The sequence below is a fragment of the Cupriavidus sp. GW822-FHT06G04 genome (genome assembly GCF_058799075.1).
This window is the reverse complement of sequence record NZ_JBXALD010000004.1, coordinates 56,553-114,223: the sequence shown is the minus strand read 5'-3', so window position 1 is coordinate 114,223 and position 57,671 is coordinate 56,553. Positions and strand designations below refer to the sequence as shown.

Below are 57,671 nucleotides of genomic sequence, written 5' to 3'. Positions count from 1 at the left end.
AGGCCTGCGCGCCCGCGCCGGTTTCCAGCGCCAGCGGCGTTTGCGCCAGCGCGCGCAGTCCCTCGGCGGGGTCGCTGTCGGCCACCAGCGCACGCATCTGCTGGCCGGCGCGCGTCCATAGCCGCGCCAAGGCCAGCGGGCTGCGCGCCATGAAGCCGAGCGGCTTGTCTACCGGCAGCGTGGCCGCCGTCAGGAACGGAAAGCGCCGCGTCGACTGGTCGCTGCTGGCCATGATGCAGCCGGCCACGGCGATGCGGCTTTGCGAGCCGACGATCGCAAACTGCACCGGCTGCCACGCGTCATAAACGCTCTTCCAGCCCGGATCCTCGGACAGCAGTTCCATGCTTTGCGACAGCCAATGGTCCAGCGTGCCGAGCAACTGCGTGTTGTTCTCGCTTTTCACGAAGTCGCCGCGCGAAGGCAGCTTGCCGAAATAGGCCAGGTTCAGTTGCGTGGAGGGCGTCATTGCGCGCCTCCCGCATGGACGGTCTGCACGGTTTGCGATGGCACGGGCGCGGGCGTGAGCGGCGGCAGCGCCGCCGTGGCGGCGCCGGGCGCAGGGTTGGGAGTGGTGGGTGCGGACGGCGTCGGCACGGCCGCATCGGCGATCGTGGCAGGCAGCTTCATGCCGCGCAGGCCCTGGCCTTGCGGCGCATCCGAATTGGCCTGTGTCTGCGGACTGCTGACGATGCGCAGCGCCACGGCTACCGTGGTGCCGCCCTGGGTCCACGACAGATCGAACGCGCCATCGGGCCGGCGCTTGCGCTGCGCCGTGGAGATCAGGCGCTCCAGGCCGAAACGCCCGGGCTCGCTGAGCACTTCCACGGTGCGGCCGTCAAACGTGGTGGCGGTGATGCGCGCGCCCGGCGATCCCTGCGGATTGGGCCAGACGAAGTTGGTCCACTGCGGCGGCGTGTTGCGATAGCGCAGCTGCTGACCGTCGATCTCGACCGTGTATTCGGTGGTGCCCTGGGCCGGCGACGGCAGGATCTGGAACACTGTCTGCTGCGCCGCCGCGGCACCCTGGCCGCCCGCCGCCGCGCCGCCGGTCAGCGGCGCGATCCAGCGCGTGAAGTTGGTCACGAACTCGGGCACGAAGGTCAGGCCCAGGTCGCCCCAGGTGCGTGCCGCAATCATGTCGCCGCGGCGTACCGACAGCGGGCCGATCGTCGATCCGGCAAAGCGCGCAATGGTGCCTTCGGGGCCGAACACCTGCGCGATCTCGGCCGAGCTGGCTTCGATCTTGGCGTCGGCGGCAAATGGATACTTGGTGGCCAGCGTCTGCATGAACGGCTGGAACACCTGCGCATTCCACACCTTGTTGATCTCGAGCGCGGCGGGGCGCATCGTCACCGCATACGACTGCAGCAGCGGCCGCACCAGGATCGGACGCAGCGTGCCGCGCTGGCTGTCGGTCATGCCGGTCAGCATCTGCTCGTCGACATACTTGAGCGAATCGGCCAGCTCGGACCCGTTGCCTTCCAGCGTCTGCTGCATCAGCTGGCGCGCGCCAGGTCCCGGATCGCCCTGGTTCTTGATGGTGTTGAATCGGGTGCGCACCTTGGACAGCGAATCCATATAGCCGCGCAGCAGCGAACTGTTGTCGTGCATGACGACGATCTTGGCCAGTCCGGCGAACTCCTTGCCGACCGGACCGACGGGCACGGGATTGCCGGACGTGGCGTCGTTGGCTGCGGCGGCGATGGCGTTCGGATCGACATCCACGCCGGACGGTGCGCGATTGGTGAACCAGCGCGTGATCCAGCTGAACGCACCGCTGCGCGCCTGCTTGAGGCCGGCATTGACGAGCGACGGGTTGTCCCACGACGTCTGGTCGTAGGCGGTATCGAACAGCTTGCGGATCGGCGAGTTGACCGGATCGCCAAGCAGGTTCATCGCGGTGACGGCCTGGTCGAAACTGGTGAACTCCTGCACCGCCACGCCCTGCATGAAGCGTTGCCACTCGCGCGCGTACTCGGTCTTGTACATCGTCACCAGCGCCTTCTGGATCTGCTCGGGGCTGCCTTCGAGCGTCAGGTCGTCGCGCGCGGCCACGTTCAGCACCCAGTCCTTGGTCTGCAGTTCCTTGTTGGCGGCGTCGCGGATGGCGGGCTGCACATACTGCTGCCAGGCTTCGCGCGTGAACGTGCCCGGTACGGCGTAGCTGCCGGCCACGATGCGCGCACCGCTGTCGCCGACGATACGCGCGACGGTCATCGGTGCGAAGCGCGTCGCCGCGCGTGCCTTGATCTCTGCATAGGCGCGTTCGCGCGCAGGCATGCCGCGCACCACGCGCCGCAGGTTGTCGCGCGTCTGGTCGATCAGCGACAGGTTGCCTTCGAGCAACGGCCAGTTGTCATCGTTGACGCGGCCCAGGAAGAACGAGATGTTGCGTTCGGCAGATCGGATCATCTGCTCGCGCGGCATGTTGCCGCGGTTCTCTTCGAGCCAGCTGCGCCAGAAACGCGTCACCTGGTCGGTCAGATGCGCCACCTCGACGTGGCGCTTGTCGCCGAGCATCAGGTAGGTCTTCAGCGCGTTGTAGGCGTCCTCGACATTGGTCGGCGACGCGTCGGCGTAGCGCTTGCCCGGTGCCTGCGCCGCGTTCAGCGCATCGCTGACGGCGCTCGCGGCGCCCGGCATGGCGACGGCGGCCGAGGCCGGCGCGGCCGATGGTGCGGCGGACGCGGAAGCCCCGGTGGCCCCGGCGGCGACGGGCAGGGCGCCCGGTCCTTGCGCGGCCACCAGCGTGGTCGAGGCGGCGCCCGATTCGGGCGGGCGCACCATCGCTGCAAGCTGGTCCGGGTGCGCGTTCACCTCGGCAAGGAAGCGCTCGATCGCGCCGCCCACCGGCTTGAGCATCACCTGGCGCAGGCCGTTGTAGTACTCGTCCAGCAGCTTGTGCTGCAGGGTGTCGCCCTGGTACAGGCCGAGCGTAAGCGCCACCGGATGCTCGCTGCGATAACGCTCCAATTGCTCGATGCGGTCCTGCAGAATGTCCAGTGCTTCAAGGCGTGCGCGCAGATCGACCCGGTTTTCCTGCATGCGCACGATCTTGTCGAGATCGGCCTGCACATTCGCAGTGAGCTGGCGGTTGCCGATGTAGGACCAGGTCCAGCCGCCCAGCAGCGCGCCCAGCAACACCACCAGGCCAAAGAACGTGACAAAGCGCGCGCGGATCTTGGCCGGGCTGGAGAACTGGCGCACGGTCTGGCGATCGGCGAATACCACCTTCGAGAACAGGTCGCGCAGGAAGAAGCCGTTCTTCGAAAACACTTCCTGTTGTTTGGTGGTGCCGTCGAGCTTTAGTCCGAAGCGGTTGGCGATGCGTTCGGCCGAAATGCTGTTGGTGGCCGATTCCTGCACCGCGCTGGTGAAGTAGAAGCCGCGGAATACGGGCTTGTACTGGAACGGATTGTCATCGAACAGCGTGATCAGGAAACTGCGCAGCGCAGGCTTGATCGAGGCGAATTCCAGCGGAAAACTCAGCAATCCCGGCGACAGCTTGCCGCCGCGCGCCTGCGCAATCTGCGCCACGCTGATTTCCTTCAAGCCGTCGTAGAGTTCGTCGAAGCGGGCGTCGAACGTGCCGGCCACGTCGAGCTTCTCGCCCGGAGCGAACGGCAGCGTGGCGCCCCAAACGCGGTCGCGCTCGTGCTTGTCGCTGTCGCTGAAGAATTCGGTAAAGCCGGTGATCAGGTCGGCCTTGGTGAACATCACGTAGACCGGCGCGATTACTTCCAGGCGCTCGGTCAACTCCTGCACGCGCTGGCGCAGATTCTTCGCCAACTGGATCGCGAACTCGGGGCGGCTCTGCGTAATCTCGGGAATGCTGACGGTCACCACGATGCCGTTAATCGGCGCTTTGGGCCGGTAGCGCTTGAGCAGATCGAGAAAGCCCAGCCACTCCTTGCGGTCCTCGTCGTGCACCGCATAGCGGCCGGCGGTGTCGAGCAGGATGCCTTCGGTGGTGAAGAACCAGTCGCAGTTGCGCGTGCCGCCGATGCCGTGGATCACCGCCTGGCTCTTGTCGGCAAACGGAAACTGCAGGCCGGAGTTGAGCACCGCCGTGCTCTTGCCCGCGGCCGGGTTGCCGATCACGATGTACCACGGCAGTTCATAGAGCGCCTCGCTGCCGGACATCTGGCCCAGCTTGGAGCCCTTGATGGTCTTCACGGCGTCGACCAGGCGGCTGCGCAGCACTTCCACTTCGCCGCGTTTTTCCGATGGTGCTTCCTCGACCGCGTCGTTGGCCTGCTTTTCCAGCATCACACCGAGCCGCGAGCTGGCCTGCCTGGCGCGCACGTGGCGCCAGGCAAAGGTGATCAGCCATGCCACGATCAGCAGGCCAATCGCCACGCCCACCCAGATCAAGCCGAGTTCCAGCGATTTCGCCAGAAACAGCAGGACGATGGTCAGCGCCACGACACCCAGCACGGACAACGTGCGAGTGTGGGTCAGGAATCTGAGGATACGTTGCATAAGGGGCGGTCTGGAACTTTCTATCTCTGGATTGGATCGTGCAGGGTCATGCGGCAACTGCCGCCGCGTCCTGCGCATCTTGAGGGGCCTCTACATCGGCACCGGCCGGCGGCGACATGGCGATCGCGCCGCGCTGCTGTGCGTCGCTGGCGCTGATGGCCAGCACCGGCGCGCCGGCTTCCTGCGTCATCTGGTGAGCCAGCGCCACGCAGAGCAGTGCGCTGGCGGCGCCGGTGTAGCCGCACGCGGCGCCTACCGGCAGCAAATCGGTGGACAGGTCGCGGTCCGGGAAGCGATCGGAAAACACTCGCGCTACTTCGAGCGTGCGAACCGGATGCGGCACGATGTCCGCAAGCACCGCGCCGATTTCCGGCGGCTGTGGTTCGGCGGCGTCGCTGGCCGCGGCTGACGCGTTGTCGCCATGTTTGTCCTGGTTGTCGGGCGTCTGCGCGGCGGGCGTCAACTGATTGACCGCTTGTGCAATCAGGTTGGCCAGCACGACCGTGCGAGGCAGGCCCTTGTCGGCCGATGGCGCATCGAGCCGGGCCACGCAGGCACGACCCAGTTGCGTCGGCGCGCTGGCGTCGTCCACGCCGATCTCGCTGGCGAACGACGCGACGGGGGGCGCCAGCAGCAGGCCCGCAGCGGCTTCCGCCGGCACCACGCCGTGCGGGCAATCGGGGCCGAACAGCTTGTCGTGATGGCGCAGCGAAGCGACGGCCCGCTGGCCGATCAGCGACTCGGCCGCCACCAGCGCGCGCACGACGCGCTCGGGCTGGCGATTGAGCGTGGTGACGGCGCGATCGAGCAGCAACAGCGCGTCGGCATCGCCGCGCGCGGCCAGCGGTTCCAGCGTGATGCGATCCACCGGCCACAGCGCGGCCAGTTGCTGGCGCACCAGCCCGGCCGCCGCCGCTTGGTGGGCCGGGTCGGTGGCGCGGGGCAGCAGCAGCGTCAGTACCAGATGGATCGGCTCGGGCTGCGGCGCGCTCGCTGCGGCGGGCACCGGAAACAGCCTGGGGTAGCGCGCGAACGCTTCGGCCAGCAGGCGCTGCGAGATGTCGGCGGCCAACGCCACCATGCGCACCGCTTCGTCGCTCCAGTCCAGCTCGGCGTCGATTTGGCGCAGCGCCGCGCGCGTAGCGTCGATGTCCATGTCGAGCTCTGCAATCGGCGCCGCATAGAGCGGATTGCCGTCGTGCAGCGCGTCGCCAACTTCTGGCCGCTTCTGCGCGACCAGCGCAGCCAGCGTCATCGCCGCGCCGGCGCCGTGCGTGCTGCGCAGCGCGCTGGCCAGCACGGGCGCATGCCAGCGGCGCGTGGGATCGTCGGACTGGGTCTCGGGCAATTCGCCGCCGGCCTGCGCCGCCTCAGTGGCGGCCGCGGGCGTGGCGCGCATGGCCAGGACGTTGCGCCGGATGCCGTCGAGCGCGCCGCGGATGACAAGGTAGGCGGCGATCATGCCGGCCGGCAGCAGGAACAGATGCGTGACGATGTCCGTGGAAGTCGGCATGCGGTTGATCGACTGCCACCAGAGGAGCGTGGCAATCCACACCACGGCAAACACCGCGATGACCGACAGGCTGAACTTGAGAACGCGTACGAACATGGCGAATAAGAGAACGCGGGGCGGGGCGCTGCGCGGCGTGGCGCGTTCAAGCGCTGCCGGTCAGGCCCTGGGTTGACAGCAACGTGCAGCCGCACGACCCCTTGTCGCCATGGCGCGCGGCGGCGCGGCCATCGATGATCACGTTCGGATCGCCACTGACGATGGTGACCTGACTATGGCCGGGCCGCGGGCAGATGACGTGATCGCCCACGCAGGCGATGCCCTTGCCGCCGGTCGTCATGGTGCCCGATGCGCTCACCACGGTGCCGCCGTGGTCGGTCTTGTCACCGAGCACGATGAATGGCTTTGTCATGTTTGCAATTCCTTCCCAATGCATCCCGTCCAATTCGCCGCCGCCGTGGTCGTCATGGCGCGGGCTTCTTGCCAAGCACGCCGGCGCGGCGCAGCTCGACGTGACCCAGGTCCATCATCTTCCAGCGGCCGCCCCAGGTAAGGCCCGCCGATTCCGCGATCTGACCGTACAGCTCGTATCCGCGCATCGCCCACGGGTCTTTCTCGCTGATCACCAGCTTGCCCTCGCGATAGAACGCGCAGTCCGCCGCCAGCCCGTACTGGTGATAGCTGTGGTACGCCCCGGCCTGCGTGACATTGCTGCCCAGCGCCGCCAGCCTGGCCTGCCGCTCGGGGCTGCGATAGCCTTCGAGCAGCGCCATCTCGTAGCCGTGTTCGTCGCGCATGAGCTTGAACACCAGCAGCAGCCGCTGCTTGAACTCTGCGTCAAGCTGCTCCCAGTTGCGGCTCGCCTCGCGGATCGCCGGCCGGATGCGCTCCACCTCGGCGGTGGTAAACACGTCCGGCGGCAACGGCGGGGGCGGCACCAGCCGCTCGCCGTTGAGCAGCGCGGCGATCTTTTCGTCGGGCTCGCGCGATGCATCGTCGTCGAACTCGAACACGTGCTCGCCCCGCAGCGCCAGCGCCACGAGCGGCGGCGTGGCCACCACGCCCGCCGCGCACAGCACGAACACGCGGCGACGCGCCACGAAATGCCTGAACGCATCGGCAGAACTGGCCGCCTGCCCGATCGACGAACGCAATGTGCCGGCCGAGCGCGCACCGGCGGCTGCGGTGCCCGCGCTGACGCGGTGCCAATGCGCGCGCGCGGTCGTGAACACCCGCTGCCGCACATCTGGCAGCAGCAGTACAGCGGCGGCAGCCACCATCAGCAGGAAGTAAAGGGTCAGGGCCAGGTAGATCATCGTTATGTCGAGCCGTGCATGACCTCACCCGGAGTACCGATGCCTGCGGCGCGGGCAATAGTATATTTGCAGTTATGCCAAATACGACATTAAAATCACCTCGAATTTATTTTGATACCGCGTCCGGGCGATGACATATTGTGTCAATTTTGCCCGGACCCCAGCCGCCTTCCGAGGGCCTTGATGAGTACCAGCGACGAATCGAAACGGGATACACCCCCGACGCTCTTTGGCCCCCAGCAAGGGCAGGAGGGCGGCGCCGACGTACGCATCCTGGCCGGCCTGGAAGGGCGCGTGCCGACCGCCGCAGCCGTGCGCCCGGGCGCCAGAACCGCTCGCGGCGGCCGCCAGCGCGCGATTCTGGCGTTGGTGGCCGTGCTGATGCTGGCGGGCTTGGCCTCCGCGTGGTGGGCCCACGAGCGCGACGACGTGGTGGCCGCCAACCCGGCGCCCGCGCCGGCCCCGGCGACGAATGCCGCCCCGGCGGATCCGTCGGAGCCGACGCCTTCCACTGCATCTGTGGCCGGGATGGCACAGCCTCAAACTGAAACGGCCGTTTCGAACGTGACACCCGACGGCGCGGCAGACGCAACAGTCATCGATGTGTCATCTGCCGCTGCGGCGCAGTCGGCAAAGCGTGATGAGGTGGCGCTCGATCAGCTCGGACGCACGCCGGAATCCGCCACTGCGGCCGCCATGGCCAGCCTCGCGGCCGTTGGCGCAGCCCATGCGGCCACGCACAAGCATGCCGGCGATGCTCCGAAATCGTCGCCCGCGGTGGCAAAAAATACAAATGCCAAAAATGATGGAAGTGCTGCGAAGGCTGAGGTAAAGTCTGGCAGCGCCAATTCACTGGCCAAGGCCGGTTCCAGCGATCGCAAGAAGGCCACGCGCAAGAAGGCGCCGGCCTCGCGCGCGGAGGACGATCCGGATGCCGATGTGCTGGCTGCGCTGATGGCGCCGCCGCCGTCTTCGACCGTCGCCACCAAGGGCCGGACCCGGTCCACCACCCGCACGCAATAGCGCGCCCACGCCGCGTACGCCGGACATTCGCCTGCCGCCGCATCCGCGACGCATGCAGGCGACGCCCGCAGCAGCCGGCGGCAGACTGCCATGGATACCAGCAGCCAGACCCCAGATCTCCTGAACGCGTTTTCGCCCGCAGGCCGGCTGTATCGGCTAGAAGGCGAGGGCGCGGTGCAACAGCTTGCCGTGGAAGCCTGGATCGGACGCGAAGTGCTGTCCGAGCTTGGCGAAATGCGCGTGATCGCGGCCAGCGCCAATGCGCAGATTCCGCTCAAGGAGTTCATCGGGCAACGTGTCACCTTGTTTACGCGGCTGGCCGATGGCAGCGAGGCGCGCCGTTCCGGCCTGGTGCGCAGCGCCGAGAAGCTCGGCGCCGATGGCACGCTGGCGCGCTATCGCCTGACACTGGTGCCCTGGCTCTGGCTGGCCACGCAGCAACGCCACAGCCAGGTGTTCCAGGACCGCACGCTTGCCGATATCGTCGGCCTGCTGCTGTCGCCTTACGCGCCATTCCAGTCGTGGCGATTCACCGCCAATGCACAGCAGCGCATCGACGAGATCGGCGCGCGGGCGCATGTGAGCCAGTATCGCGAAACCGACTACGCCTTTTTGTCGCGCCTGCTGGCCGAGGCCGGTCTCGGCTTTGCCTTCGTCGAAGACGAGCAGGCGCCCGCGCAGCACACGCTGACCATTTTTGCCGACAGCACCGCGCTGCCCGAGGACTCATCGGGCGACGTGCGTTATCACCGCGCGCACAGTCAGGAAGAGGCCGACGCCATCCAGCAGCTGATCTGCCATACGCGCATGAGCGCGCCCGGCATCGCCGTGGTGGCGTGGGATCACGGCGCCAAGCGCAGCATGCGCGCGCACGCCCCGGCACGGTTTGGCGGCAGCGCGCAGTGTCCCGATTCGTACCTGTCGGTCAGCCAGTCCGTGGTCAAGGACGAGGCCGGCGCGCAGCGCCTGGCGACACAACTGATGGAAGGCATCGAAGCGCGCGCCCAGCTGTTTGCCGGCCGCGGCAGTGTGCGCACCTATGTGGCGGGCGTGCGCACCCGGGTGACCGATTGCCCGCATCTGCCTGGAGGCGATAGCGGCGCGTATCCGCTGCTGCTGGACGTCGTGGAGCATTGCGGCATCAACAATCTGGTCCCGCAAGCGCGCGCGTCGATCGATAGCCGGCTGGGCAAGCTTGCCGATGCGCTGGTGTTCGATGCGCCGCCCACCGCGCCCGAGAATGGCCCGCAGACGATCGGTTTTCTGGTCGACAGCGCAGCCATCGAACGCCGGAACGTGGATGCCCATCTGCTTGCCGCCGCGCGCGAACAGGGCTATGCCAACGCTTTCCGGGCGATCCATGCCGATCGGCCATGGCGTCCGCGCGTGACCGATGCGACGGGCGCAAGGCTCTACGCCAGTCCAACCGTGACCGGTGTGCATACCGCGCGCGTGGTGGGACCCGAAGGCGAGACCAGCGCCTCGGGCGCGGAGCATTACGTCAGCCCGCACGGCGAAGTGCGCATCCGGTTTCCGTGGCAGAAGGGCGAGCGCCCGGACGACCGCAGTTCGCGCTGGGTGCGCGCCGCACAACGGCAGGCCGGCGCGGGCATGGGCTGGCAGTGGCTGCCGCGCATCGGTCAGGAAGTGCTGGTCAAGTTCGTCGATGACGATATCGACCAGCCTGTCGTGGTGGGCGCGCTCTACAACGGCCAGGGCGAAGGCGGCATTGCGCCCAGCCCCGGCGGCAAGGCCAGCGACAGCGACAACGCCGAGGTGTACAAGCAGGCCAGCGATACGGCGCCCAGCGCGCAGGCCAACGTGGCCGGCGGCGCTGCACCTGCGTGGCATGGCATGAGCCAGGATCAGGACGGCCATCGCAACGCTGCGGCGCTGAGCGGTTTCAAAAGCCGCGAGCATGGCGGCGAAGGCAGCAACCAGTTGGTGTTCGATGACAGCGACGGCCAGCTGCGCACGCAACTGGCCACCACGCTGCAGTTTTCGCAACTGAACCTTGGCCACTTGATCCACCAGCAGGACAACACCCGTGGCAGTTTCCGCGGCCACGGGTTCGAGCTGCGCACCGATGGCTACGCCGCCGTGCGCGGGCAGGCCGGCGTGCTCGTCACCACTTACTACGACGCGCAATCGCAGCGTCCCGTGCCGACCGGCGACAACGCCGCCGGCATCGCGTTGATCCGACAGGCCCGCACGCTGACACGGACGCTGAGCGATGGCGCCGTGTCGCACCAGGCCCCCGCGCTGGCCGTGGCGCGCGGCGACCAGGCGCCGCTTGGCAAGCTGGAAACCGCCGCGCAGGGCATGGTCGACGGCAAGGACTTGTCCGCCGCCCAGGCCGACGCCGCCGCGCGCAACACGCGCACCCCGGACAAGGTGCCCGCGCAGGGCGCGGCGATCGTGCACCTGAATGGCCGCGCCGGCTTTGCGGCCATTGCTGGTCAGCATCTGCAGATGGTCAGCGGGGAAAGCATCAGCCTGAGCAGCGGCGAGGACACTAATCTGGCCGTGGGCGGACAGGCGCGCTTTCACGCCAAACAGGCGTTCGGCATTGCCGCCGCGCTGGAGAAAGCCGGCGACGACAACACCGGCATCCGCTTGATCGCCGGTGAGACCGATATCGACATGCAGGCGCAGCACGACGTCATGAAGCTGCAGTCGAAGGGCGATATGAAGGTGGTGTCGCGCAATGCCGCCGTCGATTTCGCCGCCGCCAAACGCATTCGCGTGGCCACGGCAGGCGGCGCGTCGATTACCATCGAGGGCGGAAATATCACCGTGGAAGCCCCCGGCGTGATCACCTACAAATCCGCACAACGCAAATTCGATGGCCCGACCCAGGTGCAGGCCGACCTGCCGCTGATGCCCAACAACGTCTGCAAGGAATGCCTGGCTGCCGCGCAGGCATCGGGCGCGCCGTTTGCGGCCAGGTAGCCGATGATGTCGCGTCAGGAACCCACGCCGCAGGAATCCCCGCTTTGGCAGTCGCTCGATGCGTTGCCGCCATCTGCATTGGGCGTGCATCGCTATCTGCTGGTGAACCAGGGAGCGCTGCAGGGGCAGGCTGCGCTGGTCTCGCGCCTGCTGACGCTGCCGCATCATGCGCTGCTGGGTCAGGAAGCTGATGCCTGCAGCGACGGCGTGACGCCATTCCTGCTGCGCATCGATACCGGCATCGCCAGCCATCGGCATCAGATCGCTGCGCTGGCCGATGCGGCCTGCTATGCCAGCGCCCTGAGCGTGATCGACAGCGCGCTCGAATTGCGCGACCTGGCGCGCGTGCTGACCGCGCGCACCGAGGTGCTGCTGTCCGACGACATGCCGATGCTGCTGCGCTTCTTCGATACGCGCGTGCTGTTTGCGCTGCTCGAAACACTGACCGAGGCGCAGTGCGACGCGTTCCTGTCGTGTGCGGTCCACTGGTGGGCCGCCGATCGCGAAGGCGCCATGGTGCCCTGCACGCGGCTGGATGCCGGCGGCGTCGATACCTTTACCGCGCCGCTACGGCTCACGACGGCGCAGGAAGTGGCGATGATCACGGCATCGGAACCGGATGCCGTGATGGACCTGCTGACCACCCGCGGCACGCCCCGATTCATGGCGATCCCATACCCGGCGCGCTATCCCGTGGTGCTTACGATCGTCGAGCGCGCACGCGGCTGGGGCTTGCGGGATCTGCCGGACATGCAGTCGTTTGCCATGCTTTGCATGCTGGCCGGCATGGATTTCGACCAGCGCGAGCCGTGGGCCGCACTGCTGCCCGAAGTCAGCGACGGCCGCCTGACATTCAACGAGGCGCTGCACCGCGTGGCGGAGCAGGAAGAATGAACCGCAAGGATGCCCAGATGTTCTCGAGTCATACCCCATCATTCATCAAGCGCCTCCTGGCCATGCTGTTATGCGTGCCGGTGTGGGCCGCCGCCAGCGCGGCGGAATTGCAGATGTCGCCCAAGACCCGCGCGATGCTCGAATCGGGCGGGCCGAGCTTCAATGGCACGCGCCTGTACACGGGGCCGCATCGCACGCCTGCGGGGATGGGCGGGCTGACCATCGTCGGCTACAACTACACCGATACCTACATCGGCAGCTTTACCGTCAATGGCGCGGGCGGCGGCAATATCGAAGTCTCGTCGAAAACGTCCGGCGGTGGCGGCGGCACCTGCTGCGCTGCGGTGCCAGCCGATACCGCATTGCCCATCACGATCGATATCGCCTGGAAGCGCGATGGCAAGGTGCCCTGGTGTCGGCAGACCATTTTGCTGGACGGCCCGGTGCCGGCCGATCCGCAGTATCTGGAGGTGCATTTCTTCCAGGACGGCACGATCAAGGCGGCGATGTCCGACTATCCGTCGCCGCCGCGCCTGCAGCTCGATCGCGTCAGCTACGTCAAGCGCAAGGCGTCGGGCAACGTGAACCACGACAGCAAATACGGTAGCTGCGGCCATGACGACTAGTACCGAAGCGAAGAAGGTTGCGCCGCTCGACCAGCCGCGGGAAAACCTGGCCAGCGGCGCGGACGCGGCGGACTGGGATACGGCAGGCGTAGCGCCACCCGGCAAGCCGCGCAAGGCTGGAGCCAACGCGGCGGCCGCCGGTGTCAACGAACAGGGCCAGCAGCGGCCGCCGGCGCCGTGCCCGCAGTGCATCACCGTGTCGTTCTTCTTCGATGGCACGGGCAACAACATGGACGCGGACACGCCGACCGGAGAACACAGCAACGTGGCCCGGCTCTATCGCAGCCACTATGCCGACGACGATATCAAGCATATCTACCGTCGCTACATTCCTGGCATCGGCACCTATTTCCGCGACATCGGCGATCCGGGCGGCAAGATGACCGGCAGCGGCATGGGCGCGCTCGGACAGGCGCGCCTGGACTGGGCGTTCAAGGAACTGGCCAACCTGCTGATCAAGGCCGAGGCGCGCGCCAACAATCCGTCCAACAAGATCGTCAAGCTGCGCATCGCGATCTTCGGCTTTTCACGCGGCGCCGCACTGGCGCGCGCCTTCGCGCGCGATCTGCAGAAAAGCTGCGTGGGAAGTCGCGGCAACTTCAAGGTGCGGGGCGGCGCGCTGGGGACATCGGGCAAGGTCGTGAAGGGTGGGTACCCGATCGAGGTCTATTTCATGGGCATTTTCGACACGGTGGCATCGGTCGGCCTGCCCATGAGCACTAACAATGCGCCGGTCAACCGGCGGCGCAGCTTCAGCTGGCGTTCGGCGTTGAGTTACCCGTACGGCGGCATGCAGTCGGACCAGGACCTGAAAAATCTCGCCTTTGGCGAACCGGGCGCGGATCCGTCGCCTGGGCCCGCCGATGGTCACGGTGCGTGGGGCGATGGCCTGCGCATTGCCGATCTGGTTACGCAATGCATGCACATGGCTTCGGGCCACGAGATGCGCAACTCGTTCCCGCTCGACAGCGCGCTGGACGGCAATCAGTATCCGCTCGGCACCCATGAGATGGTGCTGCCCGGCGTCCACTCGGATGTCGGCGGCGGCTATCGGGAAGGCGAGGGCGGCAAGTCCAGCGTTCTGGCCATTGTGCCGCTGCGCATCATGCTGGAGCGCGCCGTGGCCGCGGGCGTGCCGATGCGCAGCCTGTCGGAGCTGGCATCGGCCGACGAACTGAGCGATTTCGCGCTGGACGACGCGGGGCGCCAGCGTTACGACAAGCTGCTGCCGCTGTGGAACGCCTATATCGCGCAAGTGCCGCAGGGCCTGCCGCTGGGCAAGACCGTGCTCGCGCATATGAAGCTGTACTGGCGCTTTCGCTTGTCCGCTGCGGTACGGCGTTCGGCAGGCGCCAACGCCACGCAGGAACAGAAGCGCATCCAGCAGAACGAGAGCGGCTTCGCCAAGGACCGCGCGGCGCTGAGCACCGCAGCGAAGGACAAGGCGCGCGATTACTACCGGCTCCAGGCGCAGCGCGCCGATGCGGAATCCGCGCTCAGCGCGGCGCAGAGCAGCCCCGGCTACGCCAACCAGACCGACATGTGGCGCGGCATGGTGACGGACCTGAAGAAGAAGGAAGAGGCGGCCCACGACGCCTGGCGCAAGGCACAGGCGCGCGTGGACGGTGCGGCCAACGACGGCGACCTGCTCGAGAACATGAAGGAGTTCGACGCGTGGCTGCTCGAGGACGCCGAGGCGCTGCACAAGTGGCACAAGGACGACCCGTCCAAACGCATGCGGCCTCACTACCAGGCGATCGTCGATGCCTACACCGAAGTCGTGGTCAACCGCAAACCGCTGGCGGAATCGTCCGACCTGTACCAGTTTTTCTCGGTCTACGTGCACGACTCGCTGGCGGGCTTCGCGCTCGACAACACCCGCACCTCGGATCCGCGCGTGCTTTATATCGGCGACGACAACAAGGAAAAATACGCCTCGCTGGAGCGCCGCAAGCAAACCACGGGCGGCGAGATGCAGACCGCCTGAGACCGCCTGAGACGCGAGCCGCGCTGGCGGGAAGCGCGGCGTTTCAGCGGCGGTGACGAGCGGTCAGATGCGGACGCGCGCCCGCTGGCCACGCATGTTCAAAGCTGCGGGTCCGTCTGGTCGCGGTCCCATTGCCAGATGGTTGCGCCGTATTCCGTCCCCGCTGCGTCGGGGAACACTTCGCCTTGCTGAAAGTAGCGGCGTGAATTGGCGATGGCTGGCGTGTACCACCAGCCGCTGCGCGGGCAAACCTGCTGGCCCGCGACACGTCCGGTCAGCCGATTACCGCTCGCGGCGGGCAGCAGATCGGTCAGGCCATCGGCGACCGTGGCGCCGTCCACGCGACGCACGCGTGTCCACAGGGCAGGGGACTTGGAGGTGTACTGCTGGCCATTGAAGCCAATGCAGGCACTCGGGGCGGGTTTGCCGGCCACCAGGAACTGCGCGCAGGAACTGTCCTGATCGGGCAGATAGACGCCGGATTCGACGACCGGCTCATTGGTACGGACTTGAGTCAGGGCATCGAGCGCATAGCGGGGCCAGGCCGGTGGTGCTGCCAATGGGCCGCGGGCGTTGGCGTCGTAGCCGGTGGAAAGCGTCGACATGACCCACGATGCATAGATCGTCTGGTCGATGTTCATGGCATGCGCATGGGCCAGATTCAACAGTTCCTCATAGCGCGCCGCCGCATCGGGTTCTACTTCGTCGAACCAGTCGATCGAAAAATCGCTCTGTCCGCGAACATCGCCGGTGACGCCCACGGCGGCCCGTAAGCCTTCATGGTCGCCATGTGTCAGGCGGATAAAGCCATCGTCGAGGATCCGCGCCGTGCTGCGAAAGTTTGGCAAGACACGCTGGCCCCAGACGATATCGGGCTGTAGCGGTTGCGGCCGGCTGCGGTAATCGGCCGGCAAGCGGGCGGTGAACCGGTTCAGGCAATCCTCGACGTGCGCGAGCATCGCTTCCCATGCCGCACGCATCGCGTCGAAGTACTCGACGGAGCTGTAGCGTTCCAGCAGAAAGACTTCCTGTGGGTAAAGTGGCGTGCTCACTTTGGCCCCCCCATCGGGTGATTTGCGGGCAGATTGCTCATGTTCAGATTATTTGTCAGCTTGGGCAAACCGAGGAATTCGTCGGTTTCACCTGGGAAGTCCGTATAGCCCCAGTTGGTTGGCTGCCGTTTGCCGATGAACTCGGGGTGCAGCTGGGTCGGGTCCAGCACGATCTGGTTGGCGCCGCCCTCCAGCACGTATTGCGGATGACCCTTCAATGTCTGGCTGGCGGCCGGGCCTTCCCACACATGGAGGCCGGCGCCGGGCGGAACGGTATAGGTGATGAATTCCCCATTGCGGTTCCAGTGACGCCACACCGCAAAACGGCGGCGCCAGTCGTCGCGGCCCTTCAGCTTCATGAATTCTTCCTTGCGCATCCAGCAAATGCTGTTGTCGGCGGACGACGGGTCCACCACACGATAAAGTACCTCGCCCGGCGCGATGGTGACGGGTTTGGCTTCGTGGAATGTCGCATAGGCGCCTTTCAACGGATGCCTTTCCCCTCGCTGAAGTATCGGGTCGAGGCTCGGCCAGTTGGCCGGCGCGGGCGGTGCGGATCGCAGCGCTTCGAACTGGCGCAGTCCGGTATTGTCGATCCAGCCCACACGGTGGCGCTCAAGCAGGGCGGCTTCGTCATCCCAGTTCAGCCATTGATACTTGTGCGGGTTGATGGCATCGACATTGGCGCGATACAGCATATCCCCCTCGATCTCGAGCCGGCGCGCCAGTTTCTCCAGCCATTGATTGAGGGGAGCAAGGATTTCGCCGACGCGGCTAGCCATCTGTTGCCGGATGCGCATCACCGTCTTCAGAAGATCGCCTGCGCGGGTGCCCATGCTTGCCGTGCCCCAACGCTGGATCAGGTCCACGAAATAGCGCAGCGCATCCAAGATCTTGTCGAAGGCGCGCGCCAATTCGGCGACCGTCAGGCTGCTTTTCACCTCAAGCACCTTCTTCGATAGCCAGTGATAGGGGTTGGCGACGTTGATGGCCCGGAAGGCGCGGCGCACCGCCGGTGTTTGCAGATGTCCGTTGAGCATGTTGATGCCGGCCTCGACGAACGGCTTGCTGGCCTGCCAGAAATCGGAATCCAGGGCCGCACGGCCAACGCGGAACACGGACTTCCGGCCGTAGGCGAACAGAATCTTGCAGCAGCCCTTGGCGAGCGATCCCAGTACGGGGAAAAGGCCGATCAGTGTCAGGACCAACGCCACCCATGCCCATCTGTCGGAAGTGTCGTTATTGATCTTTCGGCAGTTGGCCACGACATCGCGTACGTCGCAGAGCTGATCGACGAACGGAATCATGGAAATGACGGTGCCCGTGACCACCTGACCGGTCGATTGGTCGTCGGCAAAGTCTCCCTGAATCACCACCCAGATCCATTCGGCCGCAGCCGCCAGATTCTGTTTGCCACTGTCGATCCAGCCGCCGGGTGCGCTCTTGAACCAGGCGAGCGCGTTCTCAAGTTCATCCCACATTGTGTTGTTATCCCAGCTTGGAACGCGATGCCTGAATCAGTTTGGAGACTTGATCCCACGGCTGGTCGTTGCCGGGTTCCGGAAGCTCGTACTCGACGCGAACGGCGCGCGGCGGGACGTTTTCGTGTCGTGCGTGGCCGGCGGCGTCAAGCTTGCCCGAGACGACCTGGCCATCTTCGAAATGGATCTTGTAGTTCTGCCCAACGAATGGCTCGCCTTCCATGTCGCGATGGTTAACCTCGATCCAGTGGGTCATCTCGGTGCTGCCGGTCGGTAGCGCAGGCAGTGCCGCAGCACGTCCGCCGCCGCCGCTGAACGGGTGGCCCGCGCCTTTCACATCGAGCAACCCCTGCGTTTCGAACGTGATCTGACCGCCGTCGAGCGTGATGATCGATGAGCCGCCGTGCAGCACCATCTTCTGCTGGGCCAGGATTTCGACCGAATCGTTCGATGAAGTCACGGTCACCTGTTTGTCGGCCAGGATTTCCATCGCATCCGCGTGGGCCTGTAGCGAGAACGGTCCGTTCGCGGCCACGGCCTTCAGGTCCTGACGCTGGGCGAACAGGGATACGCCCTGCGCGGCGGCGATTGCCGTGACGCTGTCGCTGGCGAGGTGCCAATCCGATTGCGTCGTGCAGTGCAAATGGCGCCCGGCGTAGACCGTTGTGGTCATCGGCGTGGTCATGGCGATGGCCGTCGGGGCCTCGGTGACCAGCAGCGGCACGGCAAAGCGGTCCACCGGCGCACCGTCCGGTTTTGCCGCCTTCTGGCCGTTGACCGTATCGCGGTACTTGCCGTCCTGGGTGGGATCGATGGCTTTCTGCAAAGCATCGAAGTGTTCGTTCGCGGACAGTGGCAACGCCGCTTGCGCGCGTGCGGCGTCGGACAGGCGGCTGGCGGTCTGCTGGGCCGCCTTGAGCTGGCCCAGCGCTTCGCTGACGTCCAGCGCGGCGCCGGCCGCCCTCGGTTGCGCCGTGGTCGATAGCAGCATGCCTTCGCCCGCGCGCACTACGGCCCACGCGTCGGTGCGCAGTTCGGCACCATTGCCGCGCCACGCGCCGCGATTGGCGTCCTGGGGATTCTGGCTGACGAGATAGCCGAGATTGAATTGCGTATCGGCCGTGGAAGACGCCATGCGCATGCGCAACTGGCCCGGCGTGTCGTCGACCACCCATTGGTTGTAGCCGTCGCCGCCCATGCCTTGCGAATGCCAGCCGGACAGCGCGTGGCCGATGGCCGGCTCGGTGGCTGGCCAAGGCGGGCTGTCCTGCTCGTTGTGCAACTGCATGGCGGCGAGCGGGCGGTCGATATCGCCGTCCAGGAACGTCAGCAGAACTTCGGTGCCAACGCGCGGCAGATGGTGTGCGCCCCAGTTGGGGCCCGCTACGGCGCCGGCCACGCGCACCCATGCGGTCACCTGGGTGACATCGCTGGCATCGGGCGCGTTGAGGTTGCCGTGCTCGGGCGCGCGCAGCCACGGAAACCGCACGCGCACGCGATGATCGCGATCGGTCTGCAGCGGCGTTTCGCCTTCGGCAATCACGATCGCCGTCTGGCCTTCGGGAGCGGTGGGGCGGGGCAGATGGCGCGGTACGATCGGCGTGCTGGCCTGCACGGCCTCGAACGTGTTGCGGTAACCGCCCATGTCTTCGTCGCGCGCGCTGTCCAGCAATGAACCGATGTCCGTGGCCAGGTTGTTGGTGGCTTCGTGGCGCACCCACAGCGTGACGAAGCGGTTGTCCCCGTTGCCGAAATGTTCGGTCAGCGTGAAGCGCTGGCCCTCGCCGAGCGCCCGTACCGTGCTGGTGCCGTGATAACGCAGGTGATCGAGTTCTTCCGCTTGCAGGCGCAGCGTTGCCACGGCCGCGGCGCTGTCCGTATCGTTGAACCGATAGGCGCCGCGCGCCGTGTAGGACTCCAGCGATGGCAGCTTGCCCACCGGTTCGGCACTGGCCTGCGCGCCGGTTGCGGTCAACTGCTTGTAGTCCCACGATGCCAGGCTGACCGCATTGGTGCCCACCGCGCAGGATGACGACCAGCGCGTGATGCTGTCTTCGGTCTCGGTGATATCGGCGCGATGAAAGCGGATGCTCGATTGCGCGCAATCGGGCGCGGTGGTCCGGGCGTCGAAGATCACGAGCTTGTGGCGTGCCTGCGCGTCCTGTTGCGCGTGGCCGCCATCGCCATCCTGCTCATGATCGAAGCGATACGACAGTCCTTCCTCGGCCAGCAGACGCTGCATGAAATCGAGATCGCTCTCGCGATACTGCGCGCAGATCGAGCGCTTGCGCAGCGTCTGCGACACCGCATTCTGGTAGCTCGCGACGTCGTAGTCCTTGAAGAGGTCCTCGATGATCTCGAGCGCGGTCTTGTCCTGGTAGACAAAGCAGTCGACCCGCGCCCGCAGCCGCGCGATCCATGGCGCGGCCGTCAGCCGGTAACGGGCCAGGCCGCCGTCGCCGCCCAGGCTGGCGCAATCGACCACAAAGCCATGCCAGGCGCGATAGCTGCCGTCGGCCAGCATCTGGCGCAGCGTAATTTCCTGGCGCGCCAGTTCTGCCGTATCCAGGTGCGCGGAGGTGGACAGGCAGTCGATCTCGATAAGGAACGGCTGGGATACCGCTTCGGTCACCGTATAGCGCTCGACCACGAGGTCGGCAGCGGGCAGGCCGGTGGTCAGCTGGATTTGCCGCGAGCCCTGGCCCAGCAGGGCGTCGGTGAGGGCCTGCGGCGCGGAGGTGTCGGCGCCGGGTGTCGGACTCATGATCGCGGCCCCCGTGTCAGGGCAATGAGATGGTCAGGTGCGAAAAACGCGGCCCCAGCTTGATGACCTGCGAATACGCCTGCATCGAATCGTTGGTCTTGCTGTTGAGCGAGGTCGACAGCCCCAGGTACGCCAGCAGCGCGATCAGTGCGAACACCGCGCCGAAAATCCACAGCGGCGTTTCGCGCTTGAGCTGGTGCGCCACCTTGTCGGGCAGCGGCCAGTGCGGGGCAAACGCGGCGCGCTTGCCCTTGATGGTGGCAATCTCGTCGCCCACGCGCGCGGTCAGGTAGGCGAGTTTTTCCGGACCTTCGAGGATGTACTTGCCGCGGAATCCCAGCAGCAGGCACATGTGGAACACCTCCAGCGCCTGCAGCCGCGCCGCGCCGCGTGCGCGCAGCGCTTCGAGCTTGTTGAAGAAGTTCTCGCCAGCCAGTTGCTCGCCAAACAGCACTAATTGCAGCGGGCGACGCTCCCAGTCGGCACGCATCGGGAAGTTCGACGACAGGATGGTTTCGTCGATGGCGGCACAGAACGCGTACTTGGCATCGAACACGTCTTCGGCCGGCACGTTCATGCGCTTGGCGCCGCGGTCGAAGTCATCGAGGAATGCGCGCACGCGCTGCAGAAATTCTTCCGCCGTGCCCGGCGCCTGCTTGTTGCGCAGCAGGAACAGCATGAAAAAGCCGTCGTAAAGCATGTCCAGCAGCGTGCGCGCGTGGCGCGTGCCGGCATCGGCGGGATCGTGCGCCGGGCCAGGAGCGGGCGCATGGGTGTCGCCAAACAGCGAAGGGGTGGAGGTTGCGCTCATGAAGTCACCGCAATCAGTTCGAGTTTCAGTTCCCGGATGCCGGCCGGGGTGTAGATCGTGATGTTGCCCGCCTGCAGCATGCGTTCATACAGCGCGCCGCGGGCTTCCAGGGCGAAGTAGCACGCGCCTGGGCGGACCGGAATGGCCGGCGGCACCTGCGGGGTGTAGCTCACCGGCACGCCGGGCATCGACGACAGCACGAGTTTTTCCACGTCGTCGGGCGCGCCCACCTTGAAACGCGCCGGAATCGCGTCGGCCAGTTCCGCGGCGGGCATGTCGGCCGATACGGACAGGTAGAAGCGCGTCTTGTCGTCGATCTTGCCGGAATCGAGGCGGCCGGCATGGAACGACGGGCGCGTCTCGTCGAGCTTGATCGCAAAGTAGCGCGTGGAGATCACCGTATCGAGCAGCTCGCGGACGATGCCGTCGATGCGCGCGAAGGCCGGGCCCGGATTGTCGTGGTCGTACACGGGCAGGTCGGTCAACGCATAGGCCTTGGAAAAGGTCATCAGCGATCCGGCCAGCCGCAGCATTTCCTGAAACAGGCGTTCGGGATGCAGCTCGGGATGGTGGTAAAGATGCGACAGCGCGGCGAAGGCGGCGTTGGCCGTATGCAGCAGCCAGAACGACGCGATGTCGCCCGAACGGAATTCGATGATGTCCTTCGACGGCTCGCGATGAAAGCCGTACAGCGCGCTGACCTTGGCCTGCAGCGCATCGAGCATGCGGCGCAGGCGCTGGTAGAGCACTGCCGACGCGTGGATCGCCAGGCTGGGCGCGACGAACGATTCGTCCAGCTCGAAGCCGCCGGTCGCGGTACGGCGGATGCGCACCACGGGCAGCGAGATGAACTGCTCGCGCGGATCGGTCTCCGCCACGAGCTTTACCGCCTTCTTCAGATACGTGATGGCTGCGGGCTCGGCCTCGGTGAACAGGTCCGCGGTGTCGCGCTGGTCGCCCACGAAGCGCGACGACGGCGCGCCATCCTCGGCTTCGCGGTAATTGCCGCCGGCATCGCGCAACGGATACAGCGCCAGATGAAAGGTCAGCTCGGACACGCCGGCGGGCAGCGTTTCCAGCACCAGCGGGGCCGGCAGTTCGTCGCCCTGCGGCGCCGCATAGCATTCGCCATCGGGAAAGAACAACGACAGCTCCGTGGCGCGCAACACGCCGCTGGCCAGCGCGTCGGTATCGAAGCGCGCGTGCTGCACGCCCCAGTCATAGGGCTGGATGGCGCGCACCGCGGTGTGCAGGCGCGACTCATGGTAGGCGTCCTGCTGCTGGAAATGCTGGGGTCGAAGAAACAGTCCTTCGCCCCAGAGGATCTTGGAGGAATAGCTCACGATTACCTTTTCTGTGCTGCTGTGGCGCTGCCGATATCTGCCGCGCCGCTAGGCGTTGCACGCGGTCGGAGACAGCATGTTCAGACCGGTGCGCGGCACGCCGTCGCTGGGGGCCACCGGATCGCCCACGGTCAGCGTCATGGCGCAGGCGTGCAGGCCGATGGTGACGCCCGATTTCTCGCTCTTGACCGCATCGACGGCAAATTTCCAGCGCTGCGCGGCAGGGCTGCGGAACAGCGCCACCACGCCAAGCGCATTGGCTTCACGCGACACCTTCTCGGTCACCTCGTAGCGCTGGCCGGGAATCAGCGTGATCTCGCGCACGTTCACCAGTTCGGCGCCCAGTACCTGCTTTTCGCGGGCCGGATCGGTGAACGCGTCGTAGGGCGCCTGCAGGAAGCTGGTGGATTCCCTGAGCGTGTACACCCGCACCACAAGCGCGGCCGGATGATTGTCCCGGGCGGCGTTGAGATTGGTGCCGGCATAAAGCCGCAGCGGCACCTGGCGCGGCGGTTTCTGCGATTCGGGCACGTTCGACGGCTTGAGCCCCACGGCCTCCAGCGCGCCGCTGGCCGCACCGGCCAGTACCTGGCCTCCCACTGCGCAGGACGCCAGCAGGGCAATCGCCGCCAGCGCGGCGCCCACGCGTATCGAAACGCCCAAAGTTCTTGAAACGCTCATGCCCCGGCCTCTTCTTCCCCGTTGCCCCGCGAAGTTACATTTCGTAACAACATCCGCCGTCGATGTAGTAAAAATGAAAAATATGGCGTATTTACAAACGGTTCCTTATACGACCGGAACCGTCTTTACCGGTCTTTGTGTGTGATTCGAGGAATGTGGTGTTGAAAGTCACAGTTGGTGGAGTGTACTATTCCCGCGGATCGGGGCCAACACCAAGGTTCAAACGCATATCGGGCCGTGTTGCTCATTAAATTGTCATTTGCATTTCCGCTGACAATTCTGTTGAATTCAGGCTTTCTTCCGGTCCCGCGGACATACCAACGCCAAGCTGCGATACGGTCAAAAACATGCTCGACACTCGCTTTACCCGTTCCCTGATCGCCTTTGGCGCCGCTGCGCTGATTGCCGGCTGCGCCTCGACGTCGCCCAGTACACCGTCGGAAGACTCCTATAACCAGGGCATGTCGCAGGCCGAGGCCGCGTTGACGTCCGGCCAGAAAGAACAGGCGCTGAGCCTGTTCGAACAGGTGGCGCGCAACAACCCGGCGCGTGAAGAGCCGTGGTCGCGCATCGCGCAGATCCAGTACGCAGACCAGAAATACCCGCAGGCCATCGTGGCTGCCGAGGAAGCGCTGCAGCGCGATGCCACGGACCGCAAGGCCAAGAGCATCCTGGCCGTGAGCGGCCTGCGCGTGGCGCGCCGCTCGGTGATGGAGTTGCGCGACGACAGCGCGCTGGCGGGCGACGTCAAGACCGACGCGCAGGTGCTGGCCAAGATGATGCGCGAGACGCTGGGCGAGCAGGTGCTGTTCCCCGACGAAAAGCCCAAGGTCCAGCCCGTGGTGAAGCGGCGCCCCGTGGCGCGCCCGACTCATGCCCAGGCGAATCAGGCAGCAAACGCCGCGGCCGGCGCCGCGACGAATGCCGTGACCGGTGCGGTCCCGCCGGCAGCTGCCACCGCGCCCGTCACCGCGCCTGCGCCTGCGGCCACCGCGGCGCCTGCCGCGCGCGGCGGCGATCCGTTTGGCGCGCTGCGCTGAACCGGCGACGTTCCAAACGTCGGTTTGAAACGACTGGAGTCCATCAGATGGCCAAGAAGGAAAGCGTTCAGAAGCGCCTGACCAAGGTGCGCCCGCCCCGTGTGCAGCTCACGTATGACGTCGAGAAGGGCGATGCGATCGAACAAAAGGAATTGCCGTTCGTGGTGGGCGTGGTCGCCGACCTGTCCGGGCAGTCCGAGGTGGCGCTGCCCAAGCTGCGCGACCGAAAATTCGTCAATGTCGATCGTGACAATTTTGACGATGTGATGGCCGCTGTGGAACCGCGCGCGGCCTTCCAGGTGCCCAACCAACTGACCGACGAGGGTGGCAAGTTCGGCGTGGAACTGAAGTTCCGCTCGCTGGAAGACTTCAGCCCGGAAGCCGTGGTCGAGCAGATCGAACCGCTGCGCAAGCTGCTCGAGGCCCGCTCCAAGCTGGCGGACCTGCGCAACAAGCTGGCCGGCAACGACAAGCTCGAGGACCTGCTCAGCGAAGTGCTGACCAACACCGAATCGCTGCAGAAGCTCGGCAACCACAGCGGCAACGAACCCAAGGGTGGCCAAGATGAGTAACGCGCAATTGGCCGCGGCGCCCCAGGCGCAGGCGGCGGAGGGCGGCAGCCTGCTGGACCAGATCGTCGACCAGAGCCGCGTGGCCAAATCGGAAGCCGAGCACGCCCGCGCCAAAGACATCATCGGCGAACTGGTCAAGGAAGTGCTGGACGGCACCGTGGTGGTGTCGGACAACCTGTCCGCGACGCTCGATGCCCGCGTGGCCGAGCTGGACCGCCTGATCTCCGCGCAACTGTCGTCGGTCATGCACGCGCCGGAATTCCAGAAACTGGAAAGCACGTGGCGCGGCATGAATTACCTGGTCAAGGAAACGCAGACCGGGACGATGATCAAGATTAAGGTGCTCAACGCCACCAAGCGCGACCTGGTGCGCGACTTCAAGACCGCGATCGATTTCGATCAGAGTGCGCTGTTCAAGAAGGTCTACGAAGAAGAATTCGGCACCTTTGGCGGCGCGCCCTTCGGCGCCCTGATTGGCGATTACGAGATCACGCGCCAGCCTGAGGACATTTACTTCATCGAACAGATGTCGCACGTGGCATCGGCCGCGCACGCGCCGTTCATCGCGTCCTCGTCGCCCGAACTGTTCGGCCTGGAAACTTTTGCCGATCTGGGCAAGCCGCGCGATCTGGCCAAGGTGTTCGACACCGTCGAATACGCCAAGTGGAAGTCGTTCCGCGAATCCGAAGATTCGCGCTACGTCGGCCTGACCATGCCGCGCTTCCTGGGACGCCTGCCGTACAACCCGAAGGACGGCACGTCGGTGGAAGGCTTCAACTTTGTCGAGGACGTGGATGGCACCGATCACGGCAAGTACCTGTGGTGCAATGCCGCCTGGGCCTTCGGTGCGCGCCTGACCGCCGCGTTCGAGGACTTCGGTTGGTGCGCGGCGATCCGCGGCGTGGAAGGCGGCGGCCTGGTGGAAGACCTGCCGACCCATACCTTCAAGACCGACGACGGCGAGATCGCGTTGAAGTGCCCGACCGAAATCGCCATCACGGATCGTCGCGAGAAAGAACTCAGCGACCTCGGCTTCATTCCGCTGGTGCACTGCAAGAACTCGGATTACGCCGCGTTCTTTGCCGCGCAGTCGGTGCAGAAGCCCAAGAAATACAACACGGACAGCGCCAATGCCAATTCGGTGCTGTCGGCGCAGCTGCAATACATCTTCTCGGTGTCGCGCGTGGCCCATTACCTGAAGGCCATGATGCGCGACAAGATCGGCAGCTTCGCGTCGGCGCAGAACGTCGAAAACTTCCTGAATCGCTGGATCTCGCAGTACGTGCTGCTCGATGACAACGCATCGCAGGAGCAGAAGGCGCAGTTTCCGCTGCGCGAAGCGTCGATCCAGGTTTCCGAAATCCCAGGCAAGCCGGGCGCTTACCGCTCGGTGGCCTTTCTGCGACCGCACTTCCAGCTCGATGAACTTTCCATCTCGCTGCGTCTGGTAGCAGATCTGCCGCAGGCCGCCAATCAGTAAGGGAACCGCAGGCATTGCCCGCCGCGCTCCACGGCGCGGCGGGGCGGCCCGCGCGTGAGGCAGATCGCTTCGTCTCAGTGCAAACAATTCGTTATTCCTCAGAGGGTCTCATGAAGGACATCTACGTCAAGTTCGGCAATCCGGTGATCAAGGGTGAATCGGCGGACAAGGATCACAAGGACTGGATCGAAGTCACCAGCTGGTCGCACAGCATCAAGCAGCCGCGTTCGGCCACCGCGTCGACCGCAGGCGGGCACACCGCAGAGCGCTGCGAACACGGTGAGATGGTGTTCACCAAGGATATGGACGTGGTCAGCCCGCTGCTGTATCAGCACGCATCGGGCGGCACCACGTTCGACGAGGTGACCATCGATTTCATGCGTGCCGACGGTGAAGGCAAGCGCGTGAAGTATCTGGAAGTCAAGCTGAAGAACGCCATCCTGGGCGCCGTCGATGCCAAGGTGGCCACCGAAGGCCTGCCGACCGACGTGTTCTCGCTCAAGTACGCGGCCGTGCAGTGGAAGTACACGCAGCAGAAGATTGGCGGCAACCAGGGCGGCAATTCGCAGGGCGCCTGGAGCCTGACCAAGAACGACAAGACCTACACGGTCTAAAGCGTGATGGGCGACACCGTGGCGCATGCCGCAGTGCCGTCCGTCTGCAACCGCCATGGCTGCCATCAAGGGCTTTGAACCGAGTCTGCTCGACAAGCTGTGCGACGACGAGCCCGGCGCGCCGCTGCCCGCGGCCATGCGGCGCCTCTCGCTGGAAGAGCTGAAGGCGACCGTGGCGCGCGACATCGAGTCGCTGCTGAATACCCGCATCGCATATCAGGAAGCGGATCTCGATGGACTGATCGAATGCCGGCGATCGGTGCTCACGTACGGGCTCAACGATTTTGCGGGCATGAGCCTGGCCAGCTATCAGGATCGCAAGGACATCTGCGACTCGCTCAAGCGCGCCATCCAGCGCCATGAGCCGCGCCTGCAGCACGTGGTGGTATCGCTGGACATCAGCGAGCGCGCCACCAATGCCCTGTGCTTTGGCATTTCCGCGGTGCTCGTGGTCGGGCCCGCCCGCGAGAAAGTTGCGTTCGATGCCATGCTTCAGCCGTCCACGCTGCAATACACGGTGAGTCGCGGCCGCGGCTGAACCGCGGGCGCGCCGCATCGGCTTCCCATCTCGCCTGGCACACTTCATGGAAGAGCTTCTCCCATACTACGAGCGCGAACTGGCCTACCTGCGCCGGTATTCGCGCGATTTTGCCGAGCGCTATCCGAAGATTGCCGGCCGGCTGGCCATGTCGGCGGACAACTGCGACGACCCGCATGTGGAGCGGATGATCGAGTCGTTCGCGTTCCTGACCGCGCGTATCAGCAAGAAGCTTGACGACGATTACCCCGAGCTGACCGATTCGCTGCTCGAGGTAATGTACCCCCATTACCTGCGGCCGTTTCCGTCCTGCTCGATCGTGCATTTCGAGGCCAGCGCGGGCACCGACAAACTGACCGCGCCAATTGCCATCGCGCGCGGATCGATGCTGGAGACGCGCGACATCGGCCGCACCCGCTGCAATTTCCGCACGGCCTACGATGTCCGGCTGTCGCCGGTGTCGGTGGCCGATGCGCGCTACGATCCCACGGTGCTGGCGCCGCGTACGGTGTCGCTGCCCAAGGGCGCCACCGGCGCCATCCGCATCACGATCGATGCCGGACCCGAGCGCGATCTCGCGCGGGTCGGCCTCGATTCGCTGCGCCTGTATCTGGACGGCGAGCCGTCATTCATCTCTGTGCTCGGCGATGCGCTGCACCTGCACACCGCCGCGGCCTACGTCGAAGGCAAGCTGCCCGGTGTATGGCACCGGCTCAAGGACGTGCCCGTCAAGCCGGTCGGCTATGCCGAAAACGAAGCGCTGCTCGAAACGCCGGCACGTTCGCATCCGGCCTATCGGCTGCTGACCGAGCACTTTGCGTTTGCCGAGAAATTCAACTTCATCGACATCGATCTCAAGGCGCTGTGCCGCGCGTTCGGCGTCGATGCCGAGGGCCGGTGCGGCGTGCGCCGTGCCACGCTGCATCTGGTGCTGCGCGACCTGCGCGCCGATTCGCCCGCCGCGCGCCAGCTGGAGAACCTGCGCGCCGATCATCTGCGCGAGCATTGCTCGCCGGTGGTCAACCTGTTCGATCTCAGCGCGGACCCGATCGACCTCGACCACACGCGCGTGGCCTATCCGGTCGTCGCCAGCAGCCAGGCGGCGTCTTCGTACGAGGTGTATTCGATCAATCGCGTCACGCTGGTGCGCAAGGGCGAGCAGGGGCAGGTGCTGGGCGAGTTCCGGCCGTTCTATTCGCTCCATCACGGCGAGACGCCAGGCGACACGCAAGGCTATTGGGTGGCGCGCCGCAATCCGGTCATGCTGGCCAAAAGTCCCGGCTTCGAGACTGAGCTGTCGCTCGTCGATCTGCACTTCGATCCCGTCGTGCCGCAGACCAGCACGCTGAGCCTGAACGTCACGTGTTCGAACCGTGATTTGCCGGCGAGCCTGGCCTTTGGCAGCCGCGAAGGCGACCTCACGCTGAAGGGCTCGTCGTCGGCGCGCACCATCCGCTTCCTGCGCAAGCCCACGGCGTCGATGCGCCTGGCCGGCGGCCGCGAATCGCAATGGCGGCTGATTTCGCTACTGGCGCTCAACCATCTATCGCTGGTGCAGAACGGCTTGTCGACATTGAAGGAGATGCTGCGGCTGCACGATCTCAGCCATGCGGGCGTGACGGCGCGGCAGATCGACGGCCTGGTGCAACTGGAATACCGGCCGACCACGCAGTGGCTGGCGGGCAAGCCATTCGCCACGTTCGTGCGCGGGCTGGAGGTGCGCCTGACGCTCGATGAAGATGCCTTCGTCGGCACTGGCCTGCATCGCTTTATCCGCGTGATGGACCATTTTTTCGGGCTCTATGTGCATCTGAACAGCTTTGTGCAGCTCGTCGTCGTCTCGCACCGTACCGGCAAGGAACTGATCCAATGCGCTCCACGAAGCGGCGAATCGATCCTTCTGTGATGCGACGGCTGCTGACGCAGCCGCATCGCTTCCACTTCTTCCAGGCGGTGCGGCTGCTGCAGAACCAGTTCGCGCGCGAGGCGCGCACCCCATCCGCGCTCGGTGAAGCCAGCGGCATCGATGGCGTCGATGTTGTCGATGGCGCCGAGGTGCCGCGCCAGCGCGCCGCATCGCCCGAACACGTGCTGGCTACGCGCGTGCGCTTTCCCAATACGCTGCGCCTGTCGTTCCCACCCAGCGAGATCGAGAGCCTGCAGGCGCCGGGACTGCCGCCCGACGCGCTCGACGACGATGCCGCATTCGCCGACGCGGTGGCGGCGGGCAAGCTCGATTCGGTGGCGCTGACGCCGGCGTTCTTCGGCATGCTGGGCGCGCAGGGCGCCTTGCCGCTGCACTACACCGAAATCGTGATGGAGCGCGAAAGCGTGCGGCGAGACCGGGCGCCGCGCGCGTTCTTCGACATCTTCTCGCATCGCGCTGCCGCGCTGTTTTACCTTGCGTGGCAAAAGTACCGCCTGCCCATGCAGCATGAGATCGATCGCACGCGGCACTACCTGCCGCTGTTGCTGTCGCTGGGCGGCATCGGCGAGCGTGCCGCGCGTGCCGATCTGCACGAGGCGCCCGGCACGATCCACGACGAGGCGCTGGCGGGCTATGCCACCGCGCTGCGGCACCGGCCGGTGTCGGCGGCATACCTGGGCCGCGTGCTGGCCGACTATTTCCGGGTGCAGATCCGCATCGAACAGTTCGTCGGCGGCTGGTACAACGTGCCGCCCGCGCAGCTTTCGCAGCTCGGCCTCGGCAACAACGTGCTTGGCGCGACCGCGCTGGCGGGCACGCGCGTATGGCAGCGCGACTTGCGCGCGCGCGTGTGGATTGGCCCGCTGGCGCGCGCCGACTATCGACGCTTTTTGCCCGACGCGCCCGATGCGCAGGCGCTGCGCAAGATGATGACCGTGCTGGGCGGCGCCACGCTCGAATATGAAGTCCGCCTCGTGCTGCGCAAGGAAGACGTCGGCGGCAGCGTGCTGGGCGGTGCCGGCGGCGGGCGGGTCGGCTTCGACACGTTCCTCGCTACGCGCCCCGCCGAGCGCGACCGGGACGACGCCCATTACACGCTGCAGCCTGTGCACTAACCCACCACGACCACCATGGCCACACCCCTGAAGACCCTGATCGCCAAACTGAACGGCACGAGCCGGCAGGCCGCCGAGCGCGCGGCGTCGCTGTGCATGGCGCGCGGCAACTACGAGGTGGATATCGAGCACCTGTTCCTGGCGTTGCTGGAAAACCCGCGCAGCGACGTTTCGCGCGCCGCGCAGGCATCGGGCATCGACAACGCCGCGATGCAGCGCGACCTCGAGGCCGAGATCGGCAAGTTCCAGACCGGCAACAGCCGCACGCCGGCATTCTCGCCGTGGCTGCCCCGGCTGTTCGAACAGGCGTGGCTGATTGCGTCGCTCGATTCGCAGATCACGCGCATCCGCTCCGGGCATTTGCTGCTGGCGCTGCTGACCGATCCCGCGCTGGCGCCGCTGGCCGAGCGCGGCACCCGGTTGTTCGCCCGCTTTCCCGTGGAGCGGCTCAAGCACGATCTCGATGCGCTGACGAAAGGCTCGGAAGAAGTCGAGCAGGCCGTCGATTTCGTGGATGGTGCGGGCGGCGCGGCGGGCGAGATGCCGCAAGGCAAGGGCGCGTTGTCGAAGACGCCGGCGCTGGATCAGTTCACGATCGACCTCACGCAATCCGCGCGGGACGGCCGCATCGATCCCGTAATCGGCCGCGATGCCGAGATCCGCCAGATGATCGACATCCTGATGCGTCGACGCCAGAACAACCCGATCCTGACCGGCGAGGCTGGCGTGGGCAAGACTGCCGTGGTGGAAGGTCTGGCGCTGCGCATCGTGGCCGGCGACGTACCGCCGCCGCTGCGCGGCGTGGTGCTGCGCACGCTGGACATGGGATTGCTGCAGGCCGGCGCGAGCGTAAAGGGCGAGTTCGAGAACCGCCTGCGCGGCGTGATCGACGAGGTCAAGAAGAGCCCGCAGCCGATCATCCTGTTTATCGACGAGGCACATACGATCATCGGCGCGGGCGGGCAGGCAGGCCAGAACGATGCCGCCAACCTGCTCAAGCCCGCACTCGCTCGCGGCGAACTGCGCACGATTGCGGCCACCACATGGGCCGAATACAAGAAGTACTTCGAAAAGGACGCCGCACTGGCGCGCCGCTTCCAGGTGGTCAAGGTGGAAGAGCCGACCGAGCCGTTGGCCGTTGCGATGCTGCGCGGCATGGTGGGCCTGATGGAGAAGCACTTCAACGTGCGCGTGCTCGACGAAGCGATCGTCGAGGCGGTTCGGCTGTCGCATCGCTACATCAGCGGCCGGCAGTTGCCCGACAAGGCCGTCAGCGTGCTCGACACCGCGTGCGCCAAGGTGGCGCTGGGCCAGAGCGCCACGCCGGCAGAGATCGAGGAAGACCAGAAGGCCATGGCGCGCATCGATGGCGAGATCGCCGCATTGCAACGCGAGGCCGCCGTCGGTGCGCCGCACCAGGCGCGGCTTGACGATCTGGCCGTGCGCAAGGCTGCGCTCGCGCAGCGCATCGCCGACGCCACCGCGCGGCTGGACCAGGAGAAGGTGCTGGTCGAGCGCATGGTGGCCCTGCTGCGCGAGCGCGATGTTGCTGGCGATGGCGCCAATGTCAATGCGGGCGCCGCGGCGGGCAATGACGAGTTGAACGCGCTGCGCGCGCAACTGGCCGATCTGCAGGGCGACCGGCCGCTGGTGCCGGTGCAGGTCGACGGCCACGTGGTGTCGGAGATCGTTTCGGCATGGACCGGCATTCCGCTGGGCCGCATGGTCAAGGACGAACTGCAGACGGTGATGAAGCTGAAGCCACTGCTCGAAGAGCGCGTGGTCGGCCAACCGCATGCGCTGGAAGCGGTGGCCCAGCGCGTGCGTACGGCGGCGGCCAATCTCGAAGATCCACACAAGCCGCGCGGCGTGTTCCTGTTTGTGGGGCCGTCCGGCGTAGGCAAGACGGAAACCGCTCTGGCGCTGGCGGACATCCTCTATGGCGGCGAACGCAAGCTCATCACCATCAACATGAGCGAGTACCAGGAAGCGCACAGCGTGTCGGGCCTGAAGGGCTCGCCTCCGGGTTATGTCGGCTATGGTGAAGGCGGCGTGCTGACCGAGGCCGTGCGGCGCAATCCGTACAGCGTGGTGCTGCTCGATGAAGTGGAGAAGGCCCATCCCGATGTGCTGGAGATGTTCTTCCAGGTGTTCGACAAGGGCTGGATGGAAGACGCCGAAGGCCGAACCATCGACTTCCGCAACACCATCATCATCCTGACCTCGAACGTCGGTTCCGCCGCGATCATGCAGGCATGCCTGAACAAGAGCCCGGAAGAGATGCCCGATGCCGACGGCCTGGCCGAAAGCCTGCGGCCGGCGTTGTACAAGGCGTTCAAGCCGGCATTTATCGGCCGTACCAAGGTGGTGGCGTATTACCCGATCTCCGACGACATCCTCGCGGAGATCATCGTGCTTAAGCTGCAACGCATTGCGCAGCGCGTGCACGCCAATCACGGCGCGAGCTTCGAATGGGACAACGCTACGGTGGAGGCAGTGCTCGACCGCTGCACCGAAGTGGATACCGGCGCGCGGGCCGTGGACCACATCCTGAACGGCACGCTGCTGCCCGAGATTGCGCAGTCCGTGCTCGCGCGCATGGCCGAGGGCGAGAAGATCGAGCGCATCAAGGTCAGCGTCGGCAAGAACGGCGCCTTCCGTTACAAGGTCAACTGAGATCCAACAGGAGCGGGGGCAGGCAATGGGCGGACTCTCCGATATGACGAACCAGCTGGGCGCGCTGATGCGTTCGGCCTTCACGCAGCAGGACCGCCTGCTGCGGCTGAAGACGCCGTTGGGCGACGACGTGCTGCTGGCCGAAAGCATGGTCGCGCATGAACGGCTTGACGACGGCGGCTTTCGCATCGAACTGACCGCGCTGTCCGACGATGCAGCGATCGATCCGGCCGCGATCATCGGCCAGCCGGTGCGCGTGGATCTGCTGACGCAGCACAGCCGCACCGCATTGCGGCCGTTGCACGGCCATGTCACTCGCTTCGAGCGGCTGGGCGCCAACGGCGGCCTGGCGCGCTATCGCCTGCGCGTCGAGCCATGGCTCGCGTTCCTGCACCATCGGCGCGACAGCTACCTGTTCCAGGACATGTCGGTGATCGATGTGCTCGACAACGTGTTTGGCGACTACCGCGGCCAGGGCATGCTGGTGCCCGAGTGGCGCTGGGACCTGGCCGACCGCGACGCATACGCGCGCCGCAGTGTGGTCACGCAATACGAGGAAAGCGATTTCGCCTTCGCCACGCGGCTGCTGGCCGAGGAGGGGCTGTTCTACTACTTCGAGCATGAATCGGGCGACGGCGACACGCTTGGCGTGCATCGACTGGTGATCGCCGACAGCAATCGCAATTTCGCCGACAACGTGCAGTCGCGCATCCGCTTTGGCCGCGCCGACGCTACCGCGCAGGCGGACGTGATCGACCACTGGCACGGCGAGCGTCAACTGCATACCAATGCGGTCGAATTTGCCAGTTGGGACTATCGCGCCGCGCGCACGCATGGCGCGACGCTGGCGTCCGCGCAGGACAATGGCAAGGTGCAGATCGCGCTGCGCGACGACGACTATCCGGGCCAGTACTGGTTCGAGGATGGCGATCAGGCGGCACGCGCCGCGCGCATCGCAATGGAATCGATCGAACTGCGCAACAAGCAGTTTCATGGTGGCGGCAGCGTCCGCACGTTGGCGCCCGCCACCTGCTTTACGCTGCAGGATCACTACGAGCATGACGGCGACGAGGGCGACCAGAATCGTCGCTTTGCGGTGCTTGCGGTCACGCATACCGCGCGCAACAACTTCAACGAGCGCTTTGGTCAGGCGTTGCGCGCTGCGCTGGGCAGTGTTCTCAATGCGGGCGGCGATGCCGGCAACGCCGAGGCCGAGGTGCCGTTCTACCGCAACACGTTTATCGCCGTGCGCGCAACCATTCCGTACCGGCCCGCGCTGCGCGGCGAGGACGGGCGTCTACTGCATCCGCGGCCGACGGTGGTGGGCAGCCAGACGGCCATCGTGGTGGGATCGGACGATCCGTTGCACACCGACCGCGATCATCGCGTGAAGGTGCAGTTCCACTGGCAGCGCGGCAGCAATTCCGCCACGCGCCAGGGGCACCCGGCCGGCGACGACAACGCGCAGGCCAACGCCGCGCTCGGCGCATGGGTACGGGTGGCCGCCGCGGTGGCCGGCGACAACTGGGGCAGCGTGGCACTGCCGCGCGTCGGGCAGGAAGTGGTGGTCGAGTTCGTGCATGGCGACATCGACCGCCCCGTCATCGTCGGTGCGACTTATAACGGCAAGGGCAGCGTCGATGCCCAGGCCAACCAGCAAGCGGGCGGCAGCGCCCGATCCACGGGCAACGCGCCCGCATGGTTCGCGGGAGAGGGCAAGGACGACGAGGCTTACGCGCACAACGCCGTGCTTTCCGGCATCAAGACGCAGGCGATGGCTGGCAGCCAGAAAGGCAGCGACGGCTTCAACCAACTGGTCTTCGACGACACCGCCGGGCAGGCACGCACGCAGCTGTCCACCACGCAGGCCGACGCCGGGCTGATGCTCGGCCATCACAAGGCGCAGAACGACAATGCGCGCAACGCCGATCTGGGACATGGCGCGGCGCTCTACACCGCAGCTGCCGGCAGCGTGCGCGCCGGTGCGGGGCTGCTGCTGAGCGCGCACCGGGCCAGCGTGACACAGCCGTTGCTGCATAACGACGACGCGGTACAGCAGATCGAACAGGCGCAGCAGCGTATCGAAGCGCTTGCGGACGTGGCCGCGAAACAGAAGGCCGCCAGCGAAAGCGAACCGCAGGCCGCGCAGATCCCGGCCATCGCCGCGCTCAAGCACAGCGCCGAGGTGCTGGCCGCCGAGCAGGATGCGCAAGGCGGCAAGGCCGTGGCCTACAGCGAGCCGTACATGCTGGTGAGCGCGCCCGATGGCGTGGTGGTATCGACGCCCGGCGACAGCACGATGGTCGCGGGCAAGCATGCGCTGCTGACGGCCGGCGCCGATTGCAATCTGGCCGCGGGCCGGAATCTCAGCGTGGCGGTGGCCGAGGGCATCAACGTGTTTGCCAATGGACAGGGCGCATCGGGTGGCGCGGGCGGCGGTGCAAGCGGGCTGCAGATGCACGCCGCCAACGGCAAGGTGGTGGCGGCCAGCCTCAAGCGCGACAGCCGCTATGCCGCGGACAAGACCGTGACGATCGCATCGACGCAGGGCCAGACGCTGGTGCAGGGCAAACAGCACGTTGCGCTGAAGGCGGGCGGCGCACAACTGCGCGTGCTGGACGGCAAGATCGAGCTGTACGCGCCGGGCAAGGTCGAGTTCAAGGGCGGTCAGCATAATTTCGTGGGGCCGGGTGGGGCGGGCGCTTCGAACACGCTGCCCAGTGGCGCGTTGCAGGGCTGCAGCACGCAGGCCCAGAGCAGCGCCGACGCCAACGCGCCAGTGCTGACGAGGTAGCGCGATGATTCTCAGGGAACTGGAACAGGCGCAGGCACGGGCGGACGAAAGCATCGATCCGCCGGTCGACGATGCCGTCGAGACATGCCCCCACTGCATCGCGCTGTGGCGCCAGTTTGTCGGCGGATCGCAAGCCGCGCGGTCTGCGCGCGGAACTGGCGATGCCGGCGGGCGCGTGTATTTTCTGCTCAATAGCTGGCGCGACAATCCATTCGCCGAAGCTTTCGCCGTTGCGTTCCCCGAGCATGCCGCGCAACGCACCGCGGTGCCCGATCCGTTCTTTGCCAACCAGGAAGATGCCGCGCCGGTGCTGGTGCCGATGCCGGACATCCTGCTGCCGGACGGACTGCCCGGGACCTTTGCGCAGGCCGGCGCGGAGCAGTGGATCGCGCGCGCGTTGACGGTCTCGTGCCGACAGACTGCGCAGCGCTTGGGCGTGGTGCCGATCGGTGGCCTGCTGGTGTCGGACCGGCCTGCGGCCATGCTGGCCGCGCACCTGCTGGCGCTGGGCATGCAGCCTTCGCCGGTGGGCGACGCGACGGTGTTCCGCTATCAGGATCCCGCCGTGATGCAACTGCTGTGGCCCGTGCTGGACGATGCCCAACGCGCTGCGTGGCTGGGGCCCGTGGTGCAGTGGTGGTCGCTGCGGCAATACTGGCAGCCGTGGGACCTGCTTGCCGAGCCGCCGTGCGACGCAACCTGGTGGCATGCACAAGCGCAGCCACCGTCGCAGCCGCTGCAATCGCCGCAGGCGCTGCAAGCCCGCACGGAGCCCTTGCAGTCGCCCGTCGGGCGACTGCTGCGCCTGTCGGCGGCGCAATGGCATCGTGGGGGCTTTTATCGCAGCGCGCAGGAAAGCTGGATGGACCTGTTCATCGAAACCCCGGACGTGGCGGACATGCCCGATGGTCCGCGCATGTTGCGCATGCTCGATGACGGCGCGGCACTGGGCCTGGTCTCCAACGACGCATTGAAGGACTACATCTGGCTGTCGTGGCGCGGCGCCAATGGCGGCTTGCCGGTGGACTGGACGGCCGAGCCGTTCCGCGCGCGGCTGCACGCGGCGCTGGACCTGCTGCGCAGGCGTCCGGGCACCTATCTTTCCTCCGCATACCACGAGATCGCGCAACCGACGCACACGCCATGACCTGCAAGACCCCCTGCCAGAACTGCAGCCGTACGGGCATGCCGATTCTCTTCACGCGCTACGCCGTGGGATATAGCGTGCAGCAGCCCACCATGGACACGCTGAAGCAATATGTGCCGCGCGGCCAGTTGCAGGCGTCGCCGCAAGGCATTGCGCTCAAGGCTGCCGCCTACAACGTGCGCATGCTGCGCGCGGGCTACCTGTACCTCCTGATCAGATGGAAGGGCGGCAAGCGCGCGATGCGCGGCTACGTGGTGCATCCGCACGGCTATCTGAATCCGTTTTCGGTCGGGCAGCCCGAGACCGCTACCGCCAAGGTGGCGTGCGAGCGCGATGCGCGGCAGGCCAACAACAGCCTGGTGTGGATCGAGGATGCGGCGAACGTCGAAGACATCTCGTATTTCTTCAACTCCGATCCGATCGAGGTCAGCCATCTACTCCATGACGTGGCCAAGAAATGGCCGAGCCATACGCAGACCTTCGACGTGGCCGGCTGGCTGAAAGGCACCACGGCGCAGAAGGACAGCGTGACCCCTCAGCAGCTCGACGCGCAGGTGGTGGAGTTTGGCGCGCTCAAGAACGACCGCCTGCGCGACGCCTGCGAGGCGATGATGTTCGGCCTGATGGGCGCGAACCCCGAAGAGCGCAAGTGGGGCGATTTCGAAGTGGACGTGGAAGGCCAGTCCTATGAGCCGTACGGCGGTTACGGCCAGACCTATCACTACAAGCTCACGCGCAAGCAGCCGGCCTACAGCGCCGCGCACGGCCCGCGCCTGGAGGGCATGCGCAAGTTCCTGCTGGCCAACCAGGGCGCGGTGCTGGCTTGCAACGATCCGATGGGCATCACGCAGGAACTGGGACATCTGCAGGCGGAGGCACAGGTCGTCTACACCGCGTGGCAGGCGCGCAGCGCCGAGGGTTTCCATGGCACGGTGAGCAACGAATGGGTGTACCAGTCCGCGCTGGGCGGCGAAGCGCTGCGCGACCTGGTGAAGAAGGGCGCCATCGACGCAACGGGCAAGAAGATCGCCAGAGGGCGATACGTGCCGCAGATGCCTTTGTCCTATCCGGGCGTGCCGATCTATCCAAGTTCCCAGCCGACGACGCGACCCTACGACAAGGAAGAGGCGGCTCGCATGCAGGCCGAGGCCGCCGCCAAGGGCGACAAGGAATTCCGGGAATTCTTCGACGTCAACGCCGCAGCGGCCATTCGCGCGGCGCAGCAAGCTGCCTTCGCCGATGGCGAAGCCACGAAGTCGCGACTCGGTGCCGACCAGCTTGCGTGGCTGGACAGCGATGCGCTCAAGCTGGTCGCCAGCCGATACAGCGCCGACGACAGCAAGATCAATCTCAGGGGCGGCGGCGCAACACTTTCGATGCGCCTGTGGGCGGCCTTGGCGGGCGTGGAAGTCAGCAAGGCGGGCCGCGACTGGCTGAAAAAGATCGATGAATGGCAGCACGAGATTTTCTCGCGGGCGCTGTCGTTCAATTCCGATACGCTCAAGCGCGCGCTGCAACAGGCCGAAGCGGCCGTCAAGGCATCGCAAGACGCGGCGCCGTTGCCCAATGCCGATCCGAAAGTGGCAATGGCAGACAGCATCACCACGTACTTGAAGCGGTTTGCCGCTCAGGTATCGCTTGGGGACAAGGCCATTGGTTTTCTGGAGGCCTTTCCGGCCATCAGCGAGTGCGACAAGCTGCAAAAATTCGCGTGGCCGTTGCATCTGGCATCGCTGATGTCCGTCAAGCTGATGCAGGGGATCAACGGCCTTCCCGGCAAACAGTTCGAGGCGGCGATCATGCGCTACGTGGTGCGCGTGTCGCTGGTAGCCATGGGGAAGAAGTCTGCGGAGCAGGCCGCCTCGCTGGCGCAGGCCGAACGCGACCGCGTCCGCAATGCCCAGCGTGCGATGGAGAACCGCTCGTTCCGCGTCGATTTCCGCGCACGCGCCCCAGGCGCGCGCGCTGCTGCGCTCGCCGGCATCATGGACACCGGCTTTGCGATTCTCAAGGGATGGCAACTGACCGCCAAGGTCGATGCCCGATCGGGGATGGAGATGACCCAGAACATGCTGCAGGCGGTCGGCAGCATCATGGACTGGCGCGCAAAGGTTTATGAAGAGACGATCTACAAGGGCCTGCGGGCCCACGAGATTTTCACTGCCCCGGGCATGCAGGCAACGATGTCGCGTTTGCAGGTCTCGCAACTGAGAGCCCTGAGAATTTCCGCGGCAAAATTCCTGATTCCCGCCGCGATCATCGGCGCATTCTTCGATTTCATGGATGCCATCAAATCGATCGATCGCGGGCAGTGGCTGCTGGGCAGTGCCCAGCTCGTCAGTGCCTTGGGCGCTGTGTTTACCGTCGTCGGGACCGGAGTGGCGGCACTGAGTACGGGCGCCTGGGCGACCGTGGCCGCGGTGCTGGGCGTGGTGGGCGTGGTATTGGCCGTGGTGGCGCTGATCGCGATCTGGATCCTCAGTGAAGACGAATGGGTGACCTGGCTGCGCGATAATCCGCTGAACCTGAAACGCAAGGGGCTCAAGCCTGTTCATGACAATCTGCAGGACACCCTGCAACAACTGGCAAATGCGCAAGGCGCGGTTTGATGCTGCGCTGGCGCTGAGGTGCGCAAGGCATGTTTACACAAGAAGCAATCTTTCATCACCAGCGTGGCAAGAGCCTGCAGCGCGCGCGTGACCGGATCGAGGCGGAGAAGCGTCGCAACTGGGCCGTGAACGAGCCGGGGCCGGCTACCGGGATCAACGTTCCCAACGCCTCGATCTTTGCCCAGAACGACGTCTACCTGGAGCTGACGAATCCCGGCTGGTCGTCGCAATGGCGGATGGTGTTCGGGCTCTCGTGGGTGATCCTGTGCATACCTATCCTGGTATGGGTGACCTACGGCATCACCTTGCATCCGCTGTTGTTCAATGCATATCTGCTCGGCCTGAAGCGCGTGGAATATGTACCGGAATCGGCGGTGCTGCTCTGGATAGGCTGGCTGTTGATCATGCCGTTGACGCTGGTCGCATGTTTGCTCGCGTATGTAAGCCTGAGACGGCGCGGGGCGGGATCGGCATTCTTTACCTATGCCCGCGGCCGCGTCCGCTTCAATCGCGTCACACGCAAGGTCTACGTCTTGCGGCCCGGCTACGCCGGCGGCAGCCGCATCTTCGATTGGGACAGCCTGGTGGCGCTGATTGCCGACACCCGCTCCATCCGGAACAAGCCGCTGGCCGACCGGTATCTGGTGCTCTATCACCGGGCGCGCGCGGAGGAGCCTGCGGATCAAGAGGACGCCATCTACGTGGGCGATGACCTGCTGGACGAGGAAGGTGTTGCCGCGCTGTGGGAATACATCCGCCTGTTCATGGAAGAAGGGCCGTCCGTGGACGCGATACCACCGAAGGCGCCTGCCAGCTATCGCAAGATTCCGCGCGACCTGCCGCCCGTCTACACCACGTACTGCGGCATGCCCGACCGTGACCAGTACAAGCTGGAACGGCGGCCCGGCATGATGGAAACGACGTATCACATGATCAGCCAGATGACTTGCACCTGGCCGCGATTTCCAGCGGCATGGCACAGCGATTCGGGCGTGGGAGAACCGGAGGATCGTCCCGTGCAGGCCGGCGCGGTCATGACGGCCATGGTCTACCGCGCCAAGGGCAAACTCAGCAAGGCGGACGAGGTGGAATTCCTGCGGCGCTGGGGCACCAAGGAAGCGCTGGCCGAAGCCATGGCAGCCTGAGCGCCAGGCGTCCTATGAAACTTCTGATGCGCACCGGCCATCGTCAGGGCGCAAACATGCCGTCGGTCGGCAACGACAGTTCGCCCTGATCGACGAAGCGGGTGCCGCCGATCGACGCGCCCGCCAGCTTGCCGCGCAATTCGTACGGAATCCTGCCGGCTGCCGCACCGCCGGCGAAGGCGAAAGCCTGGCGCAACGCGGTGAATGCCGGGACCGTCAGCGGCACGCTCAATACTGTCTCGCCGAAGCGCGGCACCACGCCGGCCTCGTCGCTGACACCGCTGGCGAACGGTTTGCCGTTCAGGTCCAGCTGCAGCGATACGCCTTGAAATTCCAGCGGCGTGTCATTGGGGTTCTGGATGCGCAGTTTCACATTGAACCGCATCTCCAGTCCCTCGCCCGCCAGCGGTTCCAGGCCCGCCACATTGACCCGCAGCGGTTCCCGGCCGGTCAGCCCGGCACACCCGGCGATGCAGGCGATGCTGACCGCGGCGAGGAAACAGCGGACGGCGCGTGTGAAACCGGTGGCTGCCATGGCAGGTACCTCGTTCTGGAAAGTGGCGCAAGCCAGTGGATACGGCGGGACATCGTACCGATGAAAGCTCGGTGACCGATGTGGACTGATCCAGTGTAGGTGATTGGCATGTCACTGCGCGGGCGCAATCGCGCGGGTGCGCACCCCCTGGCTGGCCGTGTGTGCAACGCGCCGGCGGTGGTCTTGAAATTTCTTTGGCCGCGCCTATCTTGCCCTTGCTCAGGCAGTCGCGCCGCCATGTTGCGGTGCGCTGCGTGTTTCGATTTGTTTGTCGGTGGCAATGACGAGCGAACTGGAGCGCGTGGCCCGTTCGCCCTCATTGCGCGTTTCTCAGGAGGGTAGATCATGAGCGACTTTTTCTTTGGGGGCGACCTCTTCAGCGAATTCGAACGCCTGCAAAGGCAGATGGCGAATCTCGCGGGCGGCTTTCCTTCCAGTCTGCGTGCCGGCCGCACCGGCAACTTCCCGCTGCTCAATATCGGCACGACCGACGATTCGATCGAGATCGTGGTATTCGCGCCCGGCATGCAAGCCGATGGCTTCGACGTATCGATCGACAACGGCATGCTGACGATCAGCGGCGAGCGCGCGCCGATCGATGCGGCGCGCGCAGGCAACGGCGGCGAAGGATCGCGCGTCTATGCGCAGGAGCGTTTCGCCGGCAAGTTCCGGCGCGTCATCGAGATGCCGCAACAGGCCGATCCGGACAACGTGCGCGCGCGCTACGTCAACGGCTGCCTGACCATCAGCGTCGGCAAGCGCGAGGCGTCGCGACCGAAGGCCATCAGCGTCCAGTAAAGCCCAGGCATACGAGTCCCACAGGAGTCAGATCATGAGCGACATCGCAAACACCCAGGTGACGACCAGTGAACCCGCATCGGTGCCCTCCACGCAGCCTCAGACCCAGCCGCAGACGCAGCGCAAGGGCGACAACCCATCGCAAGCGCGGCGGCCCACGGTGGTGCCGCCAGTCGATATTGTCGAGGACGCCGCGGGCATCACGCTTTTTGCGGATCTGCCCGGCGTCACGCGTGACAGCCTCGACGTGAAGGTTCACGACGGTCATCTGTTTATCGAAGGCGAAGCCATTGTCGATGTGCCGCCAAACCTGCGCGTGCAGCATCTGGAACTGCAGGCGCCGCGCTTTGCGCGCACGTTCGCGGTCAGCGCCGATTTCGATACGACGAAGATCGAAGCCAATCTCCAGAACGGCGTGCTGCGTCTGACGATTCCGCGCCGCGAGGAAGCCAAGCCGCGCCGCATCGTGGTCAACGCGGGCTGACGCCTGCAGCCGAGCGGAATCGCGATAGAACCAGCCGCCCCCGGCCGCCACGTATCGTGGGGCCGGCGGGCGGCTTTCTACCTTGGACGGCGCGGTTGTGCGATGCCTGAGACGGCCCCGCACCGGGCGCCGGCATTCTATACGACGCATATCATGCGTCGGCGCCGGCAGGCGCGAGTGCGCCCTCCTGTTCGAGCCATGCGCGAAACAGCGCGACCAGTGCATCGTCGCGTTTGTCGTCGGGCACGTAGGTGCAATAGCTGCGCGAGGGCAGACGGGGGCCCGTAAATGGCGTGACAAGCCGGCCCGCGGCGAGATCGTCCGCCACCAGCGCGGTTGGGCCCATCGCAATGCCGATGCCGTCGATGGCCGCTTGCAGCGTCAGGTAGAAGTGGTCGAACGTCAGCGCGGCGGCCGGCCTCAGCGCGGCAATCCGCGCGCTGGCCAGCCAGTCGGGCCACAGCCGTGGAAGACTCGAGGTATGCAGCAACGTGTGGTGCCGCAGGTCTTCCGGTGCGCGCAGCGGCACGCGCGCCAGCAGCGCCGGACTGCACACTGGCAATCTTTCTTCGCGCAGAAACGGCTGCATCGCATAGCCATAAAAGGTATCCGGGCCGCCGCGGATGATGAGGTCGTAGCGCTCTTCCAGGCTTTCCAGCGCGCCGTTCGAGGTGTCCACCCTGACTTCGATCTCGGGATGCGCGGCGCGAAACTTCGCCAGTCTCGGCACCAGCCAGCGCAGCGTGAAGGTGGCGGGCGCGTTCACGGACAGGGTGGGCGACTCCGTTTCGGGCACGCCGTATTGCGCCGTGGCCTGCGCAAGCTGTTCGAATAGCGGGCCGATTGCCTTCAGATACGCCTTTGCTGCAGGCGTCAGCGTTACGCGGCGGTTATGGCGTTCGAACAGCGGTGCATCGAGCCATTGTTCGAGCAGCCGCACATGTTGGCTGATCGCGCCGTGCGTCACATGCAATTCCGCAGCCGCGTCCTTGAAGCTGCCGAGCCGGCCGGCGGCCTCGAAGGCGCGCAGGGCATTGAGCGGCGGTAAGACTCGTTTCATTCGGATCGGATCAGTTTTTCTCGCGCGATGCGGCAATTTATCTGGTTTGTCGGGGCGCGACAAGATAGATATCCTGCGTTTTTCCGGAGCTTTCCGGCGCCACGCGGCTTTGCGGCGGGGCTCTCATCCTTCATATCTTTTCCGACATGCTCAGTCTTACGGGCGGCTTCGTGCTGCTGGCCGCCGTTCTCCACGCGAGCTGGAATGCGTTGCTGCATGGCAATCGCGACCGCTTCCTGTCGATGGCATGGATGAGCATCGCGATTGCGGTGACGTCCACGTTCGTGGTCGTGTCCCATCCGCTGCCCGCTGCCGCGAGTTGGCCCTACATCGTCGCGTCGGGGCTCGTGCATATCGTCTACAACATCAGCCTGGTGCGCTCGTATCGACGCAACGACCTTGCGCTGGCCTATCCGATCGCGCGCGGATCGTCGCCGCTGCTGGTCGCGCTCGGCGCGGCGGTGTTTGCGCACGAGGCGATCGGACCCGTCAGCGCGCTCGGCATCGCGCTGACCTCGGCCGGCATCATCGCGATCGCGCTGCAACGGCAACGCGTGTCGCGCGCCGGTGTGCTCGCCGCGCTGGCGACCGGCGCGACGATTGCGCTTTATACCGTGATCGACGGCATCGGCGTGCGTTTGTCGGATGGCCAGCCGTTGGTCTATACCGCGTGGATGTTCATGTTCTATTGGCTGATGCCGCTGCTGTTCGTCGCGACGCGCGGCATCGCGCCGTTGTGGACGCCAGTGCGCGACGAGCCGCTGGCCGTGGCGTCGTCGCTGGCTGGCGGGTTGGTGTCGCTCGCGGCGTATGGCATCGTGATCTGGGCGCTGCAGTCGGGCGCGATGGGGATGGTGTCGGCGCTGCGCGAAACCAGCGTGGTGTTTGCCGTGCTGATCGGGCGACTGTTCCTGCGCGAAACGGTCACGGCGACGCGCTGGCTGGCCTGTCTGGTAGTCGCCGCCGGAGCGGTGTGCCTGGGACTCTGACCCGGGTCGGCAAGCGCGCCGAGGCGGCCCAGGCGTGCTCGATCGACGCCGGGCCTCGCACGACGCGACCGGTGCGGCCGGTGACCAGGCGGTTTTCAGGCGGCTTGCGTCGCTGGAACGTCGTTGCCTTGATGGGCGGGCTGGGCGGTGGCGCCTAGCATCAGGTCGAGGTTCTGCACGGCGGCGCCGGACGCACCCTTGCCGAGGTTATCGAACACCGCTGCCAGCAGCACGTGACCGTGCTCGCGGCTGCCAAACACGCCCAGGCGCATGTCGTTGGTGCCGTTCAGCGCTTGCGGGTCAAGCCGCGTGGCGTCGGCCGATTCGGCCAGCGACATCACCTGCACATGCCGTGCGCCCGCGTAGTGATCCGATAGGCAAGCATGCAGCGTTTCGATATCGGTGCCGGGCGCCAGCAGATCGAGCTGCAACGGCACGGTGACCACGATGCCCTGGCGGAAAGCGCCATAGGCGGGCACGAAGATCGGCCGCCGTGCCAGTCCGGCGTGCTGCTGGATTTCCGGCGCGTGCTTGTGCGCGAGCCCCAGGCCATAGACCTGAAACGGCAGGGCGTTTTGGGCCTGCGGTCCCTCGTAGGTTTCCACGGCGCTGCGGCCGCCGCCTGAATAGCCGGACACCGCGTGGATGGCGAGCGGGTAGTAGACCGGCAGCAGGCCAGCTTGCGCCAGCGGGTTGAGCAGGCCGATCGCGCCGGTCGGATAGCAACCAGGGTTGCTCACGCGCTGCGCGTTGGCAATGCGTTGCGCCTGGCCCGCGTTCATCTCGGGAAAGCCGTAAGTCCAGCCCGGCGTCGTGCGATGCGCGGAACTGGCGTCGATGACGCGCACGGCGGGATTGACGATCGATGCCACCGCCTCGCGCGCAGCGGCATCGGGCAGGCACAGGATGGCGATATCGCAGCTGTTGATTGCGTCGGCGCGCGCGCGTGCGTCCTTGCGCTGGCCGGCCGGCAAGGTCAGCACGCGCAGATCGTCACGCCCGCGCAGCCGTTCGTGGATTTGCAGGCCGGTGGTGCCCTGGTCGCCGTCGATGAAAACAAGCGGATAGCGCATGGGATGGGTCCTCGTAGGTGGCGTCGTGGTCGGCACCCGGGCGCGCGGCATTTCGTTGCGCGGCGCGCCCGGTACAGGAAGCGCAATCTTGCGCCGACAGCTAGAATCGCGAAAGTTGAATTTCATGACGTTGAAATTCGGATTTCGTGAACGACCGCTTGGGCGCAGTTCGCCCCGTCACCTGGAGTGCCGCATCATGCGCGAGATCAGCCTGGACCGCCTGCGAACCCTTGTCGCCATCGCCGATCTCGGTTCCTTTGCCGAAGCCGCGCGTGCCTTGCATCTGGCGCCGCCCACGGTCAGCCAGCACATCGCCGATCTGGAGGCGCGCGTGGGCGCGCCGCTGCTGACGCGCAAGCGCGGCGAGGTGCGTCCGTCATCGATCGGCGAGACGCTGATCGACCGAGCGCGCCACCTGCTGGCCGATGCGGACCTGGCGCTCGACGATGTGCAGCGGCAGGTGCAAGGCCTGAGCGGCCGCGTGCGGCTCGGCGCCTCGACGGGCGCGATTGCGCACTTGCTGCCGCAGGCGCTGGCCGTGCTGGCCGAGCAGCATCCCGATATCGACGTGCAGGTTGCGGTGCTCACCTCGCAGGAATCGCTGTCGCGGCTGGCGGCCGGCACGCTCGAGATCGGCCTGGTGGCGTTGCCGCAGGCGCGCGTCGCGGGGCTGACCATCCGCCCCTGGCGGCGCGATCCGGTGCAGGCGTTCCTGCCTGCAAGCTGGCCGTGTCCGGCGCGCATCACGCCAGCGTGGCTGGCCGCGCGGCCGCTGATTCTTAACGACAGCACCACGCGGCTGTCGCGCCTTACCGCCGAGTGGTTCGCCACCGGCGGCTACCGGCCAGCGCCGCGCATCCAGCTCAACTACAACGACGCGATCAAAAGCCTGGTCGCCGCCGGCTATGGCGCGGCGCTGCTGCCGCACGAAATCACCACGCCCGCGCCAGATCCCCGCGTGGTGATGCGGCCGCTGCGCCCGGCGTTGTGGCGCAGGCTGGGGCTGGCACACAGCGCCGAGCGCGTGGAGCGCGCCACCGAATACGTGCTCGATGCGCTGTGGGCGCTGCGGGCGAAGTAGGGCGAAGTAGGGCGAAGTAGGGCGTTAAGCATCGCCGCGTTCGCTTCTGCAGGGCAGTCCAGCATCGGTATTCGCGCGGATTCATTTTCCTTGACGATTCAACGAAAATGGCGCTCCCGGCCTGGCAACGGCCGTCGATAACAAGAGCGTCCGCATGTCCCGCCTGTCCTCGCTGCGTCCCGTCATGCCGATCCTGATCGGCGCCTCGATCATGCTGTCGCTGGCCATGGGACTGCGACAGAGCCTGGGCATCTTCGTGCCGCCGCTGACGCGTGACATCGGGATTTCGGTGGGCGATTTCACCATCGCCGTGGCGGTACAGAATCTGACGTGGGGGTTGCTGCAGCCGTTTGCCGGCGCGCTGGCGGTCAGGACCGGATTTCGTCCGCTGATGCTGGGCGGCGCGCTGTTGTACCTGATCGGCCTGGTGTTGCTGGCGACGTCGCACGGCCTGTGGACCGTGGTGCTGGGCGCCGGTGTGCTGATCGGCATGGCGATGGCTTCGACGGGCACGGCGATGGCCATGGCCGCGGCTTCCAGCGCCGTTACTCCACAGGTGCGCAGCCTGGTGCTTGGCTGCGTGTCCGCGTCGGGATCGCTGGGCGCGATGATCGCCGCGCCGCTGGGTCAGGCCATCGCCACCGGCTGGGGCTGGCGCACGGGCGTGGCGGCGTTCGTGGTGCTGGCGCTGGTGATGTTGCCCGCCGCATGGTTTGCCGGCCGCACCGACCGATTGCGCGAACCCGTCTCGCTGGCCAGGCCGGAACTAAGCGGCCGGCAGGCGCTGATGGCGGCGCTGCGACATCCGCCCTTTGTTGTCATGGCGCTGGCGTACACCGTGTGCGGCATGCAACTGGTATTCCTGACCACGCACCTTCCCGCCTATCTCGACGTCTGCGGCATGGATCCGATGCTGTCTGCCAAGGCGCTCGGCATGATCGGGGGTTTTAACGTGCTGGGCAGCCTGTTCTTCGGATGGGCCGGCGGGCGCGTCAACAAGCTGCTGCTGCTCGGCGGCATCTACGTCTGCCGGTCGCTCGGCTTCGTATGGTTTTTCCACACGCTGCCGACGCCTGAAAGCACGCTCGTGTTTGCCGCCGTGATGGGCTTCCTGTGGCTGGGCGTTTCGCCGCTGGTGCAGGGCTGGATTGCCCAGACATTCGGCCTGCGCTGGCAGGCGATGATCGCGGGCGTGGCGTTCTTCAGCCATCAGATCGGCAGTTTCATCGGCGCGTTCGGCGGCGGCTGGCTGTACGACCTGATGCAGAACTATTCGATGGCGTGGAAGATTGGCGCGTCGCTGGGACTGACGCTGGGGCTGATCCAGATCGCGTTTGCGTTCCTGGGAAACAACCAGACGCCGCGCCTGGCGCCGCAGGCGGAATAGGCGCGAACGCACCGCAACGCGGCGCGCGTGCGCCGCTCGTGCGTCACTGCGTTACTGCATCGCCGCGTCGATCTGGCGGTCCTTCGCTTCCCACATGGCCTTCAGCCATTGGTGCAACGCGCGCCGGAAGGTTGGGTCCGTGGCGTAATTGCCGGCGCAGAAGTCCGCCGGAATCGGCGTCTGCTGGATCCGCACCACGATCCTGCCCGATCGGCCGCAGGCCAGATCCCAAAAGCGCGGTGCGCCATCGGGATAGATGATCGTGGCATCGACCATCGAACGGAACTGGGCGCCCATCGCGTTCAGCGTGGCCGCTAGCGCACCGGCCCGGGGTTTGAGCAGGTGGCGATACGGCGACGCCTGCGCCACGCGCTTTGCTTCGGTAAAGCGGGTGCCTTCGGCAAACACCATGACGCTGGTCGGCACGAGCTGGAATTTTTCGCAAGCGCGCTGCGCGATTTCACGATCGCGATGGGCCAGCGCCGGATTGCGGCGCAACTTCGCCTTGCTGTAGCGCTTGAGGAACGGAAAGTCCAGCGCCCACCAGGCCAGCCCGATGACCGGCACATACAGCAAGGTCTGCTTCAGGAAGAACTTGAGCAGCGGGATGCGCTTGTTCAGCACGCGCTGCAGGACAAAGATATCGACCCACGACTGGTGATTGCAGCTGACCAGATACCAGTCGTCCGGCTTCAGCTCAGTATTGATTTCGATGTCCCAGATGTCCGGCTGCAGACGCGTGATCCAGCCGGTATTGCGCGAGATCCAGCCCGTGGCGATGGCGTTGAGCCACGGATCGACGCGCCGGCGCACGGCTGGCGTCGGGAATGCCAGCTTCACCAAGGCCAGCGGCACGATGGGCACGACGCTCAGCAGCGTGTTGAGCACCAGCAGCGTTACGCTGACCACGCCGGTGAGCCACGCCAGGCGCCTGTGCTTGCGGGGCGCGGGCCGGGCCGTCGACGGAGCCGGCGCGGCAGTGCTGTCGGAAGTTGGGGTCGAGGGGGACGACTGCGAGGAAGACGAGGGGGAAGGCAAGGCGGAAGAAGAAGGAGAAGAAGAGGGCAAATTCATGGCCGTCAGTGTGCAAGAGCCGCGTCGGCCTGCGCTTGTCCGCGGTCAAGCCGGGCGGCGTTGCCTCAAGAAATTACGATTTGGTGGGGACGCCGCGCGTCGGCCCGGGCAAGGCCGGCCGGCGATGTCGGCGCAACGGCGCCGGCAGTTTGCCACGTCCAGCCACTGCGCGACAGGACCGATGACGATACGTCCGCAAAAGTGGCGCCAAATATACGCGGGACGGCGGTTTCTTGCTTGCCTTATCGTATCCCGGCTACAATTAAATGAGAATGATTCGCAAAAGCATCTGGCGAAGCCGTGTTATGGGCTTCGCCAGGAACATTGCGACGTTCCGGGTCATCCGTTTTTTCTTCCGCCGATCTGTCCGATATGGCGGGTTCCAGCAAGCAGACCATGTCAGGCAGTCCGCCATCCCCCGCGCCGCACCTGGGCGCGTTCTATCGCGACCATCACGGCTGGCTGTACCGCTGGCTGCAGCGTCGGCTGGGGCACGGCGGCAGCGCCGCCGATGCGGCGGATCTCGCGCAGGACACCTTCACGCGGCTGATCGGCACGCGCGACCTCGCGGCCGTGCAGGAACCGCGCGCCTATCTGACCACGGTGGCCAAGGGCCTGATGATCAACTGGCTGCAGCGACAGTCGCTGGAGCGCGCCTATCTGGAGGCGCTGGCGGCGTGTCCCGAGCCGTTGGCGCCGTCGCCCGAGGATCGCGCCATCGTGCTCCAGACCTTGCATGACGTCGACGCGATGCTCAATACGCTGCCGCCGCGCGCCAAGCGCGCTTTCCTGCTGTCGCAGCTCGAGGGCATGAAATACGAGGCCATCGCCGAACAACTGGGCGTATCGCTGACGTCGGTCAAGCGCTATATGCAGCAGGCGTTTCGGGTATGTCTGGGCGCGATGTCATGACGCACGACGCCACCATCGACGCGCGCATTCTCGACGAAGCGGCCCAATGGCTGATGCGCCTGCACGCCACCGATGCCAGCGCCGACGAGCGTCTGGCGTGCGCGCGCTGGCAGGCGCAAAGCCCGGTTCACGCGCAGGCGTGGGCGCGAGCCGAGCGCCTGATGGCGATGATGGGCGGCCTGCCGCCGGAGATCGCCATGCGGGCGCTCGATCGTCCCGCCAGCCCGGCGCGACGCAAGGCGCTCGCGCGGCTGGCCGGCTGGCTGGCCGTGGCGCCCGCGGCGTGGGCGGTATCGCGGCTGGCGCCCTGGGAGCAATGGGTGGCCACGCACGGCACCGGACGCGGCGAGCGGCGCGAGGTGCGGCTGGCCGACGGCACGCGCATCACGCTCGGCCCGATGAGCGCCATCGACGTGGAGTTCGACGCGCAGCAGCGGCGCATCACGCTGCGGGCCGGAGAAATCCTGGTGGAAACGGCGCACGACCCGGCCGCCGTGGCCCGGCCGTTTCTGGTCGAAACCGGGCAGGGCCAGCTGCAACCGCTGGGCACGCGCTTCGACGTGGCAATCGAGGACGACGCGACGCGCGTGGCGGTCTTCGAGGGCGCAGTGCGTGCGCGGCCGCGTCGGCCCGGCGCCGAAGCGCGCGTGCTGCGCGCCGGCGAGCAGTCGGTCATGTCAGCGGCGGAGGTTGCGCCGCCGGCGGTGGCCGACGACAGCGTGGCGGCATGGACGCAAGGCATGCTGGTGGCCGACCGCATGCCGCTGGCGCAGGTGGCCGCGCAACTGGCGCGCTATCGCAGCGGCATCGTTCGGTGCGATCCGGCCATCGCGGCGCTGCCGATTTCCGGCGCGCTGCCGGTGGCCGACAGCGACCGCACGCTGTCGATGCTGATGGCCACGTATCCCGTTGACGTGGTGTTGCGCACCGCGCTGTGGGTCACGCTGGTGCCACGCCGGCCCGGCGCCTGAGGCCGGCAAAATTTTTCGTTCGAACTGGTACTTTTCGCGCGTTCGGCTGGCAAGGGAAGAGAACCACCTTGCCATCCACCGAAGAGGACCGATTTTCATGGCCGTCATCCGCTCCCGTTTTTCCGAGCAACCCACCCATCGCGCCGTCAGGCTGGCCGTGCTGGCGATGTCCCTGGCTGCCGCCACGCTGCCGCCGCTGGCGCGGGCCGACTCGGCCGTGCAGGCCGATGCGTCCGCGCGGCAGGCGTTCGACGTCGCACCCGGACCGCTGGGCCGTACGTTGTCGAGCGTTGCCGCGCGCAGCGGGATCGCGTTGTCTTTCGATCCGGCGCTGACCGAAGGGCTCGCCAGCCCCGGCGTGTCGGGTCGGTACACGCCCCGTGAAGCGCTTGAAAAGCTGTTGGCCGGCAGCGGCCTGAGTCTGGTGGAACGCCGCGATGGCAGCTTGATGCTGACGCCGGGCGGCGGCAACCGCGGCGCAGCCGAGGCCGATAACCACCGGCTTCCCGCCGTCACGGTCACCGCGGCCGGCGCCGAGAGCGGCCGTAGCGCCGTGGTTGGCTATGTGGCGCGCGAATCGGCCACCGCCAACAAATCCGATACCAGCCTGATGGCCACCTCGCAATCGGTGTCAGTGATCACGCGCGACCAGATGTCGGACCAGGCCGTGCAGAGCGTCAGCGACGCGCTCAAGTACACGGCCGGTGTCAATGCCGATCCGTATGGTGCCGACCCGCGCGCCGACTGGTTCTATATCCGCGGCTTCAACGCCGACGTCTACTGGGACGGCCTGCGCGTGCCGCAGATCGCCAATCGCGCCGGCAGCTACGCGGCGTTTCGTGTCGATCCGTCCTCGGTCGAGCGCGTGGAAGTGCTGCGCGGCCCGAGCTCCGTGCTGTACGGCGCGGGCAATCTCGGCGGCTTCGTCAACCTGATCAGCAAGGACCCGCAGGCCGAGCCGTATCGCGAGCTGGCGCTGGACTACGGGTCGCATAACCGGCGCCAGGCACGGTTCGATTTCACCGGCCCGCTCAACGACGATGGCACGCTGCTGTATCGCGTCAACGGCCTTGGCCGCCTCAGCGACACGCAGACCTACAACGTCACCGACAACCGCGTCAACATCAACCCGTCGCTGACATGGCGCCCCAACGGCACCACCAGCCTGACGCTGTCGGCCACCTACCTGTACGACGACATGGGATCGTCCGCCAGCTACGGGCCGGCGCTTGGGATGGTGACCCCGTCGCGCTTCGGCAAGATTCCGCCCAGCCTGCTGACCGGCGATCCATCGTTCGACAAATACCGCAAGACGCAGGCGGCCGTCGGCTATCGGCTGGAACATCGCTTCACGGATCAGGTCGTGTTCCGCCAGAACGTGCGATACACGCACCTCGATCTCGACTACAAGTCGCTGTTCGGCAGGTCGCTGGCGGCCGACCAGCGCACGCTGAACCGCACCGCGTACCAGGCGCAGCCAAACCTCAATGGCGTGCAGGTCGACAACAACGTGCAGGTCGATGTCGCGACGGGGCCGGTGTCGCACAAGATCGTCACGGGCGTGGACCTGCAATGGCAGGATTTCCACAACCGCGTGTGGAGCATCAACGGCCCGTCGCTGGACCTGTACGCGCCCGTCTATGGCCTGAATCCGGCGCTGCCGGTCAACGCCACCACCAGCACCGACCAGCAACAGAAGCAACTGGGCCTGTATCTGCAGGACCAACTGCGCTGGGGCCACTGGGTGCTGTCGCTGGCGGGCCGCCAGGACTACACGCGCTCAAGCACGCGCAACAACCGCACCGGCGTCACGACCGATCAGGATCCATCGAAGTTCACGTGGCGCACCGGCCTGCTGTATGAGGCGCCGATCGGCCTGTCGCCCTATGTCAGCTATTCGACGTCGTTCCTGCCGACGCTGTCCACCAACCTGGCCGGCGATCCGCTCAAGCCCACCACGGGGCAGCAGGTGGAAGCCGGCGTCAAGTACCAGCCGCCGGGCAGCCGCTCGATATTCACGGTGTCGGCTTTCAATCTGACGCAGCAGAACGTGTCCACCACCGATCCGGCCAATACCGCCAACACCATACAGACCGGCGAGATCCGCTCGCGCGGCGTGGAACTGGAGGCGCGCACCAGCCTGATGTCGCGCCTGAACCTGGTGGCCAGCTTCACCTATCAGGACCCGGTGGTCACGCGCAGCAACGGCGCGGACCTGGGCAAGCGTCCGTACGGCGTGCCGCGCACGATGGCGTCGGCGTGGGCCGACTACACGCTGCCGCCGCTGCACGACGTGCGACTGGGATTCGGTGGCGGGGTGCGCTATATCGGCAATACCGCTGGCGACGCGGCCAACACGTTCGACGTGTCGTCGGTGGTGCTGTTCGATGCGTCGGTGCACGCCGATTTCGCCTCGCGCTGGCGTCTGCAGATCAACGCCGCCAACCTGTTCGACCGCGAATACGTGGCGGGCTGCAACTCGACGATCCAGTGCTACTACGGCAACGGCCGCACTGTGATCGCCACGCTCAGCACACGCTGGTAAGCGCGAAGCCGCCGTGCCGGAGGACTGCGGCCCCGGCTCATGCCGGACCGTGCGCGAGCGGCACGCTCATCGACGTCACGCGCCAGCTATCGCGATAGGCCGACAGCGTGGTGATCGATATCGGCGCGATATCCAGTTGCCAATAGGCGGTGGGCGGGGCCTTCAGCGCGTGGATCAGCGCGGCCTTGATCACGCTGGCGTGCGTGATGACGAGGGTGTGACCGGCAGTGCCGGCCGCATCGCCCACAGTGTCGCCCGTGCCGGCGGTGCCGATCCCGGCGCTGACCCGATCGGCCCAGCGCCCGACGCGCGCGATGGCGTGGCATATCGACTCGCCGCCATGCGCATCCATATGCGGATCGACGAGCCAGCGCGCCAGCGCGTCCGCCTCCGACGCCGCGACGTCCTTGAGCGCCAGCCCGGCCCAGCGCGCGTAATCGATCTCGCACAGCGCATCGTCGATGTTTGCCGCCAGATGTAGCGCGCGCGCCGTATCGCGCGCGCAGGGCATCGGGCTGCGCAGCACGCGATCGACGTGTCCGATTGCCGTGCCAAGCGCCGCGGCGACGCTTGCCGCCACGGCGCCTTGCGCGGGATCGAGCGGCTCATGAGCGGGGAAGCGGCCGGCGCGCAGTGCGGCGGTGGCGGGGACGCAGAGCAGGGTCAGGCGGGTTTTCATGCGCGGTGAGGGCCAGTGGACTAGAATGCACGCAGTTTCGATGCGGGGAAGCTGGTTGGATTCCAGCACGGTCGCGCCACTGTATCTCACCCTGACGGCTTTTCACGCCGCGGCGGTGACAAGTCAGACCTCCGCAACGATGTCATCGACCCGCGACAGGACGCGTCATCCTGAAGGAGCCATCATGCAAACCAGCGCCACGCTTTCGCCCGCCATCGAGCCGATCTCGATCCCTGTTCGTGAACTGTTGCCGTGGGCCGTCTTCGGCAGCATGCTGCTGCTTCTGGCGATCTATTTCGTCGGCGTGGAAGAGGGCGCGATGGCGATCTTCAACACCATGTACGTCCACGAGTTCGTTCACGACGGCCGCCATCTGCTCGGTTTTCCCTGCCACTGAGAAGGCGCTCCCATGGTGAGAAGTCTGTTGGTCCGCGGCATGGTCGCGGGCTTTGTGGCGAGCCTGTTGGCGTTTGCTTTTGCCACGGTGGTCGGCGAGCCGCAGGTGGCAGGCGCCATTGCGTACGAGGCGCACATGACGCACGCGATGGGCGCAAGCCATGCGCATGAAATGCCGGAACTGGTCAGCCGCGAGGTGCAGGCGGGCGCGGGGCTGTTTATCGGACTCGCCGTGTTCGGCGCTGCTGTGGGCGGCCTGTTCGCGCTGGTGTTTGCCTTTGTCCACGGGCGCGTCGGCGCGCTTGGCGCACGCGCGACGTCGGTGCTGCTGGCGCTGCTCGGCTATATCGCCATCGTGCTGGTGCCGTTTCTCAAGTACCCGCCCAACCCGCCAGCCGTTGGCGATCCGTCCACCATCGGCATGCGCACCGGGTTGTTCTTCACGATGATCGGCCTGTCGCTGGCAGCGATGGTGGTGGCCGTCGTGGTGGCGCGGCGCCTGCACGCGCGCGGCGATGCGTGGCGCGCGACGATCGGCGCAGGCCTACTGTTTCTGGTGCTGGCCGCGCTGGTCCACGCGCTGCTGCCCGAGATCAACGAGATCCCCGACCATTTTCCGGCCGTGCTGCTGTGGCGCTTCCGCGTCGCCGCATTCGGCATCCAGGCGGTGTTGTGGGCCGCGCTAGGGCTGGTGTTTGCCAGTCTGGCGCAGCCGCTGCTGCAAGCGCGGCGCATGCGCGCGGGCTGATTCGCCCGGTCCCGCTCGCGCCGCGCCTGCCATTTTTATCTCAGCCCGCGCGATAAATCTCGCTGGGCTCGACATGCACATACACATCGCGGGCCTGCGCCACGCCGGGCATCAGCAGGTCCAGCCGCGTAGTCGTGCCGTTGATCGCTTCCAGAAACGTCCATCCCAGGCTTTGACCACTCGCCCGGAGCGTCACCGATTCGCCCGACGCGACGCGGATGTAGTGGGTGTCGGGCGTAACGTCGATGGTGCGCGTGACGACCGCGGACGGCGCGGGATTGCCGAACAACGCGGCATCGTGGCTGGGCGCGCCGGCCCAGGCAAGTACGGGCGCAAGCAGCAGGGTGGGGAGCAGAAGGGTCTTCGGAGTCATGGTTCTGGAGGTTCTCGTTCTTGGTGTGGGCCCACATGGCAGTGCGGGCAGTGCGGCCCGATCCTGACGTCGCCGGCATGTCGCTGGTATTGCGCCGGCCCGCTGCCGACATCGATCCCGAAGTCGGCGCGACGCGCACAGGCCGCTGTCATGCGAGCCATGCCTTGGAGCGATGCTTGCGACCGTTTGCGCGGAGCCAGTGGTCTGGCCGTGCGGACAGAGTAGACCCGGTGCGATGATTCTAAAAATGACTTGATTTCACTAAAGTCATTCGCTTTTTTCTTATTTGTCGAATCGGGCCGCCCACGCCGCGCTCTGGCCACCGGGTGTGGGGGCGACGCGCGCGGCATCGACCGACGGTGTAGTATCCGTGCCCGAACCTGTACCGAACCTGTTCCAGTTGGAGAAGAAGATGATCGTTTTCGTTACCGGCGCCACCGCGGGATTCGGCGCCGCCATCGCCCGCCGTTTTGCCGGCGCGGGGCACCGCGTGATTGCGGCCGGCCGTCGTGAAGACCGTCTGGCGGCCCTGGCCGACGAGCTTGGGCGCGACAAGGTTTTGCCGCTGGTCCTGGACGTGCGCGACCGCGCCGCGGTGGCCGCCGCCGTGGCCGGCCTGCCGCCCGAATTTGCCGAGATCGACCTGCTGGTCAACAACGCCGGGCTGGCGCTGGGGCTGGAGCCTGCGCAGAGCGCCGACCTGGACAACTGGGACACGATGGTCGACACCAACGTCAAGGGCCTGATGTACATGACGCGCGCCGTGCTGCCCGGCATGGTGGCGCGCAATCGCGGCCACGTCATCAATATCGGCTCCACCGCGGGCGCCTACGCCTATCCGGGCGGTAACGCGTATGGCGCGACCAAGGCGTTTGTGCGCCAGTTCTCGCTGAACCTGCGCGCCGACCTGCAAGGCACGCGCGTGCGCGTGACCGATGTGGCCCCGGGCCTGGTCGGTGGCACGGAATTCTCGTCGGTGCGTTTTCAAGGCGACCAGTCGCGCGTCGAAAAGGTCTATGAAGGCGCCGATGCGCTCACGCCCGACGATATCGCCGAGACGGTGTTCTGGGCCGCCACGCTGCCTGCGCGCGTGAACATCAACTTCGTGGAAGTAATGCCGGTCACGCAGTCGTTTGGCCCGCTGGCGATTCACCGCGAAAAGCACTGAGGCGTCGCCAGATCGGTTTTTTTTCGCCGGCGACGGAATAGAACCGAAGTCTCATGTGTTTATCCCCGTGAGTTTTCTCTCATCGGGGGTTCGCATTGACTGACCAATCTTCCAACCGTGGCGCGCGGCCTTGCGTGCCATGCCGGCTCGGCGCGATCGGCGCCGTCGTGCTCGTGCTGGGCGGCGGCTTTGCGTGGACGGCGGGATGGCTCACGCCACAGCGCCTGTCCACGCAGACCATCATCGATCAGTTCCAGCGCAACGCCGGGCTGCATGAGGGTTACCGGCGCAATCACGCCAAGGGCGTTTGCGTCGACGGCTTCTTCGAAAGCAATGGCGCGGCGGCGTCGTTGTCGAAAGCGACGGTCTTTGCGGCCGGGCGTACGCCGGTGACCGGGCGTTTCGCCATTCCGGGCGGCAATCCGCAGGCGCCCGATGGCAGCGTGCCGATCCGCAGTTTCGCGCTGAAGTTTACGCAGGCGGATGGTCAGCAATGGCGCACCGGCATGAATTCCGTGCCGCTATTTCCAGTGCGCACGCCGGAGCAGTTTTATCAGCAACTGATGGCGGCGCAGCCCGATCCGGCCACTGGCAAACCTGATCCCGCCAAGTTGAAGGCATTTGCCGCGGCCAATCCGCAGGCGCGGCCGTTTCAGGACTGGATCAAGGGACACCCGCCGTCGTCGGGCTATGCCAACGGCGCCTACTACAGCGTCAATGCGTTCTACCTGGTCGATGCCGCCGGCAAGCGGCAGGCCGTGCGCTGGTCGATGCAGCCCGAGTTGCCCTATACGCCTGTGGGCGATGGGCAAAAAGCGC

The 57,671-nt window shown here is 66.2% G+C and carries 46 protein-coding genes (2 of these 46 cut by a window edge); 29 read left to right on the top strand and 17 right to left on the bottom strand.

Annotation, left to right across the window (positions count from 1 at the left end; genetic code table 11):
* The 5 genes in view from tagF to AC1RKI_RS10870 are tightly spaced (at most 52 nt apart) and all read right to left on the bottom strand, a layout consistent with a single transcriptional unit that may run on beyond the window.
* Window positions 1–466, bottom strand: the beginning of a protein-coding gene (gene tagF / locus AC1RKI_RS10890; protein WP_061959590.1) for a type VI secretion system-associated protein TagF. 524 nt of this gene lie to the left of the window's left edge; the window shows 466 of its 990 coding nt (coding positions 1–466); its start codon is at window positions 464–466; the stop codon falls past the left edge of the window.
* Complete coding sequence (gene tssM / locus AC1RKI_RS10885) at window positions 463–4,482, bottom strand: type VI secretion system membrane subunit TssM (protein ID WP_492795310.1); 4,020 nt, start codon at window positions 4,480–4,482, stop codon at window positions 463–465. The genes tagF and tssM overlap by 4 nt, the downstream gene beginning before the upstream one ends.
* Before the next feature lie 46 nt (window positions 4,483–4,528).
* Window positions 4,529–6,091: a hypothetical protein gene (locus AC1RKI_RS10880; RefSeq protein ID WP_492795308.1), complete on the bottom strand. Its 1,563-nt coding sequence runs from the start codon at window positions 6,089–6,091 to the stop codon at window positions 4,529–4,531.
* 46 nt (window positions 6,092–6,137) lie between these two features.
* A complete protein-coding gene (locus tag AC1RKI_RS10875) occupies window positions 6,138–6,404 on the bottom strand; it encodes a PAAR domain-containing protein (RefSeq protein ID WP_061959593.1) in 267 nt (88 codons plus the stop codon).
* A gap of 52 nt (window positions 6,405–6,456) precedes the next feature.
* On the bottom strand, window positions 6,457–7,308 hold the full coding sequence (locus AC1RKI_RS10870; RefSeq protein WP_150981657.1) for a M15 family metallopeptidase: 852 nt from the start codon (window positions 7,306–7,308) through the stop codon (window positions 6,457–6,459).
* Window positions 7,309–7,491: 183 nt separating this feature from the next.
* Between AC1RKI_RS10870 and AC1RKI_RS10865 the strand changes: the two genes are divergently transcribed.
* The 5 genes from AC1RKI_RS10865 (at window position 7,492) to AC1RKI_RS10845 (ending at window position 14,790) form a co-directional block, all read left to right on the top strand.
* Window positions 7,492–8,331 carry a hypothetical protein gene (locus tag AC1RKI_RS10865; protein WP_492795305.1) on the top strand — a complete coding sequence of 280 codons (840 nt, stop codon included), beginning with the start codon at window positions 7,492–7,494 and terminating at the stop codon, window positions 8,329–8,331.
* Window positions 8,332–8,421: 90 nt separating this feature from the next.
* Window positions 8,422–11,283: a type VI secretion system Vgr family protein gene (locus AC1RKI_RS10860; RefSeq protein ID WP_492795303.1), complete on the top strand. Its 2,862-nt coding sequence runs from the start codon at window positions 8,422–8,424 to the stop codon at window positions 11,281–11,283.
* Window positions 11,284–11,286: 3 nt separating this feature from the next.
* The gene (locus AC1RKI_RS10855) at window positions 11,287–12,177 is read left to right on the top strand and encodes a DUF4123 domain-containing protein (RefSeq protein WP_492795301.1); all 891 of its coding nucleotides are present in this window, start codon (window positions 11,287–11,289) and stop codon (window positions 12,175–12,177) included.
* Window positions 12,174–12,803 (top strand): DUF3304 domain-containing protein, encoded by a 630-nt coding sequence (locus tag AC1RKI_RS10850; protein ID WP_492795299.1) that lies wholly within the window; start codon window positions 12,174–12,176, stop codon window positions 12,801–12,803. The genes AC1RKI_RS10855 and AC1RKI_RS10850 overlap by 4 nt, the downstream gene beginning before the upstream one ends.
* On the top strand, window positions 12,793–14,790 hold the full coding sequence (locus AC1RKI_RS10845; RefSeq protein ID WP_490714570.1) for a T6SS phospholipase effector Tle1-like catalytic domain-containing protein: 1,998 nt from the start codon (window positions 12,793–12,795) through the stop codon (window positions 14,788–14,790). The genes AC1RKI_RS10850 and AC1RKI_RS10845 overlap by 11 nt, the downstream gene beginning before the upstream one ends.
* Window positions 14,791–14,888: 98 nt before the next feature.
* Here the strand turns inward: AC1RKI_RS10845 and AC1RKI_RS10840 are convergent, their stop codons facing one another.
* From AC1RKI_RS10840 to tssJ, 6 genes are all read right to left on the bottom strand, one after another.
* Complete coding sequence (locus tag AC1RKI_RS10840) at window positions 14,889–15,842, bottom strand: hypothetical protein (protein ID WP_244787110.1); 954 nt, start codon at window positions 15,840–15,842, stop codon at window positions 14,889–14,891.
* Window positions 15,839–17,149: a hypothetical protein gene (locus tag AC1RKI_RS10835; protein ID WP_233473856.1), complete on the bottom strand. Its 1,311-nt coding sequence runs from the start codon at window positions 17,147–17,149 to the stop codon at window positions 15,839–15,841. The genes AC1RKI_RS10840 and AC1RKI_RS10835 overlap by 4 nt, the downstream gene beginning before the upstream one ends.
* A 181-nt stretch (window positions 17,150–17,330) precedes the next feature.
* Window positions 17,331–20,087, bottom strand: coding sequence for a type VI secretion system Vgr family protein (locus tag AC1RKI_RS10830; protein WP_492795296.1), 2,757 nt, complete (start codon window positions 20,085–20,087; stop codon window positions 17,331–17,333).
* A 16-nt stretch (window positions 20,088–20,103) separates the two neighbouring features.
* Window positions 20,104–20,898: a type IVB secretion system protein IcmH/DotU gene (gene icmH / locus AC1RKI_RS10825; RefSeq protein ID WP_061959603.1), complete on the bottom strand. Its 795-nt coding sequence runs from the start codon at window positions 20,896–20,898 to the stop codon at window positions 20,104–20,106.
* Window positions 20,895–22,241, bottom strand: coding sequence for a type VI secretion system baseplate subunit TssK (gene tssK, locus AC1RKI_RS10820; RefSeq protein WP_492795293.1), 1,347 nt, complete (start codon window positions 22,239–22,241; stop codon window positions 20,895–20,897). The genes icmH and tssK overlap by 4 nt, the downstream gene beginning before the upstream one ends.
* Before the next feature lie 48 nt (window positions 22,242–22,289).
* Window positions 22,290–22,922 (bottom strand): type VI secretion system lipoprotein TssJ, encoded by a 633-nt coding sequence (gene tssJ, locus AC1RKI_RS10815; RefSeq protein ID WP_150981648.1) that lies wholly within the window; start codon window positions 22,920–22,922, stop codon window positions 22,290–22,292.
* A gap of 347 nt (window positions 22,923–23,269) precedes the next feature.
* Here tssJ and AC1RKI_RS10810 point away from each other — a divergent pair, with 347 nt between their 5' ends.
* The 12 genes from AC1RKI_RS10810 to AC1RKI_RS10755 all read left to right on the top strand — a co-directional run bounded on the left by AC1RKI_RS10810 (window position 23,270) and on the right by AC1RKI_RS10755 (window position 40,579).
* A complete protein-coding gene (locus tag AC1RKI_RS10810) occupies window positions 23,270–23,962 on the top strand; it encodes an outer membrane protein assembly factor BamD (protein WP_341248263.1) in 693 nt (230 codons plus the stop codon).
* A gap of 47 nt (window positions 23,963–24,009) precedes the next feature.
* Entirely contained in the window at window positions 24,010–24,534 is a 525-nt protein-coding gene (gene tssB / locus AC1RKI_RS10805; RefSeq protein ID WP_061959506.1) for a type VI secretion system contractile sheath small subunit, read from the top strand.
* Entirely contained in the window at window positions 24,527–26,014 is a 1,488-nt protein-coding gene (gene tssC, locus AC1RKI_RS10800; RefSeq protein ID WP_061959505.1) for a type VI secretion system contractile sheath large subunit, read from the top strand. The genes tssB and tssC overlap by 8 nt, the downstream gene beginning before the upstream one ends.
* Before the next feature lie 110 nt (window positions 26,015–26,124).
* A complete protein-coding gene (locus AC1RKI_RS10795; protein WP_061959504.1) occupies window positions 26,125–26,628 on the top strand; it encodes an Hcp family type VI secretion system effector in 504 nt (167 codons plus the stop codon).
* A gap of 64 nt (window positions 26,629–26,692) precedes the next feature.
* Window positions 26,693–27,166 carry a type VI secretion system baseplate subunit TssE gene (tssE, locus tag AC1RKI_RS10790; protein ID WP_061959507.1) on the top strand — a complete coding sequence of 158 codons (474 nt, stop codon included), beginning with the start codon at window positions 26,693–26,695 and terminating at the stop codon, window positions 27,164–27,166.
* 46 nt (window positions 27,167–27,212) lie between these two features.
* Window positions 27,213–29,072, top strand: coding sequence for a type VI secretion system baseplate subunit TssF (gene tssF, locus AC1RKI_RS10785; protein WP_061959503.1), 1,860 nt, complete (start codon window positions 27,213–27,215; stop codon window positions 29,070–29,072).
* Window positions 29,036–30,208, top strand: a complete 1,173-nt coding sequence (gene tssG / locus AC1RKI_RS10780) for a type VI secretion system baseplate subunit TssG (RefSeq protein ID WP_492795289.1) — start codon at window positions 29,036–29,038, stop codon at window positions 30,206–30,208. Before tssF ends, tssG begins: the two co-directional genes overlap by 37 nt.
* A 15-nt stretch (window positions 30,209–30,223) precedes the next feature.
* Window positions 30,224–32,884, top strand: a complete 2,661-nt coding sequence (tssH, locus tag AC1RKI_RS10775; protein WP_492795287.1) for a type VI secretion system ATPase TssH — start codon at window positions 30,224–30,226, stop codon at window positions 32,882–32,884.
* A 43-nt stretch (window positions 32,885–32,927) separates the two neighbouring features.
* Window positions 32,928–35,678, top strand: coding sequence for a type VI secretion system Vgr family protein (locus AC1RKI_RS10770; protein WP_492795285.1), 2,751 nt, complete (start codon window positions 32,928–32,930; stop codon window positions 35,676–35,678).
* Between the two features lie 4 nt (window positions 35,679–35,682).
* Window positions 35,683–36,825 carry a DUF4123 domain-containing protein gene (locus AC1RKI_RS10765; RefSeq protein ID WP_492795284.1) on the top strand — a complete coding sequence of 381 codons (1,143 nt, stop codon included), beginning with the start codon at window positions 35,683–35,685 and terminating at the stop codon, window positions 36,823–36,825.
* Complete coding sequence (locus tag AC1RKI_RS10760; protein WP_490714575.1) at window positions 36,822–39,434, top strand: T6SS effector BTH_I2691 family protein; 2,613 nt, start codon at window positions 36,822–36,824, stop codon at window positions 39,432–39,434. The genes AC1RKI_RS10765 and AC1RKI_RS10760 overlap by 4 nt, the downstream gene beginning before the upstream one ends.
* Window positions 39,435–39,463: 29 nt before the next feature.
* Window positions 39,464–40,579, top strand: a complete 1,116-nt coding sequence (locus tag AC1RKI_RS10755) for a hypothetical protein (RefSeq protein WP_492795281.1) — start codon at window positions 39,464–39,466, stop codon at window positions 40,577–40,579.
* Window positions 40,580–40,622: 43 nt separating this feature from the next.
* Here AC1RKI_RS10755 and AC1RKI_RS10750 read toward each other — a convergent pair whose 3' ends face one another.
* On the bottom strand, window positions 40,623–41,114 hold the full coding sequence (locus tag AC1RKI_RS10750; RefSeq protein WP_490714576.1) for an LEA/WHy family protein: 492 nt from the start codon (window positions 41,112–41,114) through the stop codon (window positions 40,623–40,625).
* A 345-nt stretch (window positions 41,115–41,459) separates the two neighbouring features.
* On the opposite strand from AC1RKI_RS10750, the gene AC1RKI_RS10745 reads away from it, so the two are divergent.
* The gene (locus AC1RKI_RS10745) at window positions 41,460–41,912 is read left to right on the top strand and encodes an Hsp20/alpha crystallin family protein (RefSeq protein WP_061959492.1); all 453 of its coding nucleotides are present in this window, start codon (window positions 41,460–41,462) and stop codon (window positions 41,910–41,912) included.
* A gap of 34 nt (window positions 41,913–41,946) precedes the next feature.
* The gene (locus AC1RKI_RS10740; protein ID WP_492795279.1) at window positions 41,947–42,396 is read left to right on the top strand and encodes an Hsp20/alpha crystallin family protein; all 450 of its coding nucleotides are present in this window, start codon (window positions 41,947–41,949) and stop codon (window positions 42,394–42,396) included.
* Between the two features lie 151 nt (window positions 42,397–42,547).
* On the opposite strand, the gene gcvA is transcribed toward AC1RKI_RS10740, so the two are convergent.
* Window positions 42,548–43,456 (bottom strand): transcriptional regulator GcvA, encoded by a 909-nt coding sequence (gene gcvA / locus AC1RKI_RS10735; protein WP_492795277.1) that lies wholly within the window; start codon window positions 43,454–43,456, stop codon window positions 42,548–42,550.
* 146 nt (window positions 43,457–43,602) lie between these two features.
* On the opposite strand from gcvA, the gene AC1RKI_RS10730 reads away from it, so the two are divergent.
* Window positions 43,603–44,445 (top strand): EamA family transporter, encoded by an 843-nt coding sequence (locus AC1RKI_RS10730; protein ID WP_492795276.1) that lies wholly within the window; start codon window positions 43,603–43,605, stop codon window positions 44,443–44,445.
* Window positions 44,446–44,540: 95 nt separating this feature from the next.
* Here the strand turns inward: AC1RKI_RS10730 and argC are convergent, their stop codons facing one another.
* On the bottom strand, window positions 44,541–45,518 hold the full coding sequence (gene argC / locus AC1RKI_RS10725; protein ID WP_227459717.1) for an N-acetyl-gamma-glutamyl-phosphate reductase: 978 nt from the start codon (window positions 45,516–45,518) through the stop codon (window positions 44,541–44,543).
* Window positions 45,519–45,714: 196 nt separating this feature from the next.
* On the opposite strand from argC, the gene AC1RKI_RS10720 reads away from it, so the two are divergent.
* On the top strand, window positions 45,715–46,599 hold the full coding sequence (locus AC1RKI_RS10720; protein WP_492795273.1) for a LysR family transcriptional regulator: 885 nt from the start codon (window positions 45,715–45,717) through the stop codon (window positions 46,597–46,599).
* Between the two features lie 154 nt (window positions 46,600–46,753).
* The gene (locus AC1RKI_RS10715) at window positions 46,754–47,986 is read left to right on the top strand and encodes an MFS transporter (RefSeq protein ID WP_227459716.1); all 1,233 of its coding nucleotides are present in this window, start codon (window positions 46,754–46,756) and stop codon (window positions 47,984–47,986) included.
* Between the two features lie 51 nt (window positions 47,987–48,037).
* Here the strand turns inward: AC1RKI_RS10715 and yihG are convergent, their stop codons facing one another.
* Complete coding sequence (yihG, locus tag AC1RKI_RS10710) at window positions 48,038–48,913, bottom strand: 1-acylglycerol-3-phosphate O-acyltransferase, YihG family (protein ID WP_061959497.1); 876 nt, start codon at window positions 48,911–48,913, stop codon at window positions 48,038–48,040.
* Between the two features lie 543 nt (window positions 48,914–49,456).
* On the opposite strand from yihG, the gene AC1RKI_RS10705 reads away from it, so the two are divergent.
* The 3 genes from AC1RKI_RS10705 to AC1RKI_RS10695 all read left to right on the top strand — a co-directional run bounded on the left by AC1RKI_RS10705 (window position 49,457) and on the right by AC1RKI_RS10695 (window position 53,488).
* Window positions 49,457–49,972 (top strand): sigma-70 family RNA polymerase sigma factor, encoded by a 516-nt coding sequence (locus tag AC1RKI_RS10705; RefSeq protein WP_061959496.1) that lies wholly within the window; start codon window positions 49,457–49,459, stop codon window positions 49,970–49,972.
* On the top strand, window positions 49,951–50,943 hold the full coding sequence (locus AC1RKI_RS10700; protein ID WP_492795271.1) for a FecR domain-containing protein: 993 nt from the start codon (window positions 49,951–49,953) through the stop codon (window positions 50,941–50,943). The genes AC1RKI_RS10705 and AC1RKI_RS10700 overlap by 22 nt, the downstream gene beginning before the upstream one ends.
* Window positions 50,944–51,040: 97 nt before the next feature.
* Window positions 51,041–53,488, top strand: coding sequence for a TonB-dependent siderophore receptor (locus tag AC1RKI_RS10695; protein WP_492795269.1), 2,448 nt, complete (start codon window positions 51,041–51,043; stop codon window positions 53,486–53,488).
* 37 nt (window positions 53,489–53,525) lie between these two features.
* On the opposite strand, the gene AC1RKI_RS10690 is transcribed toward AC1RKI_RS10695, so the two are convergent.
* On the bottom strand, window positions 53,526–54,167 hold the full coding sequence (locus AC1RKI_RS10690) for a histidine phosphatase family protein (RefSeq protein ID WP_492795267.1): 642 nt from the start codon (window positions 54,165–54,167) through the stop codon (window positions 53,526–53,528).
* A 184-nt stretch (window positions 54,168–54,351) separates the two neighbouring features.
* Here AC1RKI_RS10690 and AC1RKI_RS10685 point away from each other — a divergent pair, with 184 nt between their 5' ends.
* Both AC1RKI_RS10685 and AC1RKI_RS10680 read left to right on the top strand, forming a co-directional pair.
* Window positions 54,352–54,564: a CbtB domain-containing protein gene (locus AC1RKI_RS10685; protein WP_227459711.1), complete on the top strand. Its 213-nt coding sequence runs from the start codon at window positions 54,352–54,354 to the stop codon at window positions 54,562–54,564.
* A gap of 12 nt (window positions 54,565–54,576) precedes the next feature.
* Window positions 54,577–55,311 carry a CbtA family protein gene (locus AC1RKI_RS10680; RefSeq protein WP_492795265.1) on the top strand — a complete coding sequence of 245 codons (735 nt, stop codon included), beginning with the start codon at window positions 54,577–54,579 and terminating at the stop codon, window positions 55,309–55,311.
* Window positions 55,312–55,351: 40 nt separating this feature from the next.
* Here the strand turns inward: AC1RKI_RS10680 and AC1RKI_RS10675 are convergent, their stop codons facing one another.
* Window positions 55,352–55,684, bottom strand: coding sequence for a CzcE family metal-binding protein (locus AC1RKI_RS10675; RefSeq protein WP_227459709.1), 333 nt, complete (start codon window positions 55,682–55,684; stop codon window positions 55,352–55,354).
* A 412-nt stretch (window positions 55,685–56,096) separates the two neighbouring features.
* Between AC1RKI_RS10675 and ydfG the strand changes: the two genes are divergently transcribed.
* Both ydfG and AC1RKI_RS10665 read left to right on the top strand, forming a co-directional pair.
* The gene (ydfG, locus tag AC1RKI_RS10670) at window positions 56,097–56,852 is read left to right on the top strand and encodes a bifunctional NADP-dependent 3-hydroxy acid dehydrogenase/3-hydroxypropionate dehydrogenase YdfG (RefSeq protein ID WP_061959520.1); all 756 of its coding nucleotides are present in this window, start codon (window positions 56,097–56,099) and stop codon (window positions 56,850–56,852) included.
* Between the two features lie 95 nt (window positions 56,853–56,947).
* Window positions 56,948–57,671: the 5' portion of a catalase family peroxidase gene (locus tag AC1RKI_RS10665; RefSeq protein WP_227459708.1), read on the top strand. The gene runs 350 nt beyond the window's last position; 724 of the gene's 1,074 nt are visible here — the first part of the coding sequence; its start codon is at window positions 56,948–56,950; the stop codon falls past the right edge of the window.

Bases quoted from the DNA above. Each gene is read 5' to 3' on its own strand.
- AC1RKI_RS10880 (WP_492795308.1), bottom strand. From the start codon at position 6,091: ATGTTCGTACGCGTTCTCAAGTTCAGCCTGTCGGTCATCGCGGTGTTT.
- tssC (WP_061959505.1), top strand. From the start codon at position 24,527: ATGAGTAACGCGCAATTGGCCGCGGCGCCCCAGGCGCAGGCGGCGGAG.
- tssG (WP_492795289.1), top strand. From the start codon at position 29,036: ATGCGCTCCACGAAGCGGCGAATCGATCCTTCTGTGATGCGACGGCTG.
- AC1RKI_RS10860 (WP_492795303.1), top strand. From the start codon at position 8,422: ATGGATACCAGCAGCCAGACCCCAGATCTCCTGAACGCGTTTTCGCCC.
- AC1RKI_RS10740 (WP_492795279.1), top strand. From the start codon at position 41,947: ATGAGCGACATCGCAAACACCCAGGTGACGACCAGTGAACCCGCATCG.
- AC1RKI_RS10700 (WP_492795271.1), top strand. From the start codon at position 49,951: ATGTCTGGGCGCGATGTCATGACGCACGACGCCACCATCGACGCGCGC.
- AC1RKI_RS10865 (WP_492795305.1), top strand. From the start codon at position 7,492: ATGAGTACCAGCGACGAATCGAAACGGGATACACCCCCGACGCTCTTT.
- tssJ (WP_150981648.1), bottom strand. From the start codon at position 22,922: ATGAGCGTTTCAAGAACTTTGGGCGTTTCGATACGCGTGGGCGCCGCG.
- tssH (WP_492795287.1), top strand. From the start codon at position 30,224: ATGGCCACACCCCTGAAGACCCTGATCGCCAAACTGAACGGCACGAGC.
- AC1RKI_RS10695 (WP_492795269.1), top strand. From the start codon at position 51,041: ATGGCCGTCATCCGCTCCCGTTTTTCCGAGCAACCCACCCATCGCGCC.
- AC1RKI_RS10830 (WP_492795296.1), bottom strand. From the start codon at position 20,087: ATGAGTCCGACACCCGGCGCCGACACCTCCGCGCCGCAGGCCCTCACC.
- AC1RKI_RS10750 (WP_490714576.1), bottom strand. From the start codon at position 41,114: ATGGCAGCCACCGGTTTCACACGCGCCGTCCGCTGTTTCCTCGCCGCG.
- AC1RKI_RS10795 (WP_061959504.1), top strand. From the start codon at position 26,125: ATGAAGGACATCTACGTCAAGTTCGGCAATCCGGTGATCAAGGGTGAA.
- tssB (WP_061959506.1), top strand. From the start codon at position 24,010: ATGGCCAAGAAGGAAAGCGTTCAGAAGCGCCTGACCAAGGTGCGCCCG.
- AC1RKI_RS10690 (WP_492795267.1), bottom strand. From the start codon at position 54,167: ATGAAAACCCGCCTGACCCTGCTCTGCGTCCCCGCCACCGCCGCACTG.
- AC1RKI_RS10715 (WP_227459716.1), top strand. From the start codon at position 46,754: ATGTCCCGCCTGTCCTCGCTGCGTCCCGTCATGCCGATCCTGATCGGC.
- AC1RKI_RS10760 (WP_490714575.1), top strand. From the start codon at position 36,822: ATGACCTGCAAGACCCCCTGCCAGAACTGCAGCCGTACGGGCATGCCG.
- AC1RKI_RS10755 (WP_492795281.1), top strand. From the start codon at position 39,464: ATGTTTACACAAGAAGCAATCTTTCATCACCAGCGTGGCAAGAGCCTG.
- tssM (WP_492795310.1), bottom strand. From the start codon at position 4,482: ATGCAACGTATCCTCAGATTCCTGACCCACACTCGCACGTTGTCCGTG.
- icmH (WP_061959603.1), bottom strand. From the start codon at position 20,898: ATGAGCGCAACCTCCACCCCTTCGCTGTTTGGCGACACCCATGCGCCC.
- argC (WP_227459717.1), bottom strand. From the start codon at position 45,518: ATGCGCTATCCGCTTGTTTTCATCGACGGCGACCAGGGCACCACCGGC.
- AC1RKI_RS10705 (WP_061959496.1), top strand. From the start codon at position 49,457: ATGTCAGGCAGTCCGCCATCCCCCGCGCCGCACCTGGGCGCGTTCTAT.
- AC1RKI_RS10855 (WP_492795301.1), top strand. From the start codon at position 11,287: ATGATGTCGCGTCAGGAACCCACGCCGCAGGAATCCCCGCTTTGGCAG.
- tssF (WP_061959503.1), top strand. From the start codon at position 27,213: ATGGAAGAGCTTCTCCCATACTACGAGCGCGAACTGGCCTACCTGCGC.
- gcvA (WP_492795277.1), bottom strand. From the start codon at position 43,456: ATGAAACGAGTCTTACCGCCGCTCAATGCCCTGCGCGCCTTCGAGGCC.
- AC1RKI_RS10845 (WP_490714570.1), top strand. From the start codon at position 12,793: ATGACGACTAGTACCGAAGCGAAGAAGGTTGCGCCGCTCGACCAGCCG.
- AC1RKI_RS10675 (WP_227459709.1), bottom strand. From the start codon at position 55,684: ATGACTCCGAAGACCCTTCTGCTCCCCACCCTGCTGCTTGCGCCCGTA.
- AC1RKI_RS10730 (WP_492795276.1), top strand. From the start codon at position 43,603: ATGCTCAGTCTTACGGGCGGCTTCGTGCTGCTGGCCGCCGTTCTCCAC.
- ydfG (WP_061959520.1), top strand. From the start codon at position 56,097: ATGATCGTTTTCGTTACCGGCGCCACCGCGGGATTCGGCGCCGCCATC.
- AC1RKI_RS10810 (WP_341248263.1), top strand. From the start codon at position 23,270: ATGCTCGACACTCGCTTTACCCGTTCCCTGATCGCCTTTGGCGCCGCT.
- AC1RKI_RS10875 (WP_061959593.1), bottom strand. From the start codon at position 6,404: ATGACAAAGCCATTCATCGTGCTCGGTGACAAGACCGACCACGGCGGC.
- AC1RKI_RS10770 (WP_492795285.1), top strand. From the start codon at position 32,928: ATGACGAACCAGCTGGGCGCGCTGATGCGTTCGGCCTTCACGCAGCAG.
- AC1RKI_RS10680 (WP_492795265.1), top strand. From the start codon at position 54,577: ATGGTGAGAAGTCTGTTGGTCCGCGGCATGGTCGCGGGCTTTGTGGCG.
- AC1RKI_RS10745 (WP_061959492.1), top strand. From the start codon at position 41,460: ATGAGCGACTTTTTCTTTGGGGGCGACCTCTTCAGCGAATTCGAACGC.
- AC1RKI_RS10835 (WP_233473856.1), bottom strand. From the start codon at position 17,149: ATGATTCCGTTCGTCGATCAGCTCTGCGACGTACGCGATGTCGTGGCC.
- AC1RKI_RS10870 (WP_150981657.1), bottom strand. From the start codon at position 7,308: ATGATCTACCTGGCCCTGACCCTTTACTTCCTGCTGATGGTGGCTGCC.
- AC1RKI_RS10720 (WP_492795273.1), top strand. From the start codon at position 45,715: ATGCGCGAGATCAGCCTGGACCGCCTGCGAACCCTTGTCGCCATCGCC.
- AC1RKI_RS10850 (WP_492795299.1), top strand. From the start codon at position 12,174: ATGAACCGCAAGGATGCCCAGATGTTCTCGAGTCATACCCCATCATTC.
- AC1RKI_RS10685 (WP_227459711.1), top strand. From the start codon at position 54,352: ATGCAAACCAGCGCCACGCTTTCGCCCGCCATCGAGCCGATCTCGATC.
- AC1RKI_RS10765 (WP_492795284.1), top strand. From the start codon at position 35,683: ATGATTCTCAGGGAACTGGAACAGGCGCAGGCACGGGCGGACGAAAGC.